This is a genomic window from Dyella sp. S184, assembly GCF_009766065.1.
Taxonomy (GTDB): domain Bacteria; phylum Pseudomonadota; class Gammaproteobacteria; order Xanthomonadales; family Rhodanobacteraceae; genus Rhodanobacter.
The window spans coordinates 164,480-220,944 of sequence record NZ_LMUE01000003.1 but is presented as its reverse complement, the minus strand read 5'-3'; the positions used below and the strand labels follow the sequence as shown (position 1 = coordinate 220,944).

Sequence of the window (56,465 nt, the reverse complement as noted above, 5' to 3'; positions counted from 1 at the left end):
ATGTCAAGGGCTGGTAGGATGTATTCATGAGGCCGCTGATTCACCCATCGATCGAAGACGTCACCGTGGAGGGCATCTTGCATGCCCTGTCCGATCCCGTGCGCGCGGCGATCTATGTGGAACTGGCCGGCTCGGCCTGCACAAATATCTGCTCGAACTTTCTGCAGATGAGCGACCGCAGCATCCCCAAGTCCACGCTTTCACAGCACTTCCGCGCGCTCCGCGAAGCGGGGCTGGTGCATAGCGAGCGGCATGGTGTGGAAATGCACAACACAAGCCGCTGCATCGAGATCGAACAGCGCTTCCCCGGATTGCTTCCGGCGATCCTGAACGCACATCGCGTCCAGGCTGCGGACCGCGCCCGCGCCCTCAAGCGCAAGCAGGCCACCGCCAGGAAGCAGGGTGGTTGAGGCTGGCGTCAAAGAACCAGCCGGCGCTCTTCACCAACTACACCGTACTTAGGTTCCGCTTTTTGGTGCAGCGAACATCAGAATGGTGATTTCCTTGCCCTCGGGAATTTCCAGGGCGGGCGCGCCCAGGGCGGCGATGCGGGTCTTGAACGCGTCTAGCTCCTCGCGCTGGCCCAGCGCTGAGCGACCATTCACCGCCCAGACGCGGCCTCCCTGTTTCCAGCGTGCCAGTGCCACGTCGAGTCGAGGTGTCACCAGTGCGGTGTTGCCGATCGGCGAGGTGTCCCTGGGCTGCAGCACGGCGAGCATGGTGGGCGCGTTTGGATCGCCGGTGAATACCGTATCGCCAGGGCGGACATTCGCGGCCAGCGTGGCAGCAGCCTTATCCCAGCGTGGCTTGGTTTCGATCCGGTAGACCGGTGCAAGATTGATCGCGCACAGCAGCAACAGCGCTGTAGCTGCGACAGGCACAAGGCGACGCGGCAGGGCGGCGGCGCCCATCCCGGCCAGGATGAAAAACGGTGCGGCGCTCCATAGGATATAGCGCGGCAGCACCATGGACTTGACCAGCGAGATGGCCAGCAGCAATAGCGGTAGCGCCGCGAAGCCCAGCAGCAGGACGCGGCCTTCCAATCGTCCGCGCATACGGAACAGCCCGATGCCACCCAGCACCGCCACCAGCAACCCGAGCAGCGGTACGGCCGTGGGCAGTACGCTGAAACGCACCACGGCGGCAATGCGCATCAGATAGGCGCTCTTGGCGGCGACCCGAAGATTGCGCCAGCTCAAGGGCGGGACCCAGTCGAACTTCTGCAGCATCTGGCCATCGCTGGCCGCCAGGATCGCGCCGTAAAAGGGCACGCAGCACACAAGGATGATTGCCACGCTCAGCAACCAGCTGCGCCGGAAGCCGGCGTGTTGCTCATGCGGCTGTTCCAGACGCAGGTTGCGCCAGATCAGAAACAGCGAGAGGTTGGCAGCGATCAGCCAAGGTGCCGCATCGCTGAGCACATCCAGCGCGCCGATCGTGCCAAACACATAAGCCACCCAGCCGCGCCAATCAAACTCGGGATGGCGAATGCCCAGCGACGCACGTACTGGATTTTGCGCCAAGCGGACCAGGCCCCAGAGTGCGACGGTGATCAGCAAGGTCACGAGCGTATACGAGCGCGCTTCCTGGCCGTATTGCACCTGCAGCGGCGACAACGCCATCAGCAGTCCGGCGACGATGGCGGCACTGCGGCCGCCGATGCGTCGCGCAATGACGAACACCATGCTGGCCGACATGGCACCGAACAGCGCTGACGGTATCCGCAGCCACGCGTCGGCCGAGTCGAACTGCGAGAACAGTTGCAGCATCAGGAAATAACTCGGCATGTGCCGGTTGCTGAAGCTGTCGGCGATCAGCCCGTCGATGCCAAGATGAATGCGCTGGTAGGTCAGTGCCTCATCGAGCCAGAACGGCTGGCTTTCGATATGGAGCAGGCGCGCGGTCAAGGCGATCAACAAAATGGACAGCACCCACGCGATGTCGCCCGTCGACCATTTCCCGATGGTGCCGGCTTGCTGGTCTTCGATGGTCATGAGCGTTTTCACGGTGGGGCAACCGCGGTGATTGCAACAGCGATACAAATGGCCATGACACATCGCGAAAAGCGCGGAAATATTTCACGGACATGACAGTCCGGCGATCTATCTTGGCGGGGATGTGCAATCTAACGCGGGTGGGATGAATCGGTTGTCAGCGCGGAGCTACACGTTGGGTCGCGTTCAGTCCTGGGCCGCTGAAACGAGGCAAAGATTTGCAAAGGTACAGTTGCGACTTCAGATCAGGGATGCTTCTGCCTGACGAACGTATGTGCATGAGTCCGCTTCGCGGACAGAAATAGATGCAGAAATTCCGCAGGGCATGTCGATCCGATCCTCTCCCATTCGTTGCATGCATAGCCGTGGGGTTTACAGGATGCGCAATCGCCCGGTATCCGGCCCGAACAGCCAACGACAGGAGCATGACCATGCGATTCCTTTCCATGATCAGGATCAACGAGAACAGCGGGCTGCGGCCCAGCGAGAAGCTGATGAGCGATATGGGCAAGCTGCTGGAAGAAGTGACCAAAGCCGGGGTCATGCTTGATACGGCCGGACTCAGGCCGACATCGGAAGGCGTTCGTGTACGGCTTTCCCACGGCAAGATCAGTGTGGTCGACGGCCCGTTCACCGAGGCGAAGGAAGTGATCGGCGGTTACGCGGTGATGGAGACCAAGTCGATGGAAGAGGCGATCCACTGGACCACGCGCTTCCTCAAGGTTCATGGCGACGAATGGGACATCACCTGCGAAGTGCGTCAGATGGAAACACACCCCGAGCCTGCATGAGGCCGTTGACGTGGTTTCAGCCCGTTCGGATCCTGCTAGATGGACACCTGTCTGCCTATGTCGACAACATGGTCCGCGGGCACGTGCAGGTAATCGGTAACGCGCACGCTATTGCGCAGCAGCACGCTGAACAGCGCTTCGATCCAGCGCGGCAGGCCGCGACCGTCCTTGCGTGGCACGATTTCTTCCATGCCGATGAAATAGCTGAGTTCGTGTGTTTCGATCGGACAGCCATGCGTGGCGATCAGCGACATCAGGGCTGGCAAGTCGGGCTTTTGCATGAAGCCGTAGCTTGCGGTGATAGACCAGAAGTTGGGCGCCACCTCGGCGATGGTCAGACGGTCCTTGACCGCGACGTAGGGGGTGGATGCGATATCCAGTGTCACCGCCAGCACGCGTTCGTGCAGGGCATGGCTATGCTTCACATACCACAGCATCACCGGCGGCGTGTTGGCCTTGGCGCGCGTGAGGAACACGGCCGTACCGGGCACGCGCGCAACCTTGGTCTCGGTGATGTCCGCGATGAACGCATCGATCGGCACCGGGTTTTCGGCGAGCCGAATCGCGACGGCGGTAATGCCCCGATGCCACACATACATGACGAGATAGACCAGTGCGGCAAGCATCAACGGCACGTAGCCACCGTCGAACAGCTTCATCATGTTCGACGAGAAGAATGACGCATCGACCACGAAGAACACGCTGGCGATGGCGCCGCTCAAGGCCAGGTTCCACTTCCAGATTTCGCGCATGGCGATGAACAGCAGCACGGTGGTCATCAGCATGGTGGCGGATACGGCGATGCCGTAGGCACCGGCCAGGTTGTCGGATTTGCGGAAGCCCAGCGCCAGGCCGATCGTCACCAGCATCAGGGTCCAGTTCACCACGCCGACGTAGATCTGTCCGTAACCCTCCTGAGAGGTCTGCAGGATTTTCAGCCGGGGCATCCAGCCCAGGTGGATCGCCTGCCGTGTCATGGAAAACGCGCCGGTGATGATCGACTGGCTGGCAATGATGGTGGCCACCGTCGACAGGATGATCAGCGGCAGGGTCAACCATGGCGGGCACAGCCGATAGAAGATATTCCCATCGGTCGGTACGCCGGCCAGAACGATGGCGCCCTGGCCGGCGTAGTTCAGCACCAGGCTGGGAAAGACCAGGGAGGCCCACGCCAGCTTGATCGGGCCGGCGCCGAAGTGACCCATGTCCGCGTAGAGGGCTTCGGCACCGGTGACGCACAGGAACACGCCGCCCAGCACCAGGAATCCGCCAGCGCCGCTGTGCAGCAGATAGTCGAGTCCGTAGTAGGGGTTCAGTGCCCACAGGATGGCCGGATGTCGCGTGATGCCCCACAGGCCGAGCACGGCCATGACCAGGAACCACACGAGCATGATCGGACCGAAAGCACGTCCGATTTTCGCGGTACCCATGGGCTGCACCGCAAACAGTGCCAGCAGGATGATGACTGTCAGCGGCAACACGTACGGGTGCAGCGACGGCGCCACGATATTCAGCCCCTCCAGCGCCGACAGCACCGAGATGGCCGGGGTGATCGCGCCGTCGCCATAAATCAACGCGGCACCGAACAGGCCTACCGCAACGAGCAGCGGGCGTTTTTGCCGCTTCACGCCCAGCAGAGCCATCAACGCCAGGATGCCGCCCTCGCCATTGTTGTCGATACGCATCGCAAAGCCGGCGTACTTCACTGACGTGACGATGATCAGCGTCCAGATCAGCAGCGAGATCACGCCGAGTATGGTGTGTGCGTTGTTGCCGCCTGTCATGTCCAGCACCGTCTTGAACGTGTACAGCGGACTGGTGCCGATATCGCCGAAGACCACGCCGAGTGCGCCCACGCTGGCTGCCAGCGCTACGGGCTTTTTCCATGGACGGGACGTGGATTCCGGGGTCACGAAGCACCTGCTCGACGGCTGGTTCAGCAAGGGGACAAGGTATGGAAGTTCAGTGACAGTCCCGGTATCGCCCCTTGTAGCGCATAAAAGACCGGCGGTAAAAGGGACCGGGCCCTTGCCGGCTTGCTATGCAGCAGCTGATGCTTGGAATGTAGCAACCTGCCTTGGGCGTCAGTCCTGGTAGTTGAGTTTCGGGTACCAGTCCGTGCCGCGTCCCTCGGGTGTCATGTCGAGGATGGTCCAGATCGGCATCAGGTCGGGTGCGCCGCGCGGGTCCTGGCCAGGATCGGCGGTTTCGCTACCCATCTCACCGCTCCAGTAGTGGCGAATCGTGCCGTCGCGACGAGTGAACACGTTGATGGCTGAGTCATCGCTGCCGTTCTTGTCGATGCCGTGGTAATCGCGGCTGAAATTGCCGTTCGTATCGGAATAAAGCTTGAGGTCGCGCCAGCCACGCTCCTTCTTGAATGCGAGGAGGCGCTCGATCGGCGAACGTGCAACCACGGCCAGTGCAACGCGCTGCCCGATGTCGCGCGCCTCGCCGTCCCAAGCACTGAGCAGTGACGTGCACATCGGGCAGGGGCGCTCGCGCTGCGGGCCGAACATGTAGCTGTAGACGACCAAGGTCTGCTTGTCGCCGAATAAACCAGCAAGATCATGAGGACCTTCTTCGCCTTCGAAGCGGTAGTCGCCGGTCACTTCGCCACCCGGCGGCAGTGCGCGACGCTGTTCGGCAACGCGCTCGATGTGCCGACGTAGCTCGATCTCCTCGACGAACAGCGCATTGCGTGCGCGGCGGTAGTCTGCGCTTTCGTTGGGGAAGATCATGAGGTTGAGCTTCGCCAGCTCGGCGGCGGGGACGAGGGTTGGGGTGTGGGCCATGGTCAGTCTCCTGTTAGGGCAGGTATCAATCGCGGCGATTCAATCACGAGCGGGCGCGCCGAGCGGGAACAACGGGCGGTAGGGGCGTGCCTCATCGACGGCGCGGGCAAACGACGGGCGTGCCAGCAGCCGTTTGCGGTAAGCAATCACGTTTGCGAACGATGTACCGATGCGATGCGTCCAGTCGGCATAGAACAGGAACGGCGCAGCACCGCAATCGGCGAGGCTGAAACTGTCGCCAGCCGCCCATTCACGATCGGCCATGTGCTTGTCGAGCCAGCCGTAAGCGATATCGAGCATCGCGCGCGCGTCGGCGACACCGCGTGCGTCACGCTCTGCTTCCGGCCGCAGGCTGTCGGCTACGATTTTCTGCTGAGGCGTGGAGATATAGTTGTCGAAGAAGCGGTCCATGCTGCGCACCTCGAGCGCGGCGCGGGCATCTGCGGGCAGCAGTGATACCGGTCCCGGATGGTACAGACCGAGGTACTCGATGATGACGCTCGTCTCGATGACCGTCCGGTCGCCGTCCACCAGCACGGGAAAACGCTTCAGTGGCCATAGCGCCGCGAATTCCTCGAATAGCTGTGGGTTATCTTGCGAAAGCAGGCGCCATTCGAACGGTGTGCCGTTCTCATACAGCGCAACCAGGGCCTTCTGGCAGTAGGAGGAAAAGGGGTGGGCATAGAGCTTCAATGTCATCGTGGATCGCCTTGGCTGGAGAAGGAGGGCTTTCCCAACGACGAACGAAGTCGAAGGAAATCGACATCCGTTCGAGAACCTTGCTTAACGTTTTACTGTTGCGATGGGTTTTTCTGGAAACCAGGCGACAAGACACACTTTGCCGTTACGATAATTGCCTGAAGATACGCGGGTTGCTGACTCAGCCCAGGCAATGCAGCGATCACCACGCCGCCTCTATGCCCAAGTGTGTAACGGGGCGCAAGGGTGCGGGACTTTGGCGCAACAACCTTACACGGAAAGATCAGCATGCTGGCTCGTACGCTCAAGATCACCGCTGGAACGCTGCTAGTCATCACGCTGATCGCAGCGGTTCTCATCAAGATATTCGCTGGTGAACCACTCACCATCGCCACCAACTCGGTGAGCCGTTCGCTGTGTGACGCAGCCTTCCTGTCGCAGGTGGATCCTGACCGCCTGTTTGCGGAAGAGCAGTTGCCCAACATGCGCAGCATCGGCTGGGCACTTCACTACCACGTGGATCGCGAGAAGCATGAGGTGCGAGCCAGCGTGTTGGGTGCCTTTGGCGCCCGTGCGGTCTATCGTGAGGGCCTGGGATGCGTGCTGGTTCACGGCGATGCCGGGCTGCCCGAGGCCGAGGGTTTCAAGGCCGACCCCATCACCAGTGCGTACGCCGAATCCGGCGTGGTGGAGCTTGCCGACCCGGCATTGCGCCAGGCGCTCGATCACGCCTTTGCCGAACCCGACCCGTCACAGCCACGACTGACCAAAGCCATTGTCGTACTGCACGATGGCAAGCTGATTGCGGAGCGTTATGCGCCTGGCTACGGACCCGATACACCCATCTGGGGTCATTCGGTATCGAAGTCGATCACCAGTGCGTTGATCGGCATTCTTGTGAAACAGGGCAAGCTGCGTGTGGATCAGGTCGCGCCGATTGCCGCGTGGGCCTCGCCGCAGTACCCGCATCACGCCATCACCATCGACCAGCTGCTGCGCATGGATAGCGGCCTGCCATTCGATGAAACCGATGGCCCGGTCAATCCCATGGCGCGCATGTTTTTCCTGGAGAACGACATGGCTCGCTATGCGGCGACGGTGCCACTGGATCATCCGCCGGGCACCGTCTGGGCCTATAGCAACCTCGGCTATGTACTGCTCGCGCGCATCGCGGTCAACGCGGTGGGTGATGGCGGCGCCGTGGATGCCGAGCGCTTCGTGCGCGAGCAGCTGTTTGCGCCACTTGGCATGCGCCATGCCGTCTTCGAAACCGATCTTGCCGGCACGCCGGTCGGCTCCAGCCATGTCTATGCCTCGGCGCGGGACTTTGCGCGATTCGGACAGCTCTATCTCGATGATGGCATGGTCAACGGACGTCGTATCCTTCCCGAAGGGTGGGTGGCCTACAGCCACTCGCAAACCCTCAAGACCGGCTATGGCGCGGGCTTCTGGACCAATCTGGTGAACGAGGGCAGCGTGCCGGTGTGGGATGCGCCCTGGGGTATCCCGCAGGCGCCAAAAGACATGTTCTACGCCCGCGGTGCCTTCGGCCAGTACATCGTCATCGTGCCGTCGGAACATCTGGTGATAGCGCGCCTCGGTATCAGCCTCCATGGTGGCACCGGCATCGGCGACCTCGTCGCTGGGGTGATCAACGCGCTGCATCGTGCACCGCAGTCGTAATTGCCGTGATCATGGGTCGGTCGTGGCTTGTAATGAAGCTCCGGATCATGGAGCACATGGCGCTACCACTGCTGACACGATGCTGTCAGCAGCCCCGCGCCACGCTATGCCCATCTTCCGCCGCCGAGCATGAGCATGTCGTCATCGAGCCTCACCCTTTACGCCTCCCGCGCCGGTTTCGGGTTGCCTGACACGAGTCCGTTCGTGATCAAGACCGAAGTGCAGCTGAAGATGGCTGGTCTGGCCTATGACAGGGCATCGACCATTCCGCCGCAGGCACCGAATGGCAAGCTGCCCTTCATCAATGACCACGACGAGGTGGTGAGCGATTCCACCTTCATCCGCGCGCATATCGAGCGCAAGTACGGAGTGGATCTGGACGAGGGACTGGACGCGCGCCAGCGTGCGGAATCCTGGGCGATCGAGCGCCTGCTCGAGGACCATCTCTACTTCGCGATGGTCTGGTTCCGCTGGATCGACCCGGAGAATTTCGCCAAGGGTCCGGCGCATTTCGCCGACAGCGCGCCGGAAGCAGATCGCCCGAAGCTGCGTCAGGATCTGCAGGCACGCAAGGCGGTCGAGCTGCATGCGCAGGGGCTGGGCCGGCACACGCCTGCGCGTATCGCCGAGCTGGGGACTCGTTCGATCGACGCGCTATCGCAGCGGCTGGATGACAAGGTTTGCTTCATGGGTGAGGCGCCAAGTGGCGTAGATGCCACGGCATTCGGCGTACTCGCTGGTGTGCTTACACCATTCTTTGATACGCCCCTTCGTCAGGCAGCGGAGGCTCGACCGAATCTCGTTGCCTACGTCGCCCGCATGATGCAGCGCTATTACCCCGAGCATGCGTGGTGAACCTCGAATCAGCGCCTTTGGCCTTACGCGTAGCTCAGCAGATGGGCGCTTTCAAACTTCAAATGCACTGCTTGAGCTTGCGTACGCCATCGAGGATTTCAGCCACATCGGCGCCACCGTAGCCAAGGATAAGACCGCCCCTGGCAGGTGGATTCACATAGCAGGGGGACAACGGCCTGGCCGAGACACCCTTGCTGGCTGCCTTGATCGACACCGCTACATCGTCGATACCGGGCGGCAGCAGTGCGACCAGATGCATCCCGGCTTCGGTGCCAATCACTTCGAGCTTGTCCCTCAATTGCTTGTGAATGGCTTCCATCAATGCTGTTCGCCGCTCCATGTAGAGCGTGCGCATTCTCTTGATGTGCCGTGCGAAATGTCCCTCGCGGATGAAGTCGGTCATGACCATCTGGTAAAGCGTGGAAGAAAAAGTGTCGGCGGCATCGCGTGCGTCGAAGAACACAGGCAACAGATCCTTGGGCACCACCATGTAGCCAAGGCGCAGGGCGGGAAACATGACTTTGCTGAAGGTTCCCACGTAGATAACCCGCTCGCCTATGTCCAATCCCTGCAACGAAGCGATCGGACGACCACCGGAGCGGTACTCACTGTCGTAGTCATCCTCGATGATCCAGGCACCGTTGCGCGTCGCCCAGTTCAGCAGCTGCATCCGCCGTGCCGCACTCATCGTCACGCCGAGCGGAAACTGGTGCGAAGGCGTGATGTAGACGACGCGGGCGCCGCGGCCCCGGCGGATTCCTTGCGCGACATCCATGCCCTCCTGGTCGACCGGCACCGGAACGAGGCGAACACCGGCCCTCACCAGCGCATGGCGTGCGCCGGGGTAGCCGGGCTCTTCCACCCATGCGCGATCATTGGCGTCCAGCAGGACGTGTGCGCACATCTGCAAGGCCTGCTGGGATCCAGTCGTCACCAGGATCTGCGACGCGTCGCACCGGACGGCCCGAACTGTGCTCAGGTATTCCGCGATGGCTACGCGAAGTGGCAGGTACCCCATCGGGTCGCCGTAGGCCATCAACTCGATCGGCAGCTTCCGCGAATGCCGGTTCACCAGCTTCGACCACACACTGGCGGGAAACTGGTCCAGCGCCGGCACGCCGATTCGAAACGCCCCCAGGTTGTTCAGCCATGTTTGTGGTGGGACCTGGATCAACCCGGCGCGTCGGGAAATCCTGCGCGGTGCATGGTTTTCAATAGATGGCAGTGTGACGTCGAAAGGCCCTGTGCCCGAGGGTTTCGGAGTCCTTCCCGGTATCGATCTGGCAACGCAGGTGCCGGCGCCCACGAAGGTCTCCAGATAGCCCTCGGCATACAGTTGTTCGTAAGCGCTCATGACCGGGACGCGGGAAATCTTCAGTTCGTCGGCGAGGCTTCTGCTCGATGGCAAGCGTTGTCCCGGCTGTAACTGGCCATCGACGATGGCCCGCCGAAACCACTCGGACAACTGTTGATGCATCGGTGTGCCGCTCCTGAAGGCGAGCGTGATCGGCGGCAGATAGCTGGCAGCGAGACGTTTCATTGCGGCGACCTGAAGTGGCTAGGTCAAATCCTAACAAAGTGGCTATTCCAGTAAACCACTTCGTGGCTTAGTTTTTCCCTGCGCACAGTGCTGCAGACAGACGAATGAAGGAGCAGATGAACGCACTCAATCCTTGGCGGAGCTGCCTTCTGCTTGGTGGCCTGATTGCCCTGTCCTTGCCTTTATCCGGGCGGGCACAGGAAAGTGCAGGCGTGTCATCGGCCGCCCAGACGGGCGTGGCAGTCGATGGCAGCAACCCTCTTTCGTGGGTCACGGGTGGAGCCGACGGCACGGCGAATGCTGACGACGTTTCGCAGACGACCCGCCAGAGTCGGGACGATGCATGGTGGACCGGCCCCATGCTGGCCAACTCGGCTGAAACATTGCCACCGGGCCATTTCCTCATCGAGCCCTATCTCTACGATGTGCATTCCACCCATGCGGATGGTTTCGGATCACGCGCCTACGTGCTTTACGGGCTGGCAGAGAATCTGACCGTCGGTTTGATCCCCATTGTTGGCTACAACAGGGTAAGCAACGGCCCGAACAGTTCGGGTGTCGGGCTGGGTGATATCGAGGTGCAAGCCCAGTATCGGTTGACGGAATTCCATGAAGGCAGCTGGATGCCGACGATCGCGATCCAGCTGCAGGAGACGTTGCCGACCGGTAGATACGACCAGCTGGGTGCCCGGTCGAGCAATGGCTTCGGCGGCGGAGCCTACGCGACGACGTTGGCGATCAATTCGCAGACATACTTCTGGTTGCCGAACGGTCGCATTCTGCGCATGCGCTTCAACGTGTCGAAGACGTTTTCCAACAAGGCGGACGTGCAGGGCGTAAGTGTTTACGGCACGGGGAATGGTTTCAGCGGAAGCGCTGCGCCAGGCAATGCTGTCTTCGTCGATGCGGCCTGGGAATACAGCCTGACGCAACGCTGGGTGCTGGCGCTCGACGCCACGTACAGCCACAACAGCAACACACGCGTGAACGGGTATGACGTTGTGGATGCAGGCAGTACGCTGCCGTTGCTGGGCATCCAGTTGGACTCGGGTTCCAGCGTGGCGTTCGGCCTTGCGCCCGCCATCGAATACAACTGGACACCCAATCTCGGCGTCCTGCTTGGTACTCGCGTGATCCTCGGCAATCGCAACACAACGGCCACGATCACGCCGGCGCTGGCGCTCAACTACGTCTATTGAGGTTTAAAGTAGCGGCTGGGAAAGACCACTTCGATCACAAGTCGTACTTCAGGAGGTCATCTTATGAAGCTCCACTGCTTTTTGATTGCCGCTGCTGCTCTCGTTGCATGGACCGGCGTGCCGGCGAAATCGGCGCCGGACGTACCGGCGTACATTGCCAGTGCCGTTGCCGATGCCGGACGGCCAGCCGATGACAAGGCACAGGATGCGAATCGTAAGCCCGCAGAGGTGCTGGCATTCGCTGGCGTCAAACCTGGAGACAAGGTTGTGGATCTCATGCCGGGATCCGGCTACTACACGCGCATCTTCAGCAAGATCGTTGGTGCTCAAGGCAAGGTCTATGCACTTCAGCCATCTGAAATGAACAAGGTCGCGCCGAAGAGACTCCAAAGCCTGATGACGTTTGCAGGCACAACGGCTTATCCGAACGTGGTTGTCATGGTCCAGCCCATTGCAGCGATCAGCATTCCCGAACGCGTCGACATGGTGTGGACGTCCCAGAACTACCATGACCTGCACGACCCTTTCATGGGGTCGCCGGACATGGCCCACTTCAACAAATCCGTTTTCGATGCCTTGAAGCCCGGCGGCATTTTCCTGGTGCTCGACCACGCCGCCGCTGCTGGCAGCGGCATCTCCAGGACGAATGATCTGCATCGGATCGACCCTGCCTCAGTGAAGACCGAAGTCACCGCTGCCGGCTTCGAGTTCGTCGGCGAGAGCAAGGTGCTGCGTAATCCCGGAGACAATCATTCGCTTGCGATCTTCGACAAGTCGATCAAAGGCAAGACCGACAAATTCATTTACAAGTTTCGCAAACCGTTGCATTAGGCGGCGAGTTTCAGTCGGATGCTTGAACCGTGCTCTTCGGGCGGTTTTCCAGCGAACGGCGCAACTCGCACAACGCCTGCTGCAACTCGGTGGGGTCGCGCATCGATTTGCGCGCGGTGCCCACAGCTCTGCGTACGGAGCCAGGCGTTTCGCCCTGGTCGATCAGTGCGGCTGCGGGCGCACGGCATGCCACCAGCGCATCGACCCAGTCCGCTGGCTGCATGGCGCGAAAGCGCCGTGTGACCAGGCGGCTGGCGCGGAAAGCCGGGGCGACCTGTTCCACTGACGAGATGGCTGCCACGAAATCATCGGATCGGCGCGCGGGCGTAACCGGATCCAGCGCATCGGCAAGGATCGCCAGGGTGTCGGCGATCCGTCGCCGCAGCACGGCGGTCGACCGCACCGGCAACACGAACCACGCGGAAGCGACGCCGATGATTGCGCCGATCACGATTTCCTCCAGTCGGGGCCACAGGATGAGTGGCGCCGACGAACCCGAGTAGCCCTGCAACAAGGCTAGCGCGAGTGTGACGAACAGTGCCCACCAGGCATAGCCCAGCGGGCGTAGCCACACCCCGAGGAAAATGGCGACCAGGATCAGCGCGACGGTGGTCATGTCATGGGATCCGATGTGGAAGGCGAGCGTCAGGGCGAGAAAGGTACCGCCCGCGGCACCCAGTACACGCAGGACACTCTTGTATGCGACATCCAGCCGGCCACGGTTGCCGCTGATGACGATGAAGGCGGTGAGTACGACCCATGCCCATCGCTCGGCGAAAAAGACGTAGCCGACCACGAAGGATACCGTGAGAGCGACGGCCATCTGGATGGCCATCCGGGTGCTTGCGATCGGGCGCATCGAACTCTCGCGTGTCGGTGCAGGTATCGGACGTTCTGTGATACGCGCCGGAGGCAGAAAACCTGCGCGACGCGCCAGCGCATGCAGTGCGCCAACCCATAGCAGGGCCAGCAAGGCGATGAGTATCGGTACCAGCAGCGCCGGGATGGCGCCGCCTGGCGTCACCCGGATGTGCGGTGTAGTCAGCAGCACGACGAACGGCAGCGCAATCAGCGAGCCTGCCCGCGCTGCCATGGGACCGAACCGGCGCAGCCAGATCGACACGAACATGCCGGTGACGAAGACGAATGCGCCGATCCATGGCACGCGATGCAGCAGGGTGCCGACACCGACCGCGACGAGCCCAACGATGGGCAGCGCGACGGCTGCTTCGATGCGCCCACGCAGATCGCGATCCAGCTGGCTGCGTGAAAGCGAGAGGCATAACACCACCGCCAGTACCGCCGGGCCAGGGCCCGGCGCGATCGCCAGCGCGCACAAGAGGGTGGCGATGGCAGCGAGCATGGTCACGATCGCTTCCTGCAGTCTGCGGAGAGGCGTGGCAACACTCGTAGTCGTCACCGTGGTCGCCTTGTCGTAACCATAGAGATCATTCATGCGACAAAAAGATCAGCGAAGAAATGGACCTTCACTTTCTCATGCTCGACAGGGTTGCCGACAGGTCGGGCAGTTTGAAGAATGGTGACAGGCTGCAGGGGCAAGTGCTCTTGCATAATTGCAATGTGGAACAGCAGGTTCTGAAGGTGTGAGTTAGTACAGGCTGCGGGAAAAGGTGACGGAGGCAATGAATGCCTGCAATTGCCTCCGCTTCTTCAAGATGAGCTGATGTCAGTGATTGTCTACAAAATCAATCCGACTCAAACCATTGGCCTTGGCTTCGGTCAGTACGCGCGCCACCGACTCGTACGCTGCGCCATCGGCTGCCTCGATATGCAGTGACGGCTGCTTTGCCGCCTGCGATGCGATGAACAGCTGCGTATCGAGTTGTGCCTCCGTGAGCGGCGTGTCATTCCAGTACAGCGAACCATCCGCGTGAATCGCCAGCCGGACTGGCTCGGCCATCGAGGTCTGGTGATCGATGCCTATCTGCGGGAGGTCGACCCTCGCCTTGTGCGTTATCACTGGTGCCGTCAGCATGAAAATGATCAACAGCACCAGCAGTACATCCACCAGCGGCGTAACGTTGATCTGCGTGATTGCAAAATTTTCAACGCGTGCAGAGAAGGTCATGATTCTTTCTCCTGGACGAGCGACGATGTGAGCAGCTGTGATGCCGAGGCGAGGAGAGCCCCCGACACCGTCAGCTTACTCCGGGCCCCGATTCTTTGGCCACGATCATTTTCAGTCAAGACAGGTATCGCGTTTACCAGAGGCGACTAGCTTAGTGAGCGAGAAAGACCACGGATATTTACCAGGAGCATTTGTCCCATAAATGTCCGTGTCTCCTTTCTCCAAGCTGATTACTTCGAGATCAGAAGCAGCAGGGACTGGCCGCACTGGCTGTAATTGGTACCGCTCCCACCGATCAGGGTTTCGTTACCTGGAGTGACGAAGGTATTGGCACCATCATTCCAGTCGCAGGTGTCTGTCACGCGGTACCAGTTCGTGCCGGTGGGCGGCGCGGGCAGCGTGAATGTGACGCTGCCTGACCAGCCGTTATAGGCGATGTACATCGAATTGGCGTCGCCGAAGGAAGATCCATTGACGGTATAGGCGAGCGCGTAGTTGCTGGTGTTGCTCCAGTAACTGCTGGTGGCGACCGCGCCATTCGGTTGATACCAGACAAGCTGACTCGAGGTGTACCAGGTCACCGGGCGAAGCGCCGGGTGCGCCTTGCGGAAGGCGATGATCCGCTGGGCGAAATTGTAGAAGTTCGACTGGTTGGTGCTCCAGCTGTAGTTCAACCAGTTGGCGGTCGAGTCGAGGTTGTAGGCGTTGTTGTTGCATTGAAGCGTGCGCAGGTATTCGTCACCGCCCTGCATCAGCGGTGTTCCTGCCGACAGCATTTCGAAGGCCATGCCGGTGCGTGCGGCGCGACGCTGATCGACTGCCGTTCCAGTGCCGGCCGACATGCCCTGATCCCAGCTGTAGTTGGTTGTAGTGCCACCGTCGGAGGGGCCGTAGGGCCACGCCTGGCTGTTGTTCGAGCCATTGCAGGAATACACGTCGTTGAGCGTCATACCATCGTGGATATCGATGAAGTTGGTGGAATTCCAGGGTGAGCGGCCGCTGGCCTGGAACAGGTTGGAAGAGCCAGAGAAATCATTGGCATCCTGGGTGATATAGATCGTCATGTTGCCAAGCTCGTTCTGCGCCTGACGCATGCTGTCGCGAAAGACGCCGTTCCATTCCGACCAGCCGTTCGGGAATCCGCCCAGCTGATACGAATTGCCGCCGATCGCCCAAGGTTCGGCATACAGATCGAGCCCGCTGCCACCGGCCGCCGGGCGCACCGTGAACTCCTTCAGGATGCGGTTGATCGCCACGTTCGAATCCGCGGCGTCGAAGTTGTATCCACCGTTCGGGCAGTTCGGCGCGGCGGATTCGTAGCTGCCATTCAGGCAGCTGTTGCCCAGTACCGAGGCAAGGTCGAAGCGGAAGCCGTCGACGCCCATGGTGTTGGTCCAATAAGCGAGCGAATCGACGATCAGGTTCTGCGCGACGGTGTTGTAGGTGTTGTAGTTGCCACCGACGCCGGTGTTGTCGTAGTAGTACTGGTTGCCCGAGGTGAGTTCGTAGTAAGTCGTATTGTCCAGACCACGCCAGGAATAGATGGTCGCGGTGGTGGGGTCGGAGCTGGTCCACGTGCCGCCTTCGCCGGTGTGGTTGTAGACCACATCCATGTAGACCTTGATGCCGGCGTTGTGGAACGCCTGCACCATCGCCTGGAACTCGGCGGTCGGACCGCCCGCTGCCTTGTTGTAGGCATAGTGGCGATCCGGCGCGAAATAGTCTTCGGTCATGTAGCCCCAGTAGTTCTGGTTCGCATCCGAATTCGGAACGACATCGTTCGCATCGTTCTGGGTTTCCTGCACGGGCAGGAACTCGACGGCAGTGACGCCGAGGCTGGCCAGATAGCTCGCCTTGAGTCCGGCACCGTAATAGGTGCCCTGATATTGCGTGGGAATGCTCGGATCCTGCTTGGTCAGGCCACGCACATTCACCTCATAGATCACATCGTCTTTCTGCGCGCGCGTCGGCTTGGTGCCGGTGCTTTGCCCGCTGGCCGACAGCACGATGCCTTTCGGTGCATAGGTGCCGCTGTCTATGGTCCGGTAACTGGCGCCTGACGCGAAAACGTCGGCATTCTGGTTCGATGCATTGAGCGGATCCTGGCTCATTTCCTGTGCGTAGGGATCCAGCAACAGCTTGTTCGGATTGAAACGGTTGCCATTGGCGTCGACATCCGAAACGAATCCAGCCGCAGAGCCTTTCCCCCAGCTAGCGTTATATGGCCAGTTCGGACCCCAGGCGCGATAGCCATAATAAACCGCCCCGGTAATACCTGCGGCCTGGAGGGAGGACACCGGCACCGTCACTGCCCAGACGCCATTGCCCGCCGGGCTGAGCACATAGGTCGCCGAATCCTGCACGCCGTAACCGCTCGCATACAGATAGAGCACCATGCGGGTGGCTTGAGAGGAATAAACCCGGAAGGTGATGCTGGTTTTCTGGGCGTTGTAGCTGGCGCCGAGGCTCATGCTGTTGATCGCTGCATGGGCTGGCATCATAGGAGCGGCGGTGAGGCTGGCGATTGCCAGCAACACGGCGAAGATCTTCGGACATTTCATTCGGGTCTGTCTCCATCCTGTTTCGTTGACGATCAGGTGCAAAGAGCGACGTGATTGAGTGCAATCCTTGGAGCGGTATGGCTTGGTGCAACGATCTTCGGTTGCCGCAGTGATCTCGGAAGCCAACGCGCAGGGAAGGTCTTTAAGCGACATGGCTGATGCAGCAGCCAGTGCATTGCATGGTAGGTAGCATCGCAATGCAGCAACCAGCGTATGCATACGTATTCATTCGAAGTGGATGCCACGGCTATTGGCGCACTCGCCTCCGTGCTCACACCATTCTTCGATATGCCGTTGTGTCATGCAGCTGAGGCGTACCTAGACCTGACCGCCTGCGTTGTCCGTATGATGTGTTGCTATTACCCAAGCATGTGTGGGACTTGCCGAGGCCTGGCCCGGAGTACCGAGCTGCCTGTATGGGGCGTGTCAAAACGGAAGAGCCGCGCATTGATGGTCATGTCCCTTTCCGAATGGGAGGGAACGACGCGCGGTTACAAGCATCGCGCTTTAGGGTATGGAAGACCGCGTCGTTCAACGCCGCATGGTCGAATTACGGCGGCTGTCGAGTCTTGCTGGATGACACAGGTTGTCCGGTCGAGTTGGGCACGCACACTTAGCGCACGGTAGCCGTCATGTCATTGATCAGACGCACCAGGCCGTGCATGTCAAAATTCGGAGGGTCAAGAGTCGAGCCTAACCTCACTATGACCAAACGTCGGGAGGGCACGATGGCGATCCGCTGCCCATTCATGCCCGAGGCGAAGTAGGCGTCGCCGGGCATGCCGTCGATGATGTGGCTGCCGTCCGCTTCGGTGCCGGTATTGGTCCAGAAGCCGGAGCCGTAGATGCTGTCGAGCGTCTGCTTGCTGACATACGCACTCCATCCTTCAGGCAGGATGCGATGCCCATCGAGCACGCCGTCATCGAGATAGAGCTGGCCGAAGCGCGCCCAGTCGCGCGCAGAGGCGTAGATGCGGGTGGAACCGACCAGGGTCTGCGCGCCATCGAATTCCATCAGCACGTGGTGCATGCCGAGCGGGTCGAACAGCTCGCGATGCGCGAAACGGATCAGGCCGGGTGCGCCACCCCCAACGGTATCGCGCAGGATGCCGCCCAGGATCAGGGTATTGCCGCTGGTGTATTTCCACTGTGTTCCTGGCGGGATGCGCAGCGCGGCATGGGCGGCGTACGCAGCCATGTCCTTCCGCAGGAACAACATGGTGGAGACCGGATCGAAGCCGCTGTCGTCCTCGGTGAGGTCGAGACCCGAGGTCATCCGCGACAGCTGGTCCAGCGTGATGGAGTGGCGTGGGTCGTCGGGCGCTTTCCAGGCCGGCACGGGTGCCGGCGCGAGCATGTCCAGTTTGCCCTGTCGGACCAGGATGCCGAGCAGGGCATTCACCACCGACTTGCTCATCGAGTAACCGAGTTGCGGTGTATTTGGATCGAAGCCGGCAGCATAGCGCTCGGCGATGATCTTGCCGTCATACATCAACACGATCGCGTGCACGTTGCGGCGTGGGCCGCTGGCCGGTTCCGCAAAGGCACGCGCCAGCGCGGCGACGATGGCCGGGTCGTTATTGATGACTGGCGCAGCGGGTGCCGTCGTGGGGGATGCTGCCTCGCGCGCTGCCTGCAGCGTGGCGGCATCCGGTGTCATGGTGGGCAGTGCGCAACCGTAGCCCGGGTAGTAGGTGGCTTCGCTGGTGAAGCGCCCATGCCATTGCGCGGTCACCGTGCGCCGTGTGGCATCGACGGTGTAGCGCAAGCGCGGCAGCAAGATGCGCATGCCGTGCAGGGGTTCGATGTTTTCGGCAAACACCCGATCCGGTACGAGGCCGGAAACAAACACGTCCGCACACAGCGTCTGCGCGACATTGGCTGTAGCGACACGCAGCGCGCGATCCGGCCGTTTCCACAGGATGAGTCCTGCAACGACAATCACAATTGCGCACACGAAGGCGGCTACGATCCGGGCGATGGCTTTCAGTCGCTTCGACATAAAAATCCTTCGTGATGTTCCATAAGCGTTTCCGCGTGGCGACAAGGCTGCTGGAGTTCATCAGCGCAGCATGAGCCGACGCAACCCTACCCGATACCTTGCAGCTCAGGCAGTGACAGATGTCAGCTCCGGGGCGCATCCTGCGCGAAGGTCCGATGCGCGCGATACGAGCAAAGGGTCAGAGGCGTCATGGCACTCTGACCCAGCTGGCAAAATCGCTCAACGCCAAGCTGCGGCCGTCTCCTTCGCAAAATCCCGGTATGAGCGAGGGGCGTGGCCCAGAATGCCGGTCATGATTTCGATGGCGCCGGGCTTCGGCAACATGCCATCGCTCTGGAAACGCACCAGCATCAGGCGGATGTCGTAGGCGGACCATGACGGTGCATGGCTCGCCATGTTTTTCTCGAAGCCGGGCAGGTCGTTGCCACCGTAGCTCACCGGTTTGCCCAGCACTTCCGACCAGATCGCGGCGGCGTCCTTGCCGCTGAGCGTATCCGGGCCGACCAGTTCGATCACTTCGCGTGGCAGCGGCGTGGCGGCCTGATGGCGGCGCAGCAGCGAAGCCGTGGCGATCTCGGCGATGTCGCGTGTATCGACCATCGCCACGCCGAGATCGCCGATCGGCATCGGGTAGACGCCGTGTTGCAGCAGCACGTCCTTCATCATCGCGTCGTTCTGCATGAAGTAGGACGGCCGCAGCACGGTGGCCGGCAGGTTGAACTGTTCGATCGCACGCTCCACCGTGTACTTGCCGGCGAAATGAGGCACGTCGGCAAACAGGTCACTGTTGTGGACCGAGAAATAGACGATGCGCTGGATGCCGGCCTCGCGTGCCAGCCCTAGCGTGATCAACGCCTGGGTCACTTCATCCGCGACCACGGCGTTGAGCAGGAACAGCGTGTCGACGCCTTGCAATGCCGCGCGCATCGATTCCACGTCGGTCATTTCGCCGGCGACGGCGTGCACACCTTTCGGGAAGGTCGCCTTGTCGGGATTGCGGGTCAGCGCATGGACGGCCGCGCCCTGCGCGGCCAGGCCCGTGACGATCTGCCTGCCGATGGCGCCAGTGCTGCCGGTGACGAGAATGCTCATGTCGTTACTCCTTTCATCTTCAGTGGGAACAGGTATCAGTGGGTACGCCGCTAATTTGACCGTTTCACTGAAGGTACGAAAGCCGTAAAATCAAGACACGATGTCTCATATGTGGAACATATATGGATCTGGAAGCGCTCGCTGACTTCAACGCGGTAGCCAGTCACGGTGGCTTTGGCCGGGCCAGCCGGATCACCGGTCGTCCCAAGGCCTCGCTATCCCGTCGCGTGCGGCAACTGGAGGATGCGCTAGGCATCTTGCTGATCGAGCGCGGGGGGCACACCTTGCGGCTGACCGAAGAAGGCGCCGCGCTGCACGAACAGACCGCCGCGCTGCTCGATCGCATCGACGACATCAAGGAAGCGCTGATGGGCGATGTCGGGTTGCCGCATGGCAGGTTGCGGGTGAATGCACCAGTGCTTTTCGCGCAGCGTGGACTGGGTCGCATTGCGGCCAGATACGCGGCCGCGTTTCCCGACGTGCAACTGGAAATCACCGCGGACGACCGCTTCATCGATCCGCTGGCGGACGGCTATGACCTGGTCATTCGTGCCAATCCCCAACCCGACACCGAACTGGCTGGCCGCTGCTTTCTGCGTGACGAACTGATCGTCGCCGCGCATCCGTCGATCGTTCGCCCTGAATCGGACAGCCATGCCGGGCCGATACCGGCAGTGATCCTGCCTGGCATGCCCGAAGACGCGCCGTGGAGCCTGACCAACGCCAAGGGCGTGCTGGCCTTGCGCATCCGGCCGGTGTTGCGCCTGTCGTCGATGACGATGGTGCATGACGCCGTACTCGACGGCGTTGGCGCCGCGATGATGCCGCGCTCTCTGGTGCAGGCCGATGTGGACGCCGGCCGCCTGCTCGATTGGGGCGTAGTCGCGCAGCGCAGGATCGAAGTATGGGCGCTGTATCCGCCACACCGTCACGTCAGCCGAAAAGTGTCTGCTTTCATCCGCATGCTCACCGAGCAGTTCGTGGATGGCTCGTCGGACGGGTTTCAGTCGCTGGTGCGGTCGAGCGCCTGAGCCCTGGATATCCTTTTTATCGCGAAAAATGGACGTCCATTCTCTTACGTTGGGAAGGAGGTTCATGACGCAGTTTTTGGAACTCGAGTCAAAAAGGGCGTAGGTTGATTGGACCCACGACCGACCAGGCAGAGGCACATCCCGAATGGCCCTCACCCTCCGCACCGCTCGCACAGCCATGAAATGGCTGCTGATGGCATGCATTCCCGCATTGCTGCTGTCCTGTGCCGAAACGCAAAGCAGGCCCACAGTTGTAGCTGGAAAGGCCCGCTTCGAATTCCTGACGCCCTCGCTGGTACGGATGGAGTACTCGCCTTCCGGAGCGTTTGTCGATGCGCCCACGGCGGTCGTGCAGAAAAGGGACTGGCCTGCAGTACGCGTCCAATCGACACAGAAGGATGGCTGGCTGACCGCTACTACCAGTGCCATGACACTGCGTTACCAGCTGCGATCCGGCCCGTTTACCGCGACCAACCTCAAGGTGACCTGGAACAATCCCGGCGATCGTGCACGCGACTGGCGCCCCGGTGACGTGGACCCGCGTAATCTGGGCGGCCTGACTTATTCCCTGGACAACATCAGCAAAGCCAACCTGCCCGAAGGGCAGATGGATCTCGAAAGCCCGGTCAACGACATCATCCCGGGCATCGACGTGCCGCTCGCCAAGGCCAAGCCCGGTCTTTTGAGCCGCAACGGTTATGCGTTCATCGACGACAGCCAGACCCCGGTATGGAATGCGCAGGGAACATGGATAGAACCGCGCCAGCAGCCGGACGGCCAGGACTGGTACCTCTTCACGTACAACCGCGATTACCGGAAGGTGTTCGACGAGTACGCGCAGTTGTGCGGAGCTATCCCGATGATTCCGCGGTACACCCTCGGTCCCTGGATCACGGATTTCAATTTCGAATATTTTCCCGACACGGCGGAGTCCAGGCAGCCGGCCTTCAAACGCTACGACCAGCAACATCTCGAGGACGAGATTTCGCGGTTCCGTCAGAACCACATTCCGCTCGACACGCTGGTGCTGGATTTCGCGTGGCACAACTACGGCTGGCAGGGCGGCTATGACTGGAGTCCGCTCATACCGCATCCCGATCAGCTCTTGAGCTGGTTGCATGGACAGGGCATCAAGGTGAGCCTCAACGATCATCCGGGCTATGCCAACACCGACGAGAGCATCCTGTCGTTTAACGACAGCCACGCACCGGAAGTGCTGAAGGCGCTGGGACGACCGCTGCCTCCGAAGCCTTCGTTCGACATGGATATCTCGAAGCAGTGGAAATTTTCCACCGATCCATATGACCAGGGCCTACGTCATCGCTGGTTCGCGGCGGATCACGCCGATGGGCACTGGAAACCGATCCGGACTGGCATGCCATGGCAGGAGCAGGGCTATCAGGCCTATCAGGGTATTGCCTGGTATCGAACCTCGGTTCGACTGCCAGCGAAGCTCCCGGATGCGTTGTATGTGTATCTTGGCGAGGTCGGCGAGAACTACCGGATCTTCATTAACGGCAGGGAAGTGACACATAGTCATATCCAATGGCCGCGGCGCTTGACCTATACCGACATCACGCCGTACGTCAAAGCCGGACAGCGGATCGAGATCGCCCTCCGTGTGGAGACCGGAAAAAACGGTGGTGGCATTCTCCGTGGCCCGGTCGCGATCAGGAATGTCGAGCCACCGCAGCGGATCTATTTCGACCTGTCGAACCAGCAGCAGGCCGATATTTTCATGCGCGATCTGCACAAGCCGCTGATGCAGCAAGGGGTGAATGTCTGGTGGGTCGATGGCGGTGGTGGTGCCGTCGACATGCCTGGCCTGAACAAGCAGCTGTGGACCAACAAGGTCTTCTACGACTACACGCAACAGGAAACCGGGCAGCGTGGATTCATCCTGAGCCGCTACGGTGACTGGGGCAGCGAACGCTATCCGGCGTTCTTTACCGGCGATACGTATTCGGAGTGGCCCGTGCTTGCTTACGAAGTCGCGTTCACCGCTCGCGGCGGAAACGTTCTGGTGCCGTACATCAGCCATGACATCGGTGGATTCCATGGCGCGAAGATCGATTTCGACCTGTATGCGCGCTGGATCGAGTTCGGCACGTTCAGCCCGTTCCTGCGGATGCATAGCGCCCACGCCAACCCGTACGAGGGCAACATGCGCATGCCATGGGTCTACGGCGACCAGGGCATCGCCTTGATGAAAAAATATTTCACCTTGCGCACGCAGCTGATCCCGTACATCTATTCGTACACATGGGTGGCGCACAAGGAATCCATGCCGATCCTTCGCCCGCTGTACCTGCAATATCCGAATCTGGAAGAGGCCTACCAGCACCCGCACGAATATTTCTTCGGCGAGGAAATGCTGGTCGCTCCCGTGCTTGATGCAAGCGGCAATCGGACCGTGTATTTGCCGCCCGGCCAGTGGATGGATTTCTTTACCGGCAAGCGTTACGGCGGAGGTACTTCGTTCACTGTGCACTATGCGGTTGATGAAACGCCGGTCTTTGTCCGCGAAGGCTCGATCATCCCCGAGCAACGAAAAGACCTGGCCTATTCGGATGCCAAACCTTTGGATACGGTCATTCTTAATGTTTACGGATCAGGCAAGGGCAACTTCAACTTATACGAGGATGACGGGATTTCCCTCGACTACACCCATGGTCGCTACGCGCTGACCCCGATGACGCATGCCACCACTGCTGATGGATCCCATCAGGTCGTTATCGGACCGACACAGGGTTCATTTGCCGGCCAGGTACAACGACGGTCAGAACTGCGCATCCACGGCACGAACAAGCCGCAGTCGGTGTCCGTGAACGGCACGGCTTTCAATGATTGGACGTGGGATGCAGGCGCTGCGACGGCGACGATCTTGTTGCCCGCGCACAGCACTCGGGAAAGGATCAAGGTGGAGTGGGCATCGAAAGATGGTACGGACTGAGGTGGACGTGCGATGTGGGTAACGTTGTCGAAACGCGCCGATGATTGAATGACAACAGCCGAAAAGGCGTAATGGTGTCCTCACCCTGCAAGAAGAAGGCGATATGACATGCCCACTGCACCTACGGATCCACTGGCCGCGATCAACCATATCGTCGTGCTGATGCTGGAGAACCGTTCCTTCGATCATATGCTCGGCTTTCTCTATGCGGATTCCGGCAACATCTCCGCTGCAGGCCAGCCGTTCGAGGGATTGACCGGCACGGAGTCGAATCCGGGCGCCCTCGGCACGGCGCCGGTCACCGTATTCAAGATCCAGGCCGGCGCGGCAAACACGTACTTTCTGCCGGGCTCCGATCCCGGCGAGGGATACACCGCAACCAATGCGCAGTTATTCGGCAGCAATACGGCACCCACGCCACCGGTGGCGACCAACCAGGGTTTCGTCAGCGATTACTCCTACACGCTGGGCTGGGAGACGACGGAAAAGTGGTCGATCCTGGCAGGAACGGTCGCGTCCGACATCATGGGCATGCATACGCCGGATACGTTGCCGGTGCTGTCCGCGCTGGCGCGTGGCTTCGCGGCCTGCGACTACTGGTACGGTTCGGTGCCGACCGAGACGCTGCCCAATCGCGCCTTCGTCCATGCCGCCACCTCGCAAGGGCATATGGACGACACCACCAAGTCGTTCACTGCGCCGACCATCTATGCCGCGCTCACTGCGCAGAACATCAGCTGGATGATCTACGGCTACGACGCGGACCCGCTGACCCGGGTTACCTTCTCCGACCTGACCAATGCAGCGGATGCGAATTTCGGCCAGTTCGCGGATTTCCAGGCGGCCGCGGCGAACGGCACGCTCGCCTCGTATACGTTTCTCGAACCGAGCTGGGGTTCGAGCGGCAACAGCCAGCATCCGAACTACGATGTCGCGCTCGGCGAGCAGTTGATCCACGATGTTTATTACGCCCTGCGCAACAGTGCGGCCTGGAACGAAGTGCTGCTGATCGTGACCTACGACGAGCACGGCGGCTGTTACGACCACGTTCCGCCACCGGCCGGTGCGGTGCCACCCGACGCGACGGCCGGCGAATACGGATTCGATTTCAAGCGTTTCGGTCCGCGCGTGCCGACCGTACTGATTTCGCCGTGGATTCCCGCGGGCACAGTGTTCCGCGTGCCCGAAGGTTCGATGCCGTTCGACCACACCTCGATACTCAAGACGATAGAACAACGTTGGAACGTGCCGGCACTGACCGCGCGTGATGCAGCTGCGCCCGACATCGGAGCCGTGCTCACCCTTGCGGCGGCACGCACCGACGATCCGCTGGCCGGTATCGTCGTGCCGACATCAAGCGGCGCGAATCCGGCGGCGAATCAACCCTCGCATCTGCAGCAGGTGTATGCCGAGCTGCTCTCGCGCCTGCCGGTGCCGGATGCCCGCGGTGGCACGCATCACGAACTTCCCACGCTGCATAGCGGAGACGACTACGCAAGTTACATCGAACAACGGCTGGCAGCATGGAAGGCAGCCCGCAATACGATGCGCTAGCAGCAGTTCATCGATAAGGTTTCACGATATCCAGCAACGGGCCAAGCCGGGCTTCGAAGTGCTTCCAACGTGCAATCGACGATCGGTAGATCGGCTTGCGCACCTGGGCGATGCTGGCGGTCTTGACGATGCGTTTGTTCTGGTGGAAGTCGAGGCAGCGTTCGTCCCAGGGCAGGCCGAGATAGTCGAGCAGGCGCCGTGCCTGGCCTTCGGTATCCGCCACCATGTCCTCGTAGCGCAGATCCAGTACCGTGCCAGCCGGCAGCACGTGGTGCCAGTGCTGCATCAGCTGGATATAGCGCGTGTAGTAGCGGCCCACGGTACCCAGGTCGTAGGCGAAATCGAGATTGTTGCTTTCGAACAGGCGCGAGTAGCACGAGAAGCACGAGTCCATCGGGTCGCGCATCGCATGGATGATCTTTGCGTGGGGCAGCATCAGGTGGATCATGCCCACGTGTAGAAAATTGGCTGGCAGCTTGTCGGTGATGCACTCCGCGTGTGTGGCCAGTTGCCAGACGCGTGCGATATAGGCATTGCCCAGGCGGCGGAATTCGTCCGTCGATAAGTTACCGGCGATCTCCGGGTAAGCGCTTGCGCCTGCTTTCGCGCTGATGGAGTGCACGACGTCACCCAGGTCCGTCAACTCGCCCGCACCGTGGATGCCAGGATAGCTGGACAGGATCTGTTCGATCAGCGACGTGCCTGAGCGCGGCATGCCGACGATGAAGATCGGTGCCTTGTCGGCGGCATAGACCGGCTTCGGATGGCTGGCCATGAAGGCTGCGCTGAACACGGCTTGCAGGCGCTCGATCAGCGCCATCTCACGTGGTTCATCGTGCGGGAATTGTGCGTGCTGCAGGCGATTCCCTTCTGCGTAGGCGTTGAATGCATCGTCGTAGCGACAGGCATCCTCACGCATCTTGCCCAGGGCGAACCAGTAGCTGATACGCCCTGTTATCGGCAGGGTGGGAAGCTGGTGCTGCTGCTCTTCGAACAGACGCAGGTGGGCGTCGTCCGCGGCATAGGTCCTGAATGGCGCGAGGTTGCAGTGCGACTGGAGGAAGTCCGGCTTGATCGCAATGGCGGCTTCAAAGCATGCGCTGGCTTCCTCGAGCCGACCCTGCTTTTTCAGGCACAGGCCCAGGTTGTTGAGCGCCATCAGGTAATTCGGCTCGATCTCGAGCGCGCGCCGGTAACTGCGCTCCGCAGCGATCTGCTGGTTCTGATGGCGCAGGATGTTGCCGAGATTGAAATGCGGTTCGGCGATCGCGTCGTTGATGGACAGCGCCTGGCGATAGCAGGACTCCGCTTCGTCGGTGCGACCCTGGTCATGCAGCGCATTGCCGAGATTGTTGTGCGCTTCGGCGGAGTCCGGGGTCATCGCCAGCACGCGGCAATAGCAGGCTTCGGCGTCGACGGCGCGACCCTGGCTGCGATACATGACGCCCAGGCTGTTGTGCACTTGCGTGTCGTTCGGGCGCGCGGCCAGAACATGCAGGAAATGTTGCTCGGCTTCGCCAGGGCGGTCGATGGCCATGAGGGCGTGGCCGAGCCTGGCATGGGCTTCGATGAGATCCGGCTGGATCGCCAGCGCCTGCCGGTAACTGGCTGCAGCATCAAGCAGCCGATCCTGTGCGCCAAGCGCATTGCCGAGATTGCAGTGGGCTTCGGCATAGTCCGGTTTGAGCGCGACTGCCCGGCGATAGCTGTCGGCGGCCTCGGCGGTTCGCCCCAAGGCCATCAGGCTGTTGCCCAGGTTGTAATGTGCGCTGGTGTCACCCGGCAAGAGTGCGACGGCCTGTTGCTGGGCGGCTGCGGCCTCCAGCATGCGCCCCTGCGGCTTGAGTGACGCACCCAACGCCTTCCAGACAAAGCCGTGCTCGGGAAAGCGCGATATCAGTTTGCGCGCCAACGCTTCCGCTTCAACATGCTGTTGCCGGCTGACGAGGCCGACCAGCGCATCCATATCCTGCCGGCTGGGCGAGCTGGCCGCGACCGTTGGTGTCGGATGTCGATGCTGCGACTTCTCATCGTGCGACATGGTTGCCCTTGAGGTGTACGGCGACGCAGATCTCGCCGGGATGTTGCGAATGCGCACGCAGGGACGATACATCCGGGCAAACCGGCGAAATGCGCCTGATTTCGCAGACCTCTATATAGTCTATATAGAGTGTCTCCCGCCAGGACGAAAGCGTATCAATTGGCGCTGGCGTTGAAGCTGACTGGCACTCTCAGAGAGAGGCCCAATCTCGTGTCGAAATGCCAGCTGCGCACCGCGTCCAGGGCCGACCGATCCAGCTCCTGGAAACCGCTCGACTGATAGACACTCTCGCTTGTTACCGAACCATCGGCGGCAAGGTCCACACGAACGATTACCACGCCCTGGTGGTGTTGGCGCACCGCCTGGGCGGGATATTTTGCTGGCAGACTGGCTGCTGACGGCGGCGGCGATACCAGGGGAGGGACGCAGTCGATCCTTTCGCTCTTCCGTAGCGACGCGAGGTTGTCGCGATCGGAAGGACTTGTAACCTTGCGGTTGAGTTGCTCCTGGATCTGCTCCCTGGTCTGTTCGCATCGGAATTGCTGCCGCTGCTGCTCCGGCGTCATCTTCGCGCTGTCATTGCCGGTCGAAGCCGTCTGCCCGAAACAAGCCGTGGAAATGGCAAGGAGTAACGAGGTCGTCAGATATCGCATGTGCAGTTGCCCTGTGAGTAATCAACCGGCTGATGCCGCGAGTGGCCGCCAGTGACCTGCAACCTTAGCTCACGCTGTTTGCGGGATGCAATTTTGGGAGTGCGGACAGATGCTTTTGCCTTTAGGTGGCCAAATACATGGAGGCCATGCGGTGTCAGTGGATCGCGTCTGATGCCTGGATCTTCAGCACCAGGGTCAGCACAACCGCCAGCATCGCTGCCACGGCCGCGAAACCGTAGATCGCGCCGTAACCCATGCCGCCGGCAATCCAGCCGCCGATCGGGCCGGCGATGGCCATCGCCACATCCATGAATACGGAAAACACGCCGAGCGCCGAGCCGCGGCTGTGTTCGGGCACGCGATTGACGGCTTCCACACCGAGGGCGGGGAACACCAGTGAAAAGCCCAACCCGGCAATGGCGGCGCCCGCTCCCGCCATGTGCACGTCACTGGCCAGCCACAGCGTGATCAGCCCGATCGCCTCGATCGCAAGCGAGGCCATCGCGACGCGATAGCCACCCAGCCAGTTGATGGTGCGGCCAAATACGAAGCGCACGCCAACGAACATCACGCCGAACACGCTGAGGGTCAGCGCAGCACCATCCCAGCCGCGCGCCGCATAGAACAGCGTGATGAAGGTGGCGATGCAGCCAAAGCCGATCGAACCCAACGCGAGGCCCATGCCATAAGGCACCACGCGGGCGGCCACGGTGCGGAACGGCGAGCGTTCACCGGCGGCCACCATCGTGGCGCGTTTGAGTCGTGCCAGTGGCAACGCGGCAAGCATGAGTACCAGGGTCAGCAAGCCGATCGACGCGAAGCCGAATTGATGCTGCAGCAAGACGCCGAGCGGTGCGCCGGCAGCGAGTGCACCGTAGGTGGCTACGCCATTCCACGAAATCACCCGCGCGGTGTGGCCATGGCCGACTTGACCCATGCCCCAGGCGATGGAGCCGGTACCGACGCAGCTTTCGGCACAGCCCAGTGTCAGGCGCGCGAGCAGGATCAGGCTGAGGCTGAGCACGGGTCGACCGACAGCGAGGGCACCGACCAGCAGGAGTGCGCCGCTGACTGCGCACATAGCCAGTCCGGTCAGCACCGTGCGCTTGGGCCCCAGCGCATCGGCCATGCGTCCGGCATGCGGGCGACTGATCAGTGTTGCCACATACTGCATGCTGATCGCCAGCCCCGCCAGCATTGCGCCGAAACCAAGGTTGTTGTGGACGAACCCCGGCAGCACCGCCAGCGACAGCCCGATGGTCAGATAGGTGGCAAACGTGAAAGCGACGGTGCTGAGGATCGGCAACAGCACGGCGGGGCGGCGGCTTTCCGCAATCGCGGAAACGCAGGGAGCATCGGTCATGAGTCAATCGTGGGAGTGGGGCGGCTTGCCGGCGTGGATATCGCGGGCATAGGTGATTGTACCCATCGATGACGCATTGCAGCATCGCATGAAATTTTCTTCATCAAATGCGTTGTGCTTGCGTTCAATGGTGATCGACGGTGAGGCCCGTCTCTCGCGCCGCGATCCGTCACGTCCGGCTGATGGCGATGCTGCAGGGCCGTCCGTCGCGCAGATGCTTTGACGCCAACGGTGCTTGCCACGTGATCGCTCTATCGCAAAAGGGCCAGAGAAATTCTCTGGCCCTTTGGTGCCGCTGACCCATTTCGTCGTTCCCGACCAGAGCCAAGGCTTAGCCTGAAGAAGCGGCGCTCGCTGGCGCACTAGCCTTGTGCTTGCGTGGAGCACTGTGCCGCTTGGCACCCTGGTTGCGATACATGTCATCTGCAATCTGCTTTTGATCCGCCGAAAATACGGCGTATAGGTCGCTCCATGCGGAAGACAGTTTTTTCATGTTGTCCGCATGGTTCTGCGCGAGTTGTGCATAAGACTTCATGGCTTCGTCGGCGTTCATTGATGAAAGCTTCTGTGCGCGATCCTGAAATGCCTGAGCGGTATTCTTGGCATTGTCGCGCATGGTCTGGGCGAAAGCGTCCCATGGCTTCGACTGCACATCGGTGATCTTCAACTGGGTGTGCATGTCGCTGATGCGCTGCTCCACGGCATCCGCGCGCTTTTGCGAGTGGTTTTTTGCAGCAGCCGGCGCGGTCGAAGATGACGCGTCCGAAGTCGTAGCTGTCTGCTGCGCCCAGGCAGCACTCGTGAGCATGGCAAACGTCAACAATACGGGCACAGCAACGTTACGAATTGCGTTTTTCATAGTTGGATGCTCCGATTCACGTGGTCCGATCAATGACGGCCCTATGCCGGTCCGTCGTGGCGCTTAGCCCTGGTACGGCTGGTTCGGTGGTGGTGGTGGCGGCTGCGGTTGCGGTTGCGGCGGTGCACTGTTGTCGTAGTAAACCTCACCCGGCGGCGGCGGCGGTGGCGCCGCGGTGTAAATCACGGCCGGTGGTGGCTGTGCCACTGAATTCGCGATGACCGTGCCGGCAACCACTCCCAGCAAGGCACCGGCGATGAGCGCACCGCCGCCGCCACCGCCACGACGATAATATTGCGGAGCCGGGCGTCCGCGATAGCCATCGTGCCTGTAATACTGAGCATGAGCGGGCAACGCGGAAGCGGTCACCGCAACGGCAAAGAGCGCTACTGCGATCTGGCGATATAAAGGATTTCGAGAGGTGTGAGTCATGAACGTATCCTCCACACTATGTCGCTGTTATCGCATGCGTGTGGCCGGCATCGAATGCATGCGAGGATAGGGATCACCACGGCGACAATGGGCAATGACAGTTACGCCTGGCATGTCATTCCCGTCACCGACGACTGAGTCTATGCCAAATCGTGTGCAGGTTTAATTAACCAGTATGGGGAAGTGGGGATTGGTTCATTCCACCTCCCGCCGGAACGGGCTCCCACCCTGATTCAGGAGAATGCGATGCGAAAAGAGTGGTTGGTGGGCGTTGCCGCCCTGGCCGGTATCGCCGGACTTGTTCGTGCCGAAGGGCTGCCAGCGAAGCCGCCGGCTCTCGAGGCCTTTGGCAAGGGCGTGCAGATCTATACCTGCAAGAAGGCATCGAACGACACCTATGCATGGACGTTGAAGGCCCCCGATGCGACCTTGCGCGATGCCAAGGGCAACATTATCGGCAAACATTTCGCCGGGCCGAGCTGGCAGGCCAATGACGGCAGCAGCGTGGTTGGCGAACCCCTCAATGTTTCTCCTTCACCCAATCCGGGCGCTATCCCCTGGCTCGTACTCCACGCCAAGTCGCATGCAGGCACCGGCGAGATGGCCAGTGTCGAGTATGTCGTCCGTACGCGAACCGAAGGTGGCATGGCACCGACCCGCGGTTGCGACGCGAGTCATGCAAATGCCGAATTACGGGTACCGTATAGCGCGATCTATTTGTTCTTCCGCGGCTGATCGTCACTGGATCAGCACGCGTTGCCGCCAGTGTTTCAACTAACCGGCGATATAGGTCGCGAAGCCGCGCAGGAAATCGCCCAGCTGTTTGCGGATCGCCTCGTCCTGCAGTTCGCCGTGCTCGTCGAACACCTTGTAGGCGCGCGACACCAGCAGCCGATCGCCCGACCACTGCCGTGTGCCTAGCGTCTTGAGTACCGGCAGCCAGCCGTTCTGGGCGAGGATCGTGCCGAATCCACCAGGTGATGCGCCGATCACGGCAACCGGTCGGTTGCCAAAGATGCGCGGGATGTCAGCTGCAGGCCGTGACAGCCAGTCGATGGCGTTCTTGAAGACGCCGGGAATGCCGTTGTTGTACTCCGGTGTCACCAGTAGCACGCCATCGCTGGCGGCGATGCGCTCCTTCAACTCTGCAACTGGCGCGGGCAGGCCATCGCGCTGCTCCAGATCAGCGTCGTAGAGCGGAATGCCGTGCAGTGTGGTGACATCCAGCATGACGTCGGCATCGACCATAGACTGTGCAGCGCGCAACAGCGCAGTGTTGTAGGACTGCGCGCGCAGGCTGCCGGAGATGCCCAGGATGTTGGTCATGTGGATGCTCCTGTGCTAGCTGTTTCCAGTCGCGTGGCGATGCGCACCTCGCCGGTCAGTACCTTGTGGATCGGGCAGGCGTTCGCGATCTGCAGCAGGCGCTCGCGTTGCTCGTCGGTCAAGGATCCTTGCAAGGTGATCGCACGCGTGATGTCGGTTCCGGCAGCCGGTTTGCCCTCGGGATTGAAGCGCAGCTCCACCCCGACCCCGGTCAGCGGCCATTGCTTGCGCGACGCGTACATCTGCAGGGTGATGGCCGTGCAGGCACCGAGCGCCGACAGCAACAGCCGTTCTGGCGAGGGGCCGGCGTTGGCACCGTTCGCCTCGAGTGGCTCATCCGCGAGCCAGGTATGTCCGTGGTCATCGGTCAACGTCACCGTGAACGGAGTGGGGCTGGTAATCGCCCGGACGGTGGAAATTGCCATGGAAATATTCTCCTGTTGCGTGTCGCGGCATCTTCGCTGCATTCGAGCGTGTGTGCCAAAGGGCGGCTTGAATGCATGCTTCGGAAGCCGCGATGCTACTGAGGCTGAGCCTCGGTGGGGCGCTCAGATTTCCTTGATCAGGCTGATTAATTTCGCCACCAGCGTTGGCGACAATGAGTTCGTGGCTTATGCGGTGCCGAGTGACGTGTGGCATCGCAAGAATTTGCAAAATGATTCGCAAGAAAGGTGTGGCGCAACGTATCTGGACAGAGCTGCTACGCCCTGTACGATGAACTGCGGGGATAACGCCGCCACCTGCAATCGCTCGAGGTAGAGATGGCCTTGGAGTCACACACCAAACCGATCTCATCGCACGGTCACAAACCTAGTGACGGCACCCATTTCTTTTTTGCCCTCAAGCCGGATGAAAAGGCCAGGGTCGAAATCGCCCAGGCTCGCGAGCGCTTTCTCAAGACGCACCGACTGATCGGTACTGCGGTCGATTCCGACGATTTCCATCTGACGCTGGTTGACATGGGCAAGTCGGAGCGATTGAAGCAGCCGCTGGAGGATGCCCTGTTCGCCGCGGCCGAGGCAGTGCACATCAAGTGCTTCGAGGTTTCGCTGGATTCGGCGATGCGGCTCAGTGCTGCCCGGGACGGCAACTTCCCTTTCGTGTTTTGCGCGGACAGTGCGTCCGCCGCGTCGGCGTTGACGCTGCGCCGGGCCATCGCGGAAGCCCAGCATCGCCAGGGGCTGCAAGTGCTGGGCATCTCCAATTACCTGCCGCATATCACGCTGTTGCGTGGCGGCGCGATGGATTCGATCCAGCTACAGATACCCCCGATAAGCTGGAAACCGCACGAATTCGTGTTGATCCGCAGCTTTTTCGGGCAATCCAGGCACGAAGTGATCGGGCGCTGGCCGCTTGTTGTTACCGCGCACGAGCCGCTGGAGTTCGAATGGCCTGAAGAATTTGACCTGCCAGCCGACGAGTGACGGACCGGCATGACTGCAAGAGGCGTAAGAACAGCGTGGCAGGGCCGGATTAGTTAGCCGAGGTTTGAGGCGGCACAGCACATAGACCGTAGGTCATAGGCGATGCCTTGGATTGCGCGAGTTATAGTCGCGCGGTACATATCAGACGACATGCAATTCGGTTTCAGGCAAGGTAACTGCACTGACCCACGTTTCAGGCGTGCGAGCTTCGGCGGTATCGACCCGTGGCGGCCTGCAGGTGGGCAGGATGCTCAATGGTTGTTCCTCCGACGGGGTACTCCGCACATGGCCGATGAAAAGTCTTTCCCGAAAGCGGGTAACCCGGTCGACTGGAACGACCCGTTGCTGGTGTCGCTGCTCAACAAGACCGATAACTGGCATCTCGATAATCGCGCAACCATCCCGCCGCAAGGCATCCGTATCGAATTTGGCTGGGGTGCCGGTACCTCCAAGCAAGCCATGCTGGCCTGGGAGGATGATGATGCGATGGTTCTTGAGACCTTTTTTCCAATCGAGCAAGGCGAGCGAGTGCGGATAGAGCGGCCTGACGGGAATGGCTACGTCACCCAGTGGGGCAAGGTCGTTGAGAGCCGGCTAGGCCATCGGACCGACGATAAGGCAAACGGCATCCACGTGCATTGGCTGCATAAAGGCTGATCGCGCGCGCCGCCCTATAACGATGAAGATGACGCGCAATGTTTCCGCCGATGAGTGATCAGCTGGCGTGCTGGGCAAGCCAGTTCCGGAATTCCGGCGCCGGCAACGGCCGGCTCACCAGGTAGCCCTGGATCGCGTCGCAGCCCAGCCCAGCCAGGGCGGTGCGCTGCTCTTCGGTTTCGACGCCCTCGGCGACCACGAAAAGCTCCAGATAGTGCGCAATGGCGATCATCGCCTCGATGAAACGGTCGTGCGAGCCGGCGCGCAATCCTTCGATGAAGGTGCGGTCGATCTTGAGTTCGCGTACCGGAAGTTTTTTCAGGCTTTCCAGCGACGTATAGCCGGAGCCGAAATCATCCAGGGAGAAATGAAATCCGGCGGCATCCAGTGCACGGATCTTGCCCGCAGCATCTTCCAGATCGTGCAGGAAGACGTTCTCGGTGATTTCGAGGGTGATACGCCGCGGATCGGCCCGCGTTGATGCAACCGCTTCCCGCAGCGTGCGGACGAAATCCTGCGCAAACAGCTGCCACGGGCTGACGTTGATCGAGAGGCGCGCCTGGGCGTGTGCTGCCGGCCAGGAATCCAGTTCCAGGCAGGCCCGTTGCAGGACATAACGGCCGATGCTGTGGATCAGGCCGGTTTCCTCAGCAATCGGAATGAATTCGACCGGATCGATGAGGCCGTGCGCCGGATGCCGCCAGCGCAGCAGCGCCTCGGCACCGATGAAGCGCCCCTGCATGTCGAGCTGGGGCTGGTAGTGCAGTTCGAATTCGTCGCGGTCGAGGGCAAGCCGCAAGCCTTTCTCCAGCAGCAGGCGCCGGTCTGCCTGTGCCTGCATGACACTTTCAAACACCACCGCGGTATGCCGTCCGGAAGCCTTCGCCCGGTACAACGCCATATCGACCTGGCGCAGCACATTGTCGACATCCCGGGCCAGGCCGGGGAGCAGGGCGATGCCGGCACTAACCCCGACGACCAGGTCGTGGTCGCCGATCCGCAATGGAGCGGTGAGCCGTGTGGTGATTTCATGCGCAATGCGCAGGGCCGCCTGTGCGGGTGGTTCGCCAGTGTCGGTCAACGAGGAGATGTGCAGCGCGAACTCGTCACCACCGAAGCGTGCGATGCACGCACCGTTGGGTGCGGCTTCGCTGATGCGTGCGGCGACGCCCTTCAGCAGTTCGTCACCCACGTCGTGACCGAGTGCCTCGTTGATGGTCTTGAAGTGGTCGAGGTCGAACAGGATGAGTGCGCCGTCTCCCTGTTCCGCAGAATCGAGTGCGGCCTGCAGGCGTTCATGCATGTAGTGGCGGTTCGGCAGGTCGGTCAGGTGGTCATGGTAGGCAAGATGACGCAGATCCGCCTCGACGCCCTCCCTGCGCTGTGTCTCGCTACGCAGCCCGTCAAGGCTGGCGGCCAGCGCCTGGGTTCGCCGTTGCAGCTCACGCCTGAGTACGCCGCTCATCAGCAGCACCAACACCAGGAATGCCAGTGAATCGAAGGTCAGCCCACGCCTGCCATTGTGGTCGAGCGACTCGGCATGTACCGATGCGGTGGCCTGGACGACAAGATAGAGCGTGAGCGACCACACGCGTGCACCCTGGCCCCTGCGCCACAGCAAGATGCAGCTGCACACGGCCCACAGGTAGCTGGCGTTCACCGCGGTGTAATAGATGCTGGCTACGTGTGCCGACTCGGTGCCTGTGTAGTCATGTACGGTCTCACCCCAGGGCAGCACGAGTGGGGGCCGCATGGTGATGTCGGTATATAGCAGGCTGTATGGAGAGAGCAGGTTGACCACGAACAGGGCGCCGAAGATCAGTGCGGCAGCTGTCACCCAGCGCCGCCAGTGGGCGATGCCCGTATACAGGCTGAAGAACCAGATGCCGGTCGGGTAGATCAGACAGGCGAAGCTGATTTCCGCGCGCACCAGTGCGCATGCCGTCGATACGGTGTCGGTTTGATAAAGCGCCGCGGTCAGTCCAAGGTAGATCGAGAGCAACAGGCTGAGGCAGCCAAATGCGAAATACACGCGCTCCTGTCCACGCGCAGACCCTGCAAACGTGGCGTGGATGCCCGCGAAAAGACAGATGCCGCAGGCAATCAGCAGACTGGATACGTACAGAGTCAAACAATCACCGATGGAATCCCCTGTGCGGTCGCTGTCGGGCGACTGACACTGCTCATGTTACCCCTCCAGCGACGGCTGCGGCCACGTGAGCCGGACCGCAATCAACCTGGGCTCCGCCGCAAGTGATTGGTGGTGATGGTCTAGGGCTGCCATATGGCAGGTGGCGACGGCTTACATACTCGCGGCCCTTGACTGACCCGGCTGGATCGAATCGTGACCACCATACCCGCATGTCCGCTTTGCGCCATGGAAAATACCTATCCGGATGGCGACAACTACGTCTGAGCCGATTGCAGCCATGAATGGCTGATCGTGGAAGGTGTCAGGGTAGTTGATGCCGGCGTCGTGGTGCGGGACATCAACGGCAACGTCCTCAACAGCGGTGACACGGTGATGGTGGTCAAGTATCTCAAGGTAAAGGACTCGTCCACTCCATTGAAGCAGGGCACCGCGATCAGGAATATCCGTCTGGTCGAGGGTGACGATGAGCATATCGAAGGCAGCTCGGACAAGATCAAGGGGCTGGTGTTGAAGGTTTGCTTCCTGAGGAAGGCTTGACGTCTGGCTTGCGTCAGCGGGCAACCCTTTCCCAACATAGGCAGTGCGCGGCCCGGCACCCGATATCTCTGCTGCGCAACGGCGATCGGCTCTTCGGTCTAAATCGATTGGCCGGTTGCCGGTCTCCCCCATGACGGGCGCAGAATCGCTTGGGAGCGGACTGCCAAAGACGTGGGTAGCGGTTCGATAACCGAGCCGTATGTGATCCGATCGAGAATTTGGCGGGACTGGCCAATGACGTCACGAAGGAGCAACGACGATGAAGATGCTCGTTTACGTAGCCGCACTCCTGGCCATGCCGATCGGTGTCGCCCATGCTGTAACTCCCCCTCCGCTGCGCGAGGGGCTTTGGCAAATGCACCTTCAGGACACCGCGAGTCCTGGCAACAAAACAACCGATAGCACGACGGAGATCTGCCGCAACCATGCGTACGATCAGCACGTGCAATCTATCGCCAACAACGTAAAGATGGGCTGTACCAAGATCAACGAGAGTGCCGACGGGAGTACATATACCGTGGAGATGCGTTGCGTCGTCGGCCCAACAACTATTCAGTCAAAGTCGGTGGCCACCTTTCAGGGCGACACCGCCGCCCATTCCGAGACGCATTCGACTTTCACGCCTGCTTTTGGAGGCGAGACAGGGGACGTGATGATCCAGGATTCGAAGTATGTCGGCAGTTGCCCGGCAGGAATGCAGCCGGGGGATCGGATGTCCGCGAATGGAACCATCATTCATTCGGGAAGGCATTGAGGGTGCACTGGAGGGCAACGGGTTACGGGACCGGCTGGAACTTCATCTGCACAAGGGCCAATCGCCCTCGCCATTGACATCGATGCAACAGAAAACGGGCCAGATTGCTCTGGCCCGTTTTCTGTCTGGAATCACCTCAAATGGTACGCGAGTGTATTAGTGCCTTTCCCTGTCACCACCGCCGCGGGCCGGTTGAGCATGTGCCTGTGGACGCGCTTGTGGACGAGCTTGCGGCCGTGCCTGTTGATACGAACGTGCCGCCGGGTGATAGGCGGAAGCCGTTCGCGCGGACCCTTGATATCCAGCAGCACTACGCGCGGGGCGGCTGTACTGTGCTGACCGTTGAGCGTTGCCGTTTCTCGGTGCATAGCTGGCGGAGCGTGGGGCGCTCATGTTGCCGCGGTTACTCACGTGGGCAGTGCGCGAACTGGCCGCCGCTGCAGCCATCGCCCCGTTTGCCCTGACAACACCATTGCCACTGAAAGCTCCTGGTCGCGATGTGGCGGCGATGGGCGGTGCGCCATGGTTGACCGAGGCCCGCAGTGCGCGATTCTGGCTGGCCATGCGAACCTGTTGCTGCTGAGCTGCCATCGGCTGCATATGCTGATCGTGTACAGCCATCTTGTCCTGCGCTGTGGGTCGTGCCATCAGGCCGCCGCGGCCACCGTTATAGCTCACGCGACCACCGCCGTTGCTATAGCCGACGTTCCGGTTGTAGTTGAAGCGACCATGGTCCCAGTAGCCACCCCGGTAGCCCGCGCCGTCATAGCCGTAGCCATAGTTGATGCCGCCATAGAAACCCACGTGCGGACCCCAATAGCCGGCATTGAAGACATAGAAGCCGTTGTTCCAACCCCAGTAACCCGGCGTCCACAGCGCGCCCACATAAGGTGCCAGAACCCAGGTGCCCGGCACCCAGAAGTAGCCACCACCACCGTAGGCCCAATATCCCGGCGTCCAGATATAGCCATCACCGGGCATGACCGGTTGCGCATAGATCGGCAGGGGTGGCGGCGCAATGCCGATCGAGACAAACACCCCTGCGAAAGACGAGGCCGATATCGCCATAAAGCAGGCTGCCACCGTCGACATGACCAGTCGGCGCAGCAGGGGAGATCGCATCATTGAACGGCTAGGCATGTGCAGCTTCATGGGAATACCCCTGGGGGTTGACGGTGTTGCATACGATAACGGGACAGCCACGATTCGGAGGACGAGGCGCACGAGCTTGCCGGAAGTCATTCATTTGGCAGTCGACAAGGTGTACCTCGAGTAACTTGTTTTTTGCAGTGCGGCTGAGGTGGCAATCTTTCCGCAACGACGCAAGCTGCTGCCGCGACTTGGCCAGCTACTCGGTCTGCATTGTGATCAGCATCGCGTGATGACGGCGACATGATCTGGGCGGGACTCAGTCCAGCACCAGGATCTGTCGTGCCACGTAGACCACCAGAAACATGGCCATCAGAATCAACAGTCCTGTCATCAGCCGTTCCAGCAAGGTGCCTCCATAGGTTGTGTTGTCGTCACTATCGATCCGCTGGCGATTCCGGTTGAACCGAAACGTGGCGAGCAGCACTACAAAAGCACCGAACAACAGCAAGATCAGCCCCAGCCACTCAGAGGCGCGTACATGCAGTCCGGGGATCGCCTGACCGGCGGCGCGGCTTGCATAGGAGAGAAAGATGTCGAAACGCTCAAGCAGAAAGCCGAATGCCATCACGGCGATCGCCGTGCGCACCCACGCCAGGTAAGTGCGCTCGTTGGCGGCATGGTCGCTGAAACGTGGAATCATGGTGGGCGCCTGTACCGTGGGGTTGCTTCATCCACTCTTGCGATGACGTGGACTCCTTCCAGAGAGCCACTCTAGTCGCTTTGCCGATGGGCGATTGTGCGTCCTTGCCTTGGTTATCACGAAAAGGTCAGACGCCACATGCGGCCGACATGTTTCGCTGCATCGAATGGTGTTGGCTTCAGAGGTTGGCGGCAACAGGAATACCCACTAGAGTCCGCACTTTGCCAAATGCGAAAGGTTCTCATGTCCGCTGGTCATCGCGTCCTCAAATTTGTCCGCCAGCTTCATCTCTACCTGGGCGTGTTTACCGCGCCCATGCTGCTGTTCTTCGCGATTACCGGAGGCCTGCAGACCTTCAGCCTGCATGAGACGACGCGCGGTAGCAGCTATATGCCGCCCGCATGGTTGGCGAGCATGGCGCAGCTGCACAAGAAGCAGACCACGGTGATGCCGGTGCGCAAGGCACGTCCAGCGGAGGTGGCTACGCCAGGTAGTGATCTTCATGGTGCGGATGCAGCGACCGCTGCAACAACAGCGAACGCGCAAGCCGACATGCGGGTGGCACCACCGTCCAGCGGGAGCGCCGAAAACGCAGGCGCCAAGCCGAAAAAGAACCTGCTGCCGATGAAGATCTTCTTCGGACTGGTAGCCCTGAGCCTTTTGATATCAACCTTGACAGGGCTCTACATGGCATGGCGTTACAGCCGCAAGCCGAAGCTGGTTGGCGCGCTGTTGCTTGGTGGCATTCTCGTGCCGGTGCTGCTTTCGCTGCTCTGAGGTAGCTCCTGTCAGGTCGAAAAGCAGAAGGCGACGGTGGCCATTGGGCCATCGTCGCCTTCCTGTTCTTGTGACGCATCACCTCACACAACGGTCAGCGTGACGTCGATGTTGTTGCGGGTGGCATTGGAGTAGGGGCACACGATGTGCGCTTTCTGTACCAGTGCTTCGGCATCTGCGCGTGGCATGCCGGGAATCGAGATGTTCAGCTCGACTTCGATGCCGAAACCGCTTGGGATCGGACCGATGCCGACCTGGCCAGTCACCTGGGTATCCGCCGGCAACTGCAGCTTCTGCTGACTGGCCACGAATTTCATCGCGCCGATAAAGCATGCGGAGTAACCCGCGGCAAACAGCTGCTCCGGATTGGTGCCTTCGGCGCCAGCACCACCCAGTTCCTTTGGCGTGGTGAGTTTGATATCGAGGACGCCGTCGGACGACTTCGCGCGACCATCACGACCGCCGGTGGCGGTGGCCTTGGCGCGATACAGGACTTTTTCGATGGACATGGGATGTCTCCTTGTTCGGGTGGTCGAGTGGTACTGCTAAAAAGTAGTTGGCTATTAAATAGCGGGCTATGTATTTGGATAAAACATGAAAGCCTGATCACGCCACACCAGACAATCTGGCGCGCAGGTCTTCCAGCTCGCCTTTCAGGTGCTTCACCTCGCTCGGCGTGCACTGCGTGGCGCAGAACACCGACTCCTGTACCTTGCCGGCTTTCGCCTGCAAGGCCTTGCCGCTCGCGGTGAGCGTGATGACCACATGCCGCTCGTCCTCGCGCGAGCGCAACCGCGCCACCAGTCCAGCGGCTTCCAGTCGCTTGAGCAGCGGCGTCAGCGTGGCTGAATCCAGGAACAGCCGCGCGCCGATTTCCGACACGCTCAGGCTCTCGTCCTCCCACAGCACCATCATCACCAGATACTGCGGATAGGTAAGATCCAGCGGCTTGAGCAGCTTGCGATACACCTTGTTCATCGCGAGGCTGGCCGAATACAGCGCAAAACACAGCTGCACATCCAGCCTGGGTGTGCTGGCTGAAACGACCGACGAGGAGGGGCGTGCTGGTTTCATGGTTCACATTTTAAATAGCACACTATTTAATTGCAAGCTATTTTTCATCACGAAGACGGCGGGCCCGTAATCACTGGCCAGCAATGCATTCCATGCACGGCCGCATGAGGTAACTTATGGATCCACCCGACGGGGATGTTCGCCACATGTCAGCCGCTATTCGCACACCTCTGATGATTGTTGGCGCCGGTCCCACCGGGTTGGCCGCCGCGTTGTTTCTCAGTCGGCGTGGCGTGCCGGTGCGCATCATCGATGCGGCGACGCAGCCCACGACGACATCGAAGGCGTTGCTGGTCAATCCACGTTCGCTTGAGATCCTGGGGGCATACGGCGTGGCGGCACGCATCATCGCCGAAGGCTACGAAGTCATGGGTGTGACCATGCATCGCGGCGGCCGCGAAGTGGTATCGATCGACCTGCAACGTGAGCTGCGTTCGCAGCTCCCGATCGGCCTGGCGCAGGCGCGCACCGAGGCGCTGCTCACCGAGGCTTTGCAGGCGAAGGGCATCCATGTGGAGCGCGGCGTGACCTTGCAGACGCTGCAGCAGGATGCGGAGCAGGTTACGGTGACCCTGCAGCACGCAGATGGCGGCACGCAGACCGTGCAGGCACCGCTGGTATTTGGCGCGGACGGTGCGCGCAGTGCGGTGCGGCATGCACTGGGCATCGATTTCGCTGGAGACGCGTTGCCCGAGCCATGGCAGCTCTGGGATCTGCGGCTGCGCACATCGCTGGATCGGCAGCGCGTGCACATCGGACTGGTGCCGGACGGTTTCCTGTTCCTGATGCATCTGCAGGCTGGCGTGTGGCGTGTGATCGGCAATGGCGCGGACCCGTTGGCGCAGTTGCCGGGCGATAGTGTGGCTGGCGAGGTGCAGTGGCAATCGCAATTCCATATCGCGCACCGGCTGGCCGACAAGTTCAGTGTCGGTCGGGTGGCGTTGGGCGGCGATGCGGCGCACATCCACTCGCCACTCGGCGCGCGCGGCATGAATCTCGGCATCGAGGACGCCTGGGTGTTTGCTGACTGCGCCGTCGATGCCATGGCCGGCAAGCTCGAGCGGATGCAGGAATATGCCGAGCTGCGCCAGCCCGTGGATCGTCAGGTAGTGCGCAATGTGGCCGCGGTCACCCGGTTGATGCGCGGACGCCCGACAGCACTGCGCTGGCTGCGCGACAACCTGGCACCCCAGGCCATCAAGCTGGCACCGGTGCGCCATCGCCTGCTGCAGACGATGTCCGGACTTGATCATCCGTTGCGTACGCGTTGCTGAGCGTCGCGTGGAATCCGTGCAACGGCGCTGCCTGATCAGCAAATAGATGCTGATGCAATTATCTGCACCAGCGCCGTCTTCCGGCTTTCCCGGTCAGTTGTCGTTCCCGCTCAACATCGAACCCACGATGCCACCCAGCAAGCCACCACCAACGCCGGCAGATGCGGCCTGGCCGCCGCTGCGGGGCATGTATTCGGCAATCTGGTGAGCCAGGCGCGCGATGGGTAGTGTCTGCAACCACACCGTGCCGGGGCCGGTGAGTGCGGCCAGGAAGATGCCATCGCCACCGAAGATGGCGTTCTTGATGCCTGGAACCGTGGTGATCTGGAACCCCACCGACGACTGGAACGCGCCGACGTGGCCGGGGTGAACCCGCAGGGTCTCGCCGGGTGCCAGGTTCTTCTGGATCAGCTCGCCGGAGAGTTCCAGCCATGCCGTACCCGAACCGCCGATTTTCTGCAGCAGGAAACCATCGCCACCGAAGATGCCTGCACCCAGCGACTGCTGGAAGCCCACGCCGATGGTGACCTGCGGCGTGGCGCAGAGAAAGCCATGCCGATGCACCATGTACTCGCTGCCCGGGCCTACCGGTACCGGCACGATATGGCCCGGCACCTTGGTGGCAAAGGCGACTTCGCCGGGCGACTGGACTGCGCGGTATTCCGTCATGAAAAAGCTGCCACCGCCGACGGCGCGCTTGAACATGCCAAGCAAACCGCCGCCACCACCCATCTGGGTATGCGTAGTCATCTGGATTGAGGCGGTCATCCACGAAAGCTCGCCGCTCTCGGCATAGACGCTGTCGTTGGGGTCGAGCTGCACTTCAAGCACGGGCATCACCGTGCCCTGGATACGAGTCTGCATGGCGTTGTCATCCTGGGGGTGGCAAGTGGGCTGCCCGCACGCAGGCGAGTCGGGCAACGGACGGATTCTCTACGGAGAATTCGGCGAGCTTACGCATTTTGGATATCGGCGGGTATCGGCGGATTGGATGATCCCGCCGATCAACGAAAGGCGTATGGCGACGGGACAGTCGCCATACGCGGCACCGGGGCGCGTGTTCACCCGACTCGGGTGCTTCGCTTCAATCCAGCGCCGGATAGTCCGTGTAGCCGTGCGCTCCACCGCCATAGAACGTCGCCTGATCCGGCGTATTGAGTTTCGCGTTCTCGCGCAGTCGCCGTGGCAAGTCGGGATTGGCGAGGAATTCCTTGCCGAACGCCACCAGATCCGCCCGGCCGCTGGTGACTTCCTCGATCGCCATCGTGCGGTCGTAGCCGTTGTTGACGATCCACGCGCCATGGAACGGCTTGCGCATCGCGGCGTAGTCGAACGGCTGCGGGCTGCGGTCGCCGCCGGTCTCGCCTTCGATAATGTGGATGTAGGCCAGGTGCAGTGTGGCCAGCCGTTCGACCGCACGGTTGAACAAGGCCTGCGGATCACGGTCGGACACGTCGCCGAATGCCGTGAGTGGCGACAGCCGCACACCGGTGCGGCCGGCGCCGACTTCCTGCGCTACCGCCTCGCAGACTTCGAATAGCAGGCGCGTGCGGTTTTCGATGCTGCCGCCGTAGGCGTCGGTGCGGTGGTTGCTCTTGTCGCGCAGGAACTGGTCGAGCAGGTAGCCGTTGGCCGCATGTACTTCGACGCCGTCGAAGCGGGCCTCGCGCGCGTTGGCGGCAGCCTGCCGATAGGTGTCGATCAGCGTGGGGATTTCGTCGAGCTCAAGCGCACGTGGCATCGAGACATCGACAAAACCTTCAGCCACGAAGGTCTTCGCTTCGGCGCGGATCGCCGAGGGTGCCACCGGTGCCTTGCCACCCGGTTGCAACGAGGTATGCGAGATGCGGCCGACGTGCCACAACTGCAGCACGATGCGTCCGCCGTTGGCGTGCACGGCTTCGGTCACCAGCTTCCAGCCGGCGATCTGTTCCGGCGAATGGATGCCCGGCGTGGCGATGTAACCCTGGCCTTCGGGGCAGATCTGGTTGGCCTCGCTGATGATCAGCCCGGCGCTGGCGCGCTGTGCATAATACGTGGCGTTGAGTGCGGTGGGCACGTTGCCGGCGCTGGCACGATTACGTGTCAGTGGTGCCATCACGATGCGGTTTGGCACCGCCAGGTCGCCAACCTGGATTGGTTTGAACAGCGCTTCAACATCTGCTGGAACTGCAACAAGAGCGTTCATGAAATCTCCTTCAGGGGGTACACCTGTCGCCGAACGACGAGGCGTGGGGAATGTGCAGTTTAGGCAGATGGGTTGTTCTCAGTTTGTCTAGACGCGCACTGGCGCGTTGGCCGCATTCAGTCTGAATGCGGCCAACGCCGGCCCTTTCAAGCGCAAGCTGACGAGGTGTATCCAGCTCGGGGTGCTGCGTGGCAATCGGGGCGATCGATTGGTCTGGCGTCGGTCGCTCGAATCAGCGCGCGAGCATCGCCCCGTCGCGGGTGCGCCAGTACGCCAGCACGAACAGCGTGGCGAACAGCAGGTCGATGCATCCGGCAGCCAGCATCAGTGGAGACAGGCGCTGCTGCAGATACAGCACCAGCATGGCGATGCCGAAGGTGAGTTTTTCCATGGCCGCGGGAAGCATGATCGGCCGATACCGCAGCGGATCGTGTGACAGCACCAGGAAGGCCAGCTGCCACGCCAGCGCGACGCCGATGAAGCCGTAGTAGTACTCCGCGTGGGTGATCGCTGGCGCATGCACGCGTGCCACCATCGATTCCTGGAAGTACATCGGAACAAGGGCCAGCACGCCGTAGATGGCGGCGAGCAGGAACACCCAGCGCGAAAACTTCATGCCCGTCTCCGGTGATTGACCATCGGGAGCTTAGCGGACAAGGGGCCCTGACTCGTTAGTCATCATCGCCGTCGTCCGCGTTGGCTTTCCAGTAGCCCTTGGCCTTCATCCAGTCCTTTGGCACGCCGCATTCCTCACTGAGCCACAGGCGCATGTTGCGGGTGCGGCGCGATTCACTGGCGATCCAGTAGAAGGTATCGCCGATGGGCTTGGGTAGTGCACGTAAAGCCTGCTCCAGCAGCTCACTCTGGTCGGCTGCCCTACCGTTGCGTTCCAGCCAGGTCACGTTGACATGTGCGCGTGAGCGGAGTGTCTGGCGATCCTCTCTATCGGGGATTTCCAGCAGCACTTCGACATGAGTATCTTCCGGCATCTCTTCCAGCCAGCGGCCGATCGCGGGCAGGGCGGTTTCATCACCGGCCAGCACATAGGTATCGAAGTCATCGGCGACCAGCGAAGAGCCGCGCGGGCCACCGGCACCAATCCACTGACCTGGCACGGCCTGCGCTGCCCAGGCGGCAGCGGGGCCGTCACCGTGCAGTACGAAATCGACGGTCAATTCGTTGAGTTCGGTGTCATGATGGCGCGGGGTGTAGTCGCGCATCGGCGAATATTTGCGGTCTGGCGGAAAGGTCGGGCCGTTCGGCCCGAGCACTGGCGGCACGATTTCACCGACGCTGTTGGGAAAGAACAGTTTCACGTGGTCGTCCGGCGCGGCGCTGACAAAACCGCGCAACTCCGCGCCGCCGAAAACGATCCGCTGCATGTGCGGACTCAGGCGCTCGACGCGCAGGACATCGAGCGTGCGGAACACCACGGTGTGGCGAATCCTCTGATGGGTGTGGGTTGTCATCGGCATGATCTCCAGGAATGCGGGTCAAGGTGCCGGCTACAGGCTCTGCACGATCCGCGCATGGCGAATGGGCGAGCGGTGGCGATGGCTGTTGTTGTGGTGTCAGGCGAGTCGATAGCCGAAGCGTTCGGCTATCGACTGCAGCAGGTCGACGGTGGGATCAACTGGCGAGTGGCTGGGCAAACTGGACATGGGTACGGCGACGCTGTTGTGCGCCGCAGGTTGCGCCTCGGCGAAGCCAAGTTTTTCCAGCTCGCTCAGGAAATGCTGTACTTGTTTCAACATGCTGCGAACGTTGCCGGGAGTCTGCTCCGGCGTAGTTTCGGGCGAGTCATGCAGGCGCCAGTGGCAGCGTCCGTGCGCAGGCACCTGCACCTGAGCTAGTCCGAGTTGCTCGAGCTCACGTAGCAGCCGATAGACCGTGCCGAGGCTGGTAGCTGCATGGTGCTCGCGTGCGGCCTGCAACAGCGTTACCGCATCGTGAGCTGTGCCGAGCTCAAGCATCGCGGCAAGAATGGCGCGACGCGGTACGGTGATCAGCAGGCCCAGCGACTTGCAGCGCGCTTCCCACGCGGGCAGCGCATCGCGGCCTGTTTCAGTCACGGCGTTCACCGCTGGCGATGGCACTGGCGGCGCGATCCAGGATGTCGGCTATGCGTTTTGCCTCGTCCTTGTCCCAGTCACTGCCACGCATCAGCATGGCATGCTTGATTGCATGCATCGCCTTGTGCACGGTCATCGGCATGGCCATCTTTGCCGCCATCCTGGCACTGTGCTCGGTACGGGCGGTGACCGCATCCACCGCTTCACGGTTTTCGTCCAGATAGGTGCGGCCAGCAGCCGTGATCGCGTATAGCTTGCGGCCACCCTGCTCGTTGGTCACTTCGGCGTAGCCGAGTTCTTCCAGCATGGTGAGGGTGGGGTAGATCGCGCCGGGGCTGGGCGAGTACTGGCCGTGGAACATGTCCTCGATGATGCGGATCAGTTCGTAGCCATGACGTGGCTGCTGTTCGATGAGAGCCAGCAGCAGCAGCTTGAGGTCGCCGTGGCCGAACATGCGGCCGCCGCCGCGCCGGCCACCACCGCCGCGCATTTCGCTCCAGTCGGCGAAGAAATCACCGCCGCCGTGGCGACCACCGAAGGGGCCGGCATGGCGTTCGTGATGTTCGTGGGCATCCCGGCCTCCGCCGTGCCCGAAAGCGTGGCCGTGATGTTGATGGTGTTGATGAAAAGCGTTGAAAAGCATTTGGCGCATGCGCATGAGAGGTTCCGATATATCGTGATAGTGACGTAAAGATATATCGTAAGTGTATCTAAAGCAATACTTGGCAAGATCATGCACGAGGCCGGCTAAAGATGGGGGCAAGCTTGCATGGTTTGGATTTCCGGACAGATCAGCCGCTGGCGCCCGACGACAGTGGGGTGCCCCAGCTTGCGGTCGAAGAAGTCCATAAACACGGGTTGCCCGTGCTTTGGGCGGAAACTCGCTTATTCGGTTCCCTGACTTCGCTCGGCCTGGATCATACCGTCAGGGAGGTCATCGTCGTCGGAGTCCTGCAGCTCTTCCATCAGGAACCGGTTGCCACCCATTTTCTTGGCGCGATACATGGCGCTATCGGCATGCCGGATCAGCTGCTTGTTCTCGTCGCCGTGCTCGGGAAAGACCGCGACGCCGAGGCTCGCGGATACCTGCAGGTACTGGCCGGCCAGTTCGAAGGGCTGGTTGAGCGAGGCGCGTATCTTCTCGGCAACCATCAATGCGTGTTCGGGCAACTTGATGCTGCTGAGCAGGACGACGAACTCGTCGCCACCGAGGCGCCCGATCGTGTCCGAGTCGCGCACGCAGTGCCTGATGCGATGGCCTACCTCGCGCAGCAGCAGATCGCCGGTGGCATGACCGTAGGTGTCATTCACCTGCTTGAACCTGTCCAGGTCGATGTAAAGCAGGGACAGCCGATCGCCGTCCAGTCGTGCCCTGCCCAGTGCGGCTCGCAGGCGGTCATCGAACAAGCCACGATTGGGCAGATCGGTCAACACGTCGTGGCGTGCGATGTGGCGCAACCAGGTTTCGCTCTGCTTGCGCTCGATGACGGTAGCGATCTGGGCAGAGACGAACTGCAGCAGCACCTTGTCCTGCTCGGTGTAACGCACGCCACCCGAGTAGCTCTGCACCACCAGCACGCCGATGACGCCTTTTTGCGAGGCGAGCGGAACGCCAAGCCAGTCCAGTGAATCCTTGCCGACGATGGTGCCAGCCTGATCGGACAGGGTCACCCTGGTATCAGGTGTCAGCAGCAGGGCCTGACCGGTACGGATGACTTCCGCGCTTAGCGTGCCGGAGTCGAGTTTGCGTGGCATGGGTGCTTCGTCGTGCTCGTCGACAAAGTAGGGAAAGCTCAGCTGATCTTTCTTCTCGTCGTAAAGGGCAACGAAGAAATTGCTCGCCGGCAGCAGGTCTCCGATGATCTGGTGGATGTGCCGGAACAGGGCAAGCAGGTCTTCGGCTGAGTGTGCCGCCTCGGAAATGGCATGCAGCGCGACCTGCATGGACTCGGCGTGCTTGAGTTCGGTTACGTCGCGCGCCACTGCAATCCTGAGCTGGTCAGCCTCCGACCAGCGGGCCGACCACATGATGTGGACCACCTGCCCATCCTTGCGCACATAGCGGTTCTCGAAATGAAGCTGGAGATGGCCAGCCATGACCCTGGAGGCCGCCTCGAGAGTTTTCACCCGATCCTCGGGGAACACCAGTTCGAGCATCTGTCGGCCGATCATTTCGTCCGCGGTGTAGCCGAAAATGCGCTCGCATGCGGCACTGACGAACACAAAGCGCCCTTGTACGTCGACCATGCAGATCGCGTCGAGCAGGAGGTCCATGACGTTCATCAGGGGCGCGTAGGCGTTCTTTTCCATCTATTCAGCGTGTTGCCTGGCAAGGTAGGGTCAGTTATGCACATACCGTGCCGCATGGTGGCCTGCGGCAGCCTTTAGCACGGTTTTGACGGCTTGTATGGGACATGACGGAACCGGAAAGATTCATGGGATACCCCCGGGCGCACGGGCTGGCTCAACGTGTATTGCTGGCGGTTCGCGGCTGGCGGCTCTCGCCCCGTACCCGGCAAGCTTGCCGCGCAGGAAGGTGGCTGAATCGATGGTGCGACCATCGCTGAAACGGATGCTGTACTTGATCCCGGACATCGACGAGCCGGTGGCGCAAAAGGTGATGAAGTCTTCGGCGGTCTTTACGCGGCTGCCGGCAAAACGCAGCTTCAGGCGCATGTGATCGGCGGCGTGTGCTGCATCGTAGGCGGTGCCGTTGCGGATGAAGGTCGCGTCTTTCAGGCTTGCCACCGAATCGATCAGATAGGCGATCTTCTGCTGTTCGACATCCTGCTGGCCGAATACCGGTGTCGCTAGCAAGGCAAACAGTATCAACGCCGCGATCAGCCTCTTCATGCATCCGCTCCGGTGCGGCCAGCGCTGGTCACAACATGCCCTCGATCGGCATGAGCTTCAGCAGGTCCACTTCCAGTCGGCGTTTCATGCTGGCCTCGGGATCATGGTGGTAGACCAGCTTCTTGCTGCCATCGCTGGCCAGCCATTGCATCTGTCCACCATGCGGCGAATCGTGTGCGGTTAGTACCACGTGATAAGCCGTTGACGGCAAGGTAGCCGTATCGAAAAACTGCGTCACCGCCTCCGCGAGTTGGGGGCAGTCCACGATGATGCCCATCTCGGTGTTGAGCAGCTTCGAGCGCTGATCCAGGTTCATCGAGCCGACGAACACCAGTCGCTGATCCACCACGATCGCCTTGGCATGCAGGCTTACACCGGAGGACCTGCCCTTGGCGGTCGCTGGCTGCACCACGCCGGCAGCGGGCCGCAGTTCGTAAAGCTGCACACCGCCTTCGAGCAGTGCGCGGCGATAACGCGAATATCCCGCATGCACGGCGGCTTCATCAGTGGAGGCGAGCGAGTTCGTCAACACCTCCACGCTGACACCGCGGCTGGCGAGGTCGGTGAGGTATCGCGTGCCGCTGTCGCCGGGGACGAAGTAGGGCGAGATCAGCAACACGCCCTGCTGCGCCTGGTCGATCATCGACTTGATCTGCGGGCCGATGCGCAGGGAATGCTCGTCCCTGGCGTTCTCGGCATCGATCTTTGCCGGCTGGTCGGCCACCAGCGTGGCGGGGCCCCAGAACCAGGCGCCGGGGCGATCGGCGGAAGGGCCATCGGGTAGCTGATCCAGCGTCGCCTGCGCATAGTCGGACTGCGCGAACGCGCGCGCGTCGTGACCCAGGTCGACACGCAATTTCGCCAGATCGTAGTGACTGGCGCGCCTGCCGTTAAAGGCGGTAACCGGAGTGGCGGCGTCGCAGTTCCAGTATTCGTCGAAGGCATGCGAAGCCTCCTTCACCACCGGCCCGATCGCGATCAGGTCAAGGTCGCGGAAATTGGTGTCACTGCCAGCATCGAAATAGGCATCGCCGATATTGCGTCCGCCGACGATCGCCACGTTGCCATCCACGATGAACGACTTGTTGTGCATGCGGCGGTTGAGCCGATGCGCATCAAGCAGGAATTGCGTGGTCTTGGACAACATCGACGGATCGCGCGTATGGAACGGGTTGAACAGCCGGACCTTGAAATTCGGGTGCGCGTTGAGCGCATTCAGCATGTCGATCTCATCGTGCACGTTGATGTCGTCGAGCAGCAGGCGCACGCGCACGCCGCGATCCGCTGCTGCCAGCAGGTGTTGCGCCACCAGTCGGCCGGTCGCGTCGTTGTCGAAGATGTAGTACTGCAGGTCGATCGAGTGCTGCGCATGGTCGGCCAGCGCGATGCGGCTCATCAGCGCGTTGTCGCTGAGCGTGAGCAGGCGGAAGCCGGACTTGTCGAGATGCTGGCCTACCTCTGCGTGGACGTAACGTGCGCTCGGCGTGTTGGTGGCCGGCGGCAATGCCTTGGATGGCTGCTTGACGAAGTCGGTGCGCATCGACGAACACGCGCCAAGTGCCAGCACAACGATCACCATTGCAGCCATTACGCATATAGGTCGCCGCATTATTCGCACTTTGTCCACCCCGATTGGATCCGTAACCCAGATTTGCCGTCGCCTGCAGCATCTATCAATTTTGATCTATCAATTTTGCTGTGAGGATACGCACGCGCCATATGCTGGCCCGACGGCTGGATACGGATCCGGGCGTGAAAGCAATGTGTGCCTGATGTCGTGAACGTGGCGCGAGGCGCAAACCACCGCGTTCGATGCAGCACTGTGAATACCCTGCTTGTACGTGACGACCGCATCACATGGCTGAACGAAAACCACACCGCAACATTGTGCCAACAGCATGGTCACGGGTTGTCGACTGTGCGGCTTCTAGCCTGAGCCCGTCTGCAATGTCGCAGGCCTTATCCCCCGGAGATTTCGCAATGGATCACAATCGCGTCGAAGGTACTAAACACCAGATCAAGGGCACGGCCAAGGAAGTGGTCGGCAAGGTTACCGGCAACAAGGCTAAGGAAGTCGCCGGCAAACTGGAAAAGAACGTCGGCAAGATCCAGTCAGAAGTGGGCAAGGCTGCCGATGAACAGCGCGACGCGAACAAGCACCAGCATTAAGCGGGCGTTGAATGATCAGGCGCGTGCTGCTTTGGCGGCGCGCGCCTGCTTGATTTAGCGAAGATCTTTTGGGCGTCAGCAACCTCCGCCGGACTGGTTCTGTACAAGCACCCGGCATACCATCGGCCTTTCCCATGCCGCTACCCCCAAGGACACTGCGTGCAGCCGATCATTTCCGTCAGGCAACTCAGCAAGACATACGCCACCGGCTTTCATGCGCTCAAACAGATCGATCTGGAGATTCGCCAGGGTGAGATCTTCGCGCTGCTTGGCCCGAACGGCGCGGGCAAGACCACGCTGATCAGCATCATCTGCGGCATTGTCAATCCCAGCGAAGGCAGCGTTCTGGCCGATGGCCACGACGTGGTGCGCGACTATCGTGCAGCGCGCGCGAAGATCGGCCTGGTGCCGCAGGAACTGACCACCGATGCGTTCGAGACGGTGTGGAACACGGTCAGCTTCAGCCGCGGGCTGTTTGGCAAGGCGCCTAATCCGGCGCACATCGAGAAGGTGTTGAAGGAGCTGTCGCTGTGGAACAAGAAGGACAGCAAGATCATCACGCTGTCCGGTGGCATGAAGCGCCGCGTGATGATCGCCAAGGCGCTATCGCATGAGCCGCAGATCCTGTTCCTGGATGAACCCAGCGCCGGGGTCGACGTGGAGTTGCGGCACGACATGTGGGAGATGGTACGCGCGCTGCGCGCCACTGGCGTCACCATCATCCTGACCACGCATTACATCGAGGAGGCCGAGGAGATGGCCGACCGCATCGGCGTGATCAGCAAGGGCGAGCTGATCCTGGTCGAGGACAAGCTAGAGCTGATGAACAAGCTCGGCAAGAAGCAGCTGACGCTGCAACTGCAGACTCCGCTGGAGAAGCTTCCTGAGGCGCTGGATGATTACCAGCTGGAGTTGTCCGCTGATGGCAGCACGCTGGTCTATACCTTCGACGCGCAGGGTGACCGCACCGGCATTGCCGGCTTGCTGCGCCGGCTCGGCGAGGCTGGCATCGACTTCAAGGACCTGCAGACCAGCCAAAGTTCGCTCGAGGATATTTTCGTCAGTCTGGTGAGGGAGCGCGCATGAACATCCACGCCATCCGCGCGATCTACCGGTTCGAGATGTCGCGCACCCGGCGCACCCAGCTGCAAAGTGTGGTGTCGCCGGTGATCTCGACCTCGCTGTACTTCGTGGTGTTCGGCGCCGCGATCGGTTCGCACATGACCGCGATCAACGGGGTCAGCTACGGCGCCTTCATCGTGCCGGGCCTGATCATGCTGTCGTTGCTGACGCAGAGTATCTCCAACGCATCGTTCGGCATTTATTTCCCGAAGTTCGTTGGCACGATCTACGAGATCCTGTCGGCACCGGTGTCCTCGATCGAGATCGTCGCCGGTTACGTCGGCGCAGCGGCGAGCAAATCGATCATCCTCGGCTTGATCATCCTGGCCACCGCGCGGCTGTTCGTGTCGTTCCAGATCGAGCATCCGCTGGTGATGCTGGCCTTCCTGGTGCTCACCGCGCTGACCTTCAGCCTGTTCGGCTTCATCATCGGCATCTGGGCGGACAACTTCGAGAAGCTGCAACTGGTGCCGTTGCTCGTGGTGACGCCGCTGACCTTTCTTGGTGGCAGCTTCTACTCGATCCACATGCTGCCGCCGTTCTGGCAGAAGGTGACGCTGTTCAATCCGGTGGTGTACCTGGTCAGCGGCTTCCGTTGGAGTTTCTACGGCGCCTCCGACGTCAGCGTGGGCATCAGCATGGGCATGACCCTGATGTTTCTCGCCGTCTGTCTGGCCATCGTGTGGTGGATCTTCCGCACCGGCTACCGGCTGAAGGCCTGATTCGCGGCCACTCAATGCGGCCGGGTCGGGACTCCCTCGGCCATCACGTTTCCGCGCCGATAGCTCAGCAGCCGGCCGCGGAACGGCGCGATGTCGCGTGCATCGAAGCGGCTGCGCAACTCGACGACGGTATAGCCCTGCTCGGCGAGGGCGCGAGTGAATGGGGCGCTGTTGCCACGGCCGGGATCGGTGATCAAGACTTCGGCATCGGGCAGGGCATGGCGCAGCACCATCGCCGCGAGCAGGTCGGCATGCCCGCTCTCGTACAGGATGTCGCTGCCGATGATCAGGTCGAAGCGCCCCAGCGTGGCATCCGGCACTTCCCAGCGCAGGTCGCGATAGGTGATGGCCAGCATCTGGTTCTGTGCGGAGTTGTGGCGCAGGAATGATTCGGCCAGCGGGTGGTGGTCGCTGGCGGTGATGTCGGCGCGGCGTTGCTGCAGCACCAGGCTGGACAGCCCCAGCCCGCAGCCGAGTTCAAGGATGCGCTTGCCGACGATGTCGTGTGTGCACATCGCCTCGGCCAGCACGCGGCCCGCCGGCCACACCTGACCGAACAGGCTCCATTGTGCGGACGAGATGCCGATGCGGTCGGCATGCATGTGCGGGTCGGCAAATTGCTGCAGGTCGCTCAGCGCGCGGATGCGGTAGTCGTGTCCGCCAAGGCAGACTGTGAGTTCGCGAGTGGTATAGCCCGGCATGGGCGCTCCCGTGTGAGCTTCATCCGGATAACCGGCGTGAGGCGAAAGATGGGAGTGCGGTGACGATGATCGTCAGGGCGCTGAGAGCGACGTAAACAGGGTCATCGTACGCCATGGCCGGCGCATGTGTTGTCAATGCGTGGCAATTCGCTGCCCGCATTGCGCCATTCACACGCGGATGAACGAATCGGATGCGAGCAAGTCAAAGCCACCACTGAATCGCTGAACGGAACAGATCGTGAGCAAGGAATCATCGGTGGGAGGCTGGATCGGCGCCATGCTCGTGGTGCTGGCTGTCGTCGCGGCAGGTGCCTACCTGGCGCACAAGGCGGCACATCCCGGCACGCTGGAGACAGCTGACATGCCGGCAACCCCGGCATCGGTATCCGCCAGTGCTACGACATCGCTGATCCAGCATCCGATCACCCAGGCAGACGCTCCCGCTGGCGCGTCGACCACGCCGTTGCCGGCACTGGATGACAGCGACGCCAGCGTGGCGGCAGCACTTGCTGCGCTGGCCGGTGGCGGTGATCTGCGCGCACTGCTGCTACCGCAGCAGGTCATTACACGCATCGTTGCGACCATCGACACCTTGCCGCGTCACGCGCTGGGCACGCTGATGCTGCCGCTGCGCACGCCGAATGGCAGGTTCGCCACGACTGAAATCGATGGCCAGACGGTGATCAGCAGTCAGAACGCCGCACGCTATGCGCCGTACATGCAGATCGTGGACAGTGTCGATCCGAAGGCGCTGGTCGCCTGGTACGTGCATGCCTATCCGCTGTTCCAGGAGGCGTACCGGCAGCTGGGCTATCCGAAAGGTTATTTCAACGACCGGCTGATCGTGGTGATCGACAACCTGCTGGCCACGCCCACGCTGGCTCAGCCGGCTGCATTGACACAGTCCGGGCCGTTCCACGTCTATGCCGATCCCGCGCTGGCGTCGCTATCGGCCGGGCAGCGGCTGCTGCTTCGCGTCGGCCCCGTCAATGAAGCAAAGCTCAAGGCGAAGCTACGCCTGATCCGCGCACAGCTGACGGCGCAGGCGCTGCCTGCCGCGCGACTGTCCGCGAAAACGGTGGAATAAGCCTAGCCGCGAAAACCGTATGGTGAAGTTATGGACAGCACGCCCCATTCCACCGGCATACTTGGGCAATGGCGTCGTCGTCTTGCGCCATGGCCGCTCATCAACTCGCGGGGAATGACGGGATGGGCATCATTCGGGAAAGCAGGCATTTCGAAGGTACGCGCAACGCCGCGCGGCCGATGGAGCGCATCCACAACGTGCGCGAGGCCGCCAAGGATTTCCGACGTGACCTGTTGGCGCAGTCGAAAGTGCTGTTCTACCGCTCGTTTGAGCTGGTGCGGGTGCCGTATCCCACCAAGTACGCGTATCTCAATGCCTTCAGTTCGTTCTCGCCCTACCTGCATCTGGTCAACCGGCTGTTCGTGATTCAGTTCCAGTCGGCCGACGGCATCAAGACCCTGCTGGCGTCGCCGTCGGACTGGGAGCATCAGAAGGAGACGCCGTTCTTCACTCGGCTGGGCAAGCAGAGTGGGCCGTTCGAGAGCGTGGTCGAACGCCTGATCTTCAGGAAGACCAACACCGTGCTGAACTGCCTCGCCAGCATCGGCGTGCGCCCCGCGGACATCGACTACATTACCTACGATCACTTGCATACGCAGCGGGTGACGCGCTGGCTGGGCGACGACGAGCAGCCGGCGATCTTCCCCAACGCGAAACTGCTGGTGATGCGCGAGGAATGGGAGAGCGCGCAGTCGCTGATCCCGTGGCAGAACCAGTGGTACTGCCCGGACGGCATCAAGCGCGTGCCGGCAGACAAGGTGGTACTG

54 protein-coding genes (1 of these 54 cut by a window edge) are annotated in these 56,465 nt (G+C 61.3%); 22 read left to right on the top strand and 32 right to left on the bottom strand.

The features are described from left to right. The first annotated feature begins 26 nt into the window (after nt 1–26). The gene (locus GSQ75_RS08515) at nt 27–410 is read left to right on the top strand and encodes a helix-turn-helix domain-containing protein (protein WP_158754129.1); all 384 of its coding nucleotides are present in this window, start codon (nt 27–29) and stop codon (nt 408–410) included. Between the two features lie 48 nt (nt 411–458). On the opposite strand, the gene GSQ75_RS08510 is transcribed toward GSQ75_RS08515, so the two are convergent. After that, nucleotides 459–1,994, bottom strand: a complete 1,536-nt coding sequence (locus GSQ75_RS08510; protein ID WP_158754128.1) for a glycosyltransferase family 39 protein — start codon at nt 1,992–1,994, stop codon at nt 459–461. A gap of 431 nt (nt 1,995–2,425) precedes the next feature. Here GSQ75_RS08510 and GSQ75_RS08505 point away from each other — a divergent pair, with 431 nt between their 5' ends. After that, on the top strand, nt 2,426–2,785 hold the full coding sequence (locus GSQ75_RS08505; protein WP_158754127.1) for a YciI family protein: 360 nt from the start codon (nt 2,426–2,428) through the stop codon (nt 2,783–2,785). Between the two features lie 35 nt (nt 2,786–2,820). Here the strand turns inward: GSQ75_RS08505 and GSQ75_RS08500 are convergent, their stop codons facing one another. The 3 genes from GSQ75_RS08500 to GSQ75_RS08490 all read right to left on the bottom strand — a co-directional run bounded on the left by GSQ75_RS08500 (nt 2,821) and on the right by GSQ75_RS08490 (nt 6,279). Continuing rightward, complete coding sequence (locus GSQ75_RS08500; protein WP_254058508.1) at nt 2,821–4,698, bottom strand: KUP/HAK/KT family potassium transporter; 1,878 nt, start codon at nt 4,696–4,698, stop codon at nt 2,821–2,823. A gap of 171 nt (nt 4,699–4,869) precedes the next feature. Then, entirely contained in the window at nt 4,870–5,580 is a 711-nt protein-coding gene (locus tag GSQ75_RS08495; protein ID WP_158754126.1) for a DUF899 family protein, read from the bottom strand. A 39-nt stretch (nt 5,581–5,619) separates the two neighbouring features. Continuing rightward, entirely contained in the window at nt 5,620–6,279 is a 660-nt protein-coding gene (locus GSQ75_RS08490; RefSeq protein WP_158754125.1) for a glutathione S-transferase family protein, read from the bottom strand. A 288-nt stretch (nt 6,280–6,567) separates the two neighbouring features. Between GSQ75_RS08490 and GSQ75_RS08485 the strand changes: the two genes are divergently transcribed. Both GSQ75_RS08485 and GSQ75_RS08480 read left to right on the top strand, forming a co-directional pair. Continuing rightward, the gene (locus tag GSQ75_RS08485) at nt 6,568–7,962 is read left to right on the top strand and encodes a serine hydrolase (RefSeq protein ID WP_158754124.1); all 1,395 of its coding nucleotides are present in this window, start codon (nt 6,568–6,570) and stop codon (nt 7,960–7,962) included. Between the two features lie 135 nt (nt 7,963–8,097). Beyond that, nucleotides 8,098–8,817: a glutathione S-transferase family protein gene (locus tag GSQ75_RS08480; RefSeq protein WP_158754123.1), complete on the top strand. Its 720-nt coding sequence runs from the start codon at nt 8,098–8,100 to the stop codon at nt 8,815–8,817. A gap of 58 nt (nt 8,818–8,875) precedes the next feature. Here the strand turns inward: GSQ75_RS08480 and GSQ75_RS08475 are convergent, their stop codons facing one another. Continuing rightward, nucleotides 8,876–10,294 (bottom strand): PLP-dependent aminotransferase family protein, encoded by a 1,419-nt coding sequence (locus GSQ75_RS08475; protein ID WP_216840654.1) that lies wholly within the window; start codon nt 10,292–10,294, stop codon nt 8,876–8,878. A gap of 275 nt (nt 10,295–10,569) precedes the next feature. Here GSQ75_RS08475 and GSQ75_RS08470 point away from each other — a divergent pair, with 275 nt between their 5' ends. Together GSQ75_RS08470 and GSQ75_RS08465 are read left to right on the top strand one after the other, a co-directional pair. Continuing rightward, nucleotides 10,570–11,556 carry a transporter gene (locus GSQ75_RS08470; protein ID WP_158754121.1) on the top strand — a complete coding sequence of 329 codons (987 nt, stop codon included), beginning with the start codon at nt 10,570–10,572 and terminating at the stop codon, nt 11,554–11,556. Nucleotides 11,557–11,619: 63 nt separating this feature from the next. Continuing rightward, on the top strand, nt 11,620–12,387 hold the full coding sequence (locus tag GSQ75_RS08465) for a class I SAM-dependent methyltransferase (protein ID WP_158754120.1): 768 nt from the start codon (nt 11,620–11,622) through the stop codon (nt 12,385–12,387). Nucleotides 12,388–12,397: 10 nt separating this feature from the next. Here GSQ75_RS08465 and GSQ75_RS08460 read toward each other — a convergent pair whose 3' ends face one another. The 5 genes from GSQ75_RS08460 to GSQ75_RS08440 all read right to left on the bottom strand — a co-directional run bounded on the left by GSQ75_RS08460 (nt 12,398) and on the right by GSQ75_RS08440 (nt 20,131). Beyond that, a complete protein-coding gene (locus tag GSQ75_RS08460; protein ID WP_158754119.1) occupies nt 12,398–13,843 on the bottom strand; it encodes an FUSC family protein in 1,446 nt (481 codons plus the stop codon). 231 nt (nt 13,844–14,074) lie between these two features. Continuing rightward, the gene (locus GSQ75_RS08455; RefSeq protein ID WP_158754118.1) at nt 14,075–14,476 is read right to left on the bottom strand and encodes a biopolymer transporter ExbD; all 402 of its coding nucleotides are present in this window, start codon (nt 14,474–14,476) and stop codon (nt 14,075–14,077) included. Nucleotides 14,477–14,706: 230 nt separating this feature from the next. After that, entirely contained in the window at nt 14,707–17,037 is a 2,331-nt protein-coding gene (locus GSQ75_RS08450; RefSeq protein WP_158754117.1) for an isoamylase, read from the bottom strand. 613 nt (nt 17,038–17,650) lie between these two features. Further along, nucleotides 17,651–19,039 (bottom strand): serine hydrolase, encoded by a 1,389-nt coding sequence (locus tag GSQ75_RS08445; RefSeq protein ID WP_158754116.1) that lies wholly within the window; start codon nt 19,037–19,039, stop codon nt 17,651–17,653. Nucleotides 19,040–19,258: 219 nt separating this feature from the next. Continuing rightward, nucleotides 19,259–20,131 carry an NmrA/HSCARG family protein gene (locus GSQ75_RS08440; RefSeq protein WP_158754115.1) on the bottom strand — a complete coding sequence of 291 codons (873 nt, stop codon included), beginning with the start codon at nt 20,129–20,131 and terminating at the stop codon, nt 19,259–19,261. Nucleotides 20,132–20,253: 122 nt separating this feature from the next. On the opposite strand from GSQ75_RS08440, the gene GSQ75_RS08435 reads away from it, so the two are divergent. From GSQ75_RS08435 to GSQ75_RS08425, 3 genes are all read left to right on the top strand, one after another. Next, nucleotides 20,254–21,162: a LysR family transcriptional regulator gene (locus GSQ75_RS08435; RefSeq protein ID WP_158754114.1), complete on the top strand. Its 909-nt coding sequence runs from the start codon at nt 20,254–20,256 to the stop codon at nt 21,160–21,162. Nucleotides 21,163–21,340: 178 nt separating this feature from the next. Then, complete coding sequence (locus GSQ75_RS08430) at nt 21,341–24,115, top strand: TIM-barrel domain-containing protein (RefSeq protein WP_158754113.1); 2,775 nt, start codon at nt 21,341–21,343, stop codon at nt 24,113–24,115. A gap of 108 nt (nt 24,116–24,223) precedes the next feature. Continuing rightward, nucleotides 24,224–25,669, top strand: coding sequence for an alkaline phosphatase family protein (locus tag GSQ75_RS08425; RefSeq protein ID WP_158754112.1), 1,446 nt, complete (start codon nt 24,224–24,226; stop codon nt 25,667–25,669). A 7-nt stretch (nt 25,670–25,676) separates the two neighbouring features. On the opposite strand, the gene GSQ75_RS08420 is transcribed toward GSQ75_RS08425, so the two are convergent. From GSQ75_RS08420 to GSQ75_RS08400, 5 genes are all read right to left on the bottom strand, one after another. Continuing rightward, complete coding sequence (locus GSQ75_RS08420; protein WP_158754111.1) at nt 25,677–27,710, bottom strand: tetratricopeptide repeat-containing sulfotransferase family protein; 2,034 nt, start codon at nt 27,708–27,710, stop codon at nt 25,677–25,679. Between the two features lie 155 nt (nt 27,711–27,865). Further along, nucleotides 27,866–28,363 carry an energy transducer TonB gene (locus GSQ75_RS08415; protein WP_158754110.1) on the bottom strand — a complete coding sequence of 166 codons (498 nt, stop codon included), beginning with the start codon at nt 28,361–28,363 and terminating at the stop codon, nt 27,866–27,868. 154 nt (nt 28,364–28,517) lie between these two features. Continuing rightward, on the bottom strand, nt 28,518–29,726 hold the full coding sequence (locus tag GSQ75_RS08410; protein WP_158754109.1) for an MFS transporter: 1,209 nt from the start codon (nt 29,724–29,726) through the stop codon (nt 28,518–28,520). A 331-nt stretch (nt 29,727–30,057) separates the two neighbouring features. Continuing rightward, entirely contained in the window at nt 30,058–30,585 is a 528-nt protein-coding gene (locus GSQ75_RS08405; protein ID WP_158754108.1) for a Spy/CpxP family protein refolding chaperone, read from the bottom strand. A gap of 63 nt (nt 30,586–30,648) precedes the next feature. Continuing rightward, a complete protein-coding gene (locus GSQ75_RS08400; protein ID WP_158754107.1) occupies nt 30,649–31,017 on the bottom strand; it encodes a hypothetical protein in 369 nt (122 codons plus the stop codon). Between the two features lie 246 nt (nt 31,018–31,263). Between GSQ75_RS08400 and GSQ75_RS08395 the strand changes: the two genes are divergently transcribed. Then, nucleotides 31,264–31,752, top strand: coding sequence for a DUF3455 domain-containing protein (locus GSQ75_RS08395; RefSeq protein WP_158754106.1), 489 nt, complete (start codon nt 31,264–31,266; stop codon nt 31,750–31,752). Between the two features lie 39 nt (nt 31,753–31,791). On the opposite strand, the gene GSQ75_RS08390 is transcribed toward GSQ75_RS08395, so the two are convergent. Both GSQ75_RS08390 and GSQ75_RS08385 read right to left on the bottom strand, forming a co-directional pair. Next, nucleotides 31,792–32,343, bottom strand: coding sequence for an NADPH-dependent FMN reductase (locus tag GSQ75_RS08390; protein WP_158754105.1), 552 nt, complete (start codon nt 32,341–32,343; stop codon nt 31,792–31,794). Next, complete coding sequence (locus GSQ75_RS08385) at nt 32,340–32,768, bottom strand: OsmC family protein (protein ID WP_158754104.1); 429 nt, start codon at nt 32,766–32,768, stop codon at nt 32,340–32,342. The genes GSQ75_RS08390 and GSQ75_RS08385 overlap by 4 nt, the downstream gene beginning before the upstream one ends. Nucleotides 32,769–33,104: 336 nt before the next feature. Between GSQ75_RS08385 and GSQ75_RS08380 the strand changes: the two genes are divergently transcribed. Together GSQ75_RS08380 and GSQ75_RS08375 are read left to right on the top strand one after the other, a co-directional pair. Next, nucleotides 33,105–33,767, top strand: coding sequence for a 2'-5' RNA ligase (locus tag GSQ75_RS08380; RefSeq protein ID WP_158754103.1), 663 nt, complete (start codon nt 33,105–33,107; stop codon nt 33,765–33,767). A gap of 285 nt (nt 33,768–34,052) precedes the next feature. After that, nucleotides 34,053–34,424, top strand: coding sequence for a hypothetical protein (locus tag GSQ75_RS08375; protein ID WP_158754102.1), 372 nt, complete (start codon nt 34,053–34,055; stop codon nt 34,422–34,424). Nucleotides 34,425–34,482: 58 nt separating this feature from the next. On the opposite strand, the gene GSQ75_RS08370 is transcribed toward GSQ75_RS08375, so the two are convergent. Continuing rightward, nucleotides 34,483–36,555 (bottom strand): EAL domain-containing protein, encoded by a 2,073-nt coding sequence (locus GSQ75_RS08370; RefSeq protein WP_158754101.1) that lies wholly within the window; start codon nt 36,553–36,555, stop codon nt 34,483–34,485. Nucleotides 36,556–36,861: 306 nt separating this feature from the next. Here GSQ75_RS08370 and GSQ75_RS08365 point away from each other — a divergent pair, with 306 nt between their 5' ends. Together GSQ75_RS08365 and GSQ75_RS08360 are read left to right on the top strand one after the other, a co-directional pair. Next, nucleotides 36,862–37,113 (top strand): alkylphosphonate utilization protein, encoded by a 252-nt coding sequence (locus GSQ75_RS08365; protein ID WP_254058521.1) that lies wholly within the window; start codon nt 36,862–36,864, stop codon nt 37,111–37,113. A gap of 259 nt (nt 37,114–37,372) precedes the next feature. Next, nucleotides 37,373–37,867 carry a DUF3617 family protein gene (locus tag GSQ75_RS08360; protein WP_158754100.1) on the top strand — a complete coding sequence of 165 codons (495 nt, stop codon included), beginning with the start codon at nt 37,373–37,375 and terminating at the stop codon, nt 37,865–37,867. A 156-nt stretch (nt 37,868–38,023) separates the two neighbouring features. Here GSQ75_RS08360 and GSQ75_RS08355 read toward each other — a convergent pair whose 3' ends face one another. Beyond that, complete coding sequence (locus tag GSQ75_RS08355; RefSeq protein WP_158754099.1) at nt 38,024–39,007, bottom strand: YXWGXW repeat-containing protein; 984 nt, start codon at nt 39,005–39,007, stop codon at nt 38,024–38,026. A gap of 268 nt (nt 39,008–39,275) precedes the next feature. Then, nucleotides 39,276–39,659, bottom strand: a complete 384-nt coding sequence (locus GSQ75_RS08350; protein WP_158754098.1) for a DUF202 domain-containing protein — start codon at nt 39,657–39,659, stop codon at nt 39,276–39,278. Between the two features lie 243 nt (nt 39,660–39,902). On the opposite strand from GSQ75_RS08350, the gene GSQ75_RS08345 reads away from it, so the two are divergent. Continuing rightward, complete coding sequence (locus GSQ75_RS08345; RefSeq protein ID WP_158754097.1) at nt 39,903–40,436, top strand: PepSY domain-containing protein; 534 nt, start codon at nt 39,903–39,905, stop codon at nt 40,434–40,436. Between the two features lie 83 nt (nt 40,437–40,519). Here the strand turns inward: GSQ75_RS08345 and GSQ75_RS08340 are convergent, their stop codons facing one another. After that, nucleotides 40,520–40,945, bottom strand: coding sequence for an organic hydroperoxide resistance protein (locus tag GSQ75_RS08340; RefSeq protein WP_158754096.1), 426 nt, complete (start codon nt 40,943–40,945; stop codon nt 40,520–40,522). Nucleotides 40,946–41,042: 97 nt separating this feature from the next. Further along, on the bottom strand, nt 41,043–41,510 hold the full coding sequence (locus GSQ75_RS08335; protein WP_158754095.1) for a MarR family transcriptional regulator: 468 nt from the start codon (nt 41,508–41,510) through the stop codon (nt 41,043–41,045). 146 nt (nt 41,511–41,656) lie between these two features. Between GSQ75_RS08335 and GSQ75_RS08330 the strand changes: the two genes are divergently transcribed. Further along, nucleotides 41,657–42,784 carry an FAD-dependent monooxygenase gene (locus GSQ75_RS08330; RefSeq protein ID WP_158754094.1) on the top strand — a complete coding sequence of 376 codons (1,128 nt, stop codon included), beginning with the start codon at nt 41,657–41,659 and terminating at the stop codon, nt 42,782–42,784. Nucleotides 42,785–42,877: 93 nt separating this feature from the next. Here GSQ75_RS08330 and GSQ75_RS08325 read toward each other — a convergent pair whose 3' ends face one another. The 6 genes from GSQ75_RS08325 to GSQ75_RS08300 all read right to left on the bottom strand — a co-directional run bounded on the left by GSQ75_RS08325 (nt 42,878) and on the right by GSQ75_RS08300 (nt 47,498). Next, entirely contained in the window at nt 42,878–43,648 is a 771-nt protein-coding gene (locus GSQ75_RS08325; RefSeq protein WP_158754093.1) for a TIGR00266 family protein, read from the bottom strand. Between the two features lie 220 nt (nt 43,649–43,868). Further along, nucleotides 43,869–44,972 (bottom strand): alkene reductase, encoded by a 1,104-nt coding sequence (locus tag GSQ75_RS08320; protein ID WP_158754092.1) that lies wholly within the window; start codon nt 44,970–44,972, stop codon nt 43,869–43,871. A 232-nt stretch (nt 44,973–45,204) separates the two neighbouring features. Further along, nucleotides 45,205–45,588, bottom strand: a complete 384-nt coding sequence (locus GSQ75_RS08315; protein WP_158754091.1) for a hypothetical protein — start codon at nt 45,586–45,588, stop codon at nt 45,205–45,207. A 55-nt stretch (nt 45,589–45,643) separates the two neighbouring features. Further along, entirely contained in the window at nt 45,644–46,441 is a 798-nt protein-coding gene (locus tag GSQ75_RS08310) for a siderophore-interacting protein (RefSeq protein WP_158754090.1), read from the bottom strand. A gap of 102 nt (nt 46,442–46,543) precedes the next feature. After that, nucleotides 46,544–47,044 (bottom strand): transcriptional repressor, encoded by a 501-nt coding sequence (locus GSQ75_RS08305; protein WP_158754089.1) that lies wholly within the window; start codon nt 47,042–47,044, stop codon nt 46,544–46,546. After that, nucleotides 47,037–47,498, bottom strand: coding sequence for a PadR family transcriptional regulator (locus GSQ75_RS08300; protein ID WP_254058507.1), 462 nt, complete (start codon nt 47,496–47,498; stop codon nt 47,037–47,039). The genes GSQ75_RS08305 and GSQ75_RS08300 overlap by 8 nt, the downstream gene beginning before the upstream one ends. On the opposite strand from GSQ75_RS08300, the gene GSQ75_RS19185 reads away from it, so the two are divergent. Further along, the gene (locus GSQ75_RS19185) at nt 47,487–47,735 is read left to right on the top strand and encodes a hypothetical protein (protein WP_254058506.1); all 249 of its coding nucleotides are present in this window, start codon (nt 47,487–47,489) and stop codon (nt 47,733–47,735) included. The two genes, GSQ75_RS08300 and GSQ75_RS19185, sit on opposite strands and share 12 nt — an antisense overlap. A 194-nt stretch (nt 47,736–47,929) precedes the next feature. On the opposite strand, the gene GSQ75_RS08295 is transcribed toward GSQ75_RS19185, so the two are convergent. From GSQ75_RS08295 to GSQ75_RS08285, 3 genes are all read right to left on the bottom strand, one after another. Continuing rightward, the gene (locus GSQ75_RS08295) at nt 47,930–49,318 is read right to left on the bottom strand and encodes a diguanylate cyclase (protein ID WP_216840653.1); all 1,389 of its coding nucleotides are present in this window, start codon (nt 49,316–49,318) and stop codon (nt 47,930–47,932) included. 159 nt (nt 49,319–49,477) lie between these two features. After that, nucleotides 49,478–49,897, bottom strand: a complete 420-nt coding sequence (locus GSQ75_RS08290; protein ID WP_158754087.1) for a DUF5329 family protein — start codon at nt 49,895–49,897, stop codon at nt 49,478–49,480. A 28-nt stretch (nt 49,898–49,925) separates the two neighbouring features. Next, complete coding sequence (locus GSQ75_RS08285) at nt 49,926–51,476, bottom strand: phospholipase D family protein (RefSeq protein ID WP_254058505.1); 1,551 nt, start codon at nt 51,474–51,476, stop codon at nt 49,926–49,928. 401 nt (nt 51,477–51,877) lie between these two features. On the opposite strand from GSQ75_RS08285, the gene GSQ75_RS08280 reads away from it, so the two are divergent. The 3 genes from GSQ75_RS08280 (at nt 51,878) to GSQ75_RS08270 (ending at nt 53,910) form a co-directional block, all read left to right on the top strand. Then, nucleotides 51,878–52,066 (top strand): CsbD family protein, encoded by a 189-nt coding sequence (locus GSQ75_RS08280; RefSeq protein WP_158754085.1) that lies wholly within the window; start codon nt 51,878–51,880, stop codon nt 52,064–52,066. A gap of 159 nt (nt 52,067–52,225) precedes the next feature. Then, entirely contained in the window at nt 52,226–53,152 is a 927-nt protein-coding gene (locus GSQ75_RS08275; RefSeq protein WP_158754084.1) for an ABC transporter ATP-binding protein, read from the top strand. Next, entirely contained in the window at nt 53,149–53,910 is a 762-nt protein-coding gene (locus GSQ75_RS08270; RefSeq protein WP_158754083.1) for an ABC transporter permease, read from the top strand. Before GSQ75_RS08275 ends, GSQ75_RS08270 begins: the two co-directional genes overlap by 4 nt. 11 nt (nt 53,911–53,921) lie before the next feature. Here GSQ75_RS08270 and GSQ75_RS08265 read toward each other — a convergent pair whose 3' ends face one another. Then, entirely contained in the window at nt 53,922–54,611 is a 690-nt protein-coding gene (locus tag GSQ75_RS08265) for a methyltransferase domain-containing protein (protein ID WP_158754082.1), read from the bottom strand. 238 nt (nt 54,612–54,849) lie between these two features. Between GSQ75_RS08265 and GSQ75_RS08260 the strand changes: the two genes are divergently transcribed. Both GSQ75_RS08260 and GSQ75_RS08255 read left to right on the top strand, forming a co-directional pair. Further along, nucleotides 54,850–55,698, top strand: a complete 849-nt coding sequence (locus GSQ75_RS08260; protein WP_158754081.1) for a DUF3014 domain-containing protein — start codon at nt 54,850–54,852, stop codon at nt 55,696–55,698. A gap of 122 nt (nt 55,699–55,820) precedes the next feature. Continuing rightward, nucleotides 55,821–56,465, top strand: partial view of a hypothetical protein gene (locus GSQ75_RS08255; protein WP_158754080.1) — the 5' portion only. The gene runs 420 nt beyond the window's last position; 645 of the gene's 1,065 nt are visible here — the first part of the coding sequence; the start codon lies at nt 55,821–55,823; its stop codon lies beyond the right edge, outside the window.

Bases quoted from the DNA above. Each gene is read 5' to 3' on its own strand.
- GSQ75_RS08510 (WP_158754128.1), bottom strand. From the start codon at position 1,994: ATGACCATCGAAGACCAGCAAGCCGGCACCATCGGGAAATGGTCGACG.
- GSQ75_RS08290 (WP_158754087.1), bottom strand. From the start codon at position 49,897: ATGAAGAGGCTGATCGCGGCGTTGATACTGTTTGCCTTGCTAGCGACA.
- GSQ75_RS08490 (WP_158754125.1), bottom strand. From the start codon at position 6,279: ATGACATTGAAGCTCTATGCCCACCCCTTTTCCTCCTACTGCCAGAAG.
- GSQ75_RS08345 (WP_158754097.1), top strand. From the start codon at position 39,903: ATGTCCGCTGGTCATCGCGTCCTCAAATTTGTCCGCCAGCTTCATCTC.
- GSQ75_RS08270 (WP_158754083.1), top strand. From the start codon at position 53,149: ATGAACATCCACGCCATCCGCGCGATCTACCGGTTCGAGATGTCGCGC.
- GSQ75_RS08335 (WP_158754095.1), bottom strand. From the start codon at position 41,510: ATGAAACCAGCACGCCCCTCCTCGTCGGTCGTTTCAGCCAGCACACCC.
- GSQ75_RS08405 (WP_158754108.1), bottom strand. From the start codon at position 30,585: ATGAAAAACGCAATTCGTAACGTTGCTGTGCCCGTATTGTTGACGTTT.
- GSQ75_RS08350 (WP_158754098.1), bottom strand. From the start codon at position 39,659: ATGATTCCACGTTTCAGCGACCATGCCGCCAACGAGCGCACTTACCTG.
- GSQ75_RS08475 (WP_216840654.1), bottom strand. From the start codon at position 10,294: ATGCATCAACAGTTGTCCGAGTGGTTTCGGCGGGCCATCGTCGATGGC.
- GSQ75_RS08280 (WP_158754085.1), top strand. From the start codon at position 51,878: ATGGATCACAATCGCGTCGAAGGTACTAAACACCAGATCAAGGGCACG.
- GSQ75_RS08455 (WP_158754118.1), bottom strand. From the start codon at position 14,476: ATGACCTTCTCTGCACGCGTTGAAAATTTTGCAATCACGCAGATCAAC.
- GSQ75_RS08425 (WP_158754112.1), top strand. From the start codon at position 24,224: ATGCCCACTGCACCTACGGATCCACTGGCCGCGATCAACCATATCGTC.
- GSQ75_RS08315 (WP_158754091.1), bottom strand. From the start codon at position 45,588: ATGAAGTTTTCGCGCTGGGTGTTCCTGCTCGCCGCCATCTACGGCGTG.
- GSQ75_RS08420 (WP_158754111.1), bottom strand. From the start codon at position 27,710: ATGTCGCACGATGAGAAGTCGCAGCATCGACATCCGACACCAACGGTC.
- GSQ75_RS08310 (WP_158754090.1), bottom strand. From the start codon at position 46,441: ATGACAACCCACACCCATCAGAGGATTCGCCACACCGTGGTGTTCCGC.
- GSQ75_RS08435 (WP_158754114.1), top strand. From the start codon at position 20,254: ATGGATCTGGAAGCGCTCGCTGACTTCAACGCGGTAGCCAGTCACGGT.
- GSQ75_RS08480 (WP_158754123.1), top strand. From the start codon at position 8,098: ATGTCGTCATCGAGCCTCACCCTTTACGCCTCCCGCGCCGGTTTCGGG.
- GSQ75_RS08380 (WP_158754103.1), top strand. From the start codon at position 33,105: ATGGCCTTGGAGTCACACACCAAACCGATCTCATCGCACGGTCACAAA.
- GSQ75_RS08485 (WP_158754124.1), top strand. From the start codon at position 6,568: ATGCTGGCTCGTACGCTCAAGATCACCGCTGGAACGCTGCTAGTCATC.
- GSQ75_RS08415 (WP_158754110.1), bottom strand. From the start codon at position 28,363: ATGCGATATCTGACGACCTCGTTACTCCTTGCCATTTCCACGGCTTGT.
- GSQ75_RS08330 (WP_158754094.1), top strand. From the start codon at position 41,657: ATGTCAGCCGCTATTCGCACACCTCTGATGATTGTTGGCGCCGGTCCC.
- GSQ75_RS08495 (WP_158754126.1), bottom strand. From the start codon at position 5,580: ATGGCCCACACCCCAACCCTCGTCCCCGCCGCCGAGCTGGCGAAGCTC.
- GSQ75_RS08505 (WP_158754127.1), top strand. From the start codon at position 2,426: ATGCGATTCCTTTCCATGATCAGGATCAACGAGAACAGCGGGCTGCGG.
- GSQ75_RS08400 (WP_158754107.1), bottom strand. From the start codon at position 31,017: ATGACTCACACCTCTCGAAATCCTTTATATCGCCAGATCGCAGTAGCG.
- GSQ75_RS08465 (WP_158754120.1), top strand. From the start codon at position 11,620: ATGAAGCTCCACTGCTTTTTGATTGCCGCTGCTGCTCTCGTTGCATGG.
- GSQ75_RS08320 (WP_158754092.1), bottom strand. From the start codon at position 44,972: ATGAACGCTCTTGTTGCAGTTCCAGCAGATGTTGAAGCGCTGTTCAAA.
- GSQ75_RS08395 (WP_158754106.1), top strand. From the start codon at position 31,264: ATGCGAAAAGAGTGGTTGGTGGGCGTTGCCGCCCTGGCCGGTATCGCC.
- GSQ75_RS08340 (WP_158754096.1), bottom strand. From the start codon at position 40,945: ATGTCCATCGAAAAAGTCCTGTATCGCGCCAAGGCCACCGCCACCGGC.
- GSQ75_RS08450 (WP_158754117.1), bottom strand. From the start codon at position 17,037: ATGAAATGTCCGAAGATCTTCGCCGTGTTGCTGGCAATCGCCAGCCTC.
- GSQ75_RS08460 (WP_158754119.1), bottom strand. From the start codon at position 13,843: ATGAATGATCTCTATGGTTACGACAAGGCGACCACGGTGACGACTACG.
- GSQ75_RS08385 (WP_158754104.1), bottom strand. From the start codon at position 32,768: ATGGCAATTTCCACCGTCCGGGCGATTACCAGCCCCACTCCGTTCACG.
- GSQ75_RS08515 (WP_158754129.1), top strand. From the start codon at position 27: ATGAGGCCGCTGATTCACCCATCGATCGAAGACGTCACCGTGGAGGGC.
- GSQ75_RS08410 (WP_158754109.1), bottom strand. From the start codon at position 29,726: ATGACCGATGCTCCCTGCGTTTCCGCGATTGCGGAAAGCCGCCGCCCC.
- GSQ75_RS08430 (WP_158754113.1), top strand. From the start codon at position 21,341: ATGAAATGGCTGCTGATGGCATGCATTCCCGCATTGCTGCTGTCCTGT.
- GSQ75_RS08355 (WP_158754099.1), bottom strand. From the start codon at position 39,007: ATGCCTAGCCGTTCAATGATGCGATCTCCCCTGCTGCGCCGACTGGTC.
- GSQ75_RS08360 (WP_158754100.1), top strand. From the start codon at position 37,373: ATGAAGATGCTCGTTTACGTAGCCGCACTCCTGGCCATGCCGATCGGT.
- GSQ75_RS08390 (WP_158754105.1), bottom strand. From the start codon at position 32,343: ATGACCAACATCCTGGGCATCTCCGGCAGCCTGCGCGCGCAGTCCTAC.
- GSQ75_RS08300 (WP_254058507.1), bottom strand. From the start codon at position 47,498: ATGTTCGGCCACGGCGACCTCAAGCTGCTGCTGCTGGCTCTCATCGAA.
- GSQ75_RS08265 (WP_158754082.1), bottom strand. From the start codon at position 54,611: ATGCCGGGCTATACCACTCGCGAACTCACAGTCTGCCTTGGCGGACAC.
- GSQ75_RS08375 (WP_158754102.1), top strand. From the start codon at position 34,053: ATGGCCGATGAAAAGTCTTTCCCGAAAGCGGGTAACCCGGTCGACTGG.
- GSQ75_RS08440 (WP_158754115.1), bottom strand. From the start codon at position 20,131: ATGAGCATTCTCGTCACCGGCAGCACTGGCGCCATCGGCAGGCAGATC.
- GSQ75_RS08285 (WP_254058505.1), bottom strand. From the start codon at position 51,476: ATGGTGATCGTTGTGCTGGCACTTGGCGCGTGTTCGTCGATGCGCACC.
- GSQ75_RS08325 (WP_158754093.1), bottom strand. From the start codon at position 43,648: ATGCAGACTCGTATCCAGGGCACGGTGATGCCCGTGCTTGAAGTGCAG.
- GSQ75_RS08445 (WP_158754116.1), bottom strand. From the start codon at position 19,039: ATGTCGAAGCGACTGAAAGCCATCGCCCGGATCGTAGCCGCCTTCGTG.
- GSQ75_RS08295 (WP_216840653.1), bottom strand. From the start codon at position 49,318: ATGGACCTCCTGCTCGACGCGATCTGCATGGTCGACGTACAAGGGCGC.